Consider the following 57,671-nt stretch of genomic DNA (forward strand, 5'->3'; position numbering starts at 1 on the left):
ATGGAAAGCCAAGGTGCATTCCATTGTGTTATGCTTACATACTATTTTACAAGTCTGTATTCTACTCCATTAGTTCATAGATAAAAGCCAAATTCATATCTATAAAACTTTGAAATTCAGAGAATTGCATAAAAAAATTTATAATTTCCAGAGATGTAAAAAAACAGATAAACTGGCTACAAGATGTCTATACAAGTTAGAATAGTATCATATTTAAATTTTAGGATATTTTTAAAATTTTTTAATAATTATTATTACAATTTCAATATTTATTTAACTCTATAAACATTTATTATAACTATATTAACAAAATAAAAATACCTGTCATTCTTACAATTATCCTTTTTATGTCATAAATAGTTAAAATAGTACTATACTATATATCCAAATTTTTATCAACTTTGTGCAAATTTTTCTCTTTTAACTATCCTTAATTTTTTATGAAGAAAAACTTTATTAAATCATTGCTGTTTGGTTTTACCTTGTTAATGAGTTTCTCTCTCATGGCACAACAACGGACCATAACAGGTAAAGTAACAGACGACAAGGGCGAGGCCTTGCCCGGAGTCTCGGTAGTAGCAAAAGGCGTTAATCAAGGTACTGCAACTAATGCTGATGGCAATTACTCTATCACCGTTTCCAACACAGCGCAATCTTTGATTTTTTCATTTGTAGGTATGCTTACTAAGGAGATACCTGTTGGCAATCAGACAAAAATCGATGTCAGAATGACTTCTGAAGACCAGACTTTAGAAGAAGTAGTTGTAGTAGGTTATGGTACTTCTAAACGTGCAGACATTAGTTCTTCCATCACTTCAATCAAAGCAAAAGATCTGAAAGACATGCCGGTAGCAGGTATCGACCAAATGCTACAAGGGAAAGCTGCAGGGGTTACCGTAACCAGCAATAGTGGTCAGCCGGGTGGTGGGGTTTCTATCAAAGTACGTGGGGTTACTTCAATCAATAGTAACGACCCACTTTTTGTAATTGATGGTGTGCCATTTGTTGGGGGTAATACCTCCGACAATAGAGGTTTTGATGGCTTAGGTGGCTCAAACGGGCAAACTGGAAATAGCGTGATGGCCATGATTAATCCAAATGATATTGAGACTATCGACGTATTGAAAGATGCATCTGCTCAGGCAATTTATGGTTCACAAGCGGCCAATGGGGTGATTTTGATTACTACCAAAAAAGGGAAGCAAGGAGAAGGGAAAATAAACTATGAAATGTATTATGGGGTTTCAGAAGTAGCTAAGAAACTGGATCTGATGAATCTACGTGAATTTGCGCAATACCAGAATGAAGTACTTCCTATCATTGGTAATCCTGTGTCTGATGAATTCAAAGACCTTTCTGTATTAGGCAAAGGTACTGACTGGCAGGAAGCGATGTTTAGACACGGTCAGGTACAGAATCACCAATTGAGTTTCTCAGGTGGTAAAGAAAAAACCACTTATTATCTATCATTAAACTATTATGATAATACGGGTATCCTCTTAGGTTCTGATTTTAAACGTTTCTCGTCTCGTTTCAGCTTAGATAACCAATTGAAAAGCTGGGCAAAAGTAGGTATAAGTGCCAATGTTAACAGAAGTATCCAGAATGTAAGCTTGGCTGATGCAGCTGAGAGTACAATCTGGTGGGGAGCAGTTACCAGCCCTTTGACTCCCGTAAAAAATCTTGATGGAACTTGGGGTGGTGGTCAGACGATTGGTGGTGTGCGTTATAGCAATGCCAATCTGGTAGGAAACAGCCAGTTCAGAGGCAATACTAAAACCAGCACTAATGTGTTTGGTAGCTTGTATGCTGAATTCCAGTTATATAAAGATTTATCCCTAAGAAACGAAATATCTTATTCATTGGGTCAGGATAATAACATTGCATTCCAGAAAACGGGTAATGTAGGTGGAGATACTTTCAGAAGTAAATTGATTGATAATCGTTCTGATAGCTATTATTATTCAATTACAAACTACCTGAATTACAATAAGTATATCAACAAACATGGTTTCCAGGCTACGGTAGGCCACCAGGCGCAATCATCTTACTATCAAGCAATTTCAGGTACTAAAGTTGATTTACAAGCCAATATTTTTGATTTAAATACAGGTAGTGCTGACCAGACAACCTGGGGATTGAGCGGCGGTAAAGGACAATGGGCAATGGAATCATATTTTGCCAGAGCTAATTATACTTACGACGATAAATACTCGGTTTCAGCAAGTTTCAGAGCTGATGGTTCATCAAACTTTGGTCCTAATAACCGTTGGGGTTATTTCCCTGGTGTTTCAGCAGGATGGACGATCTCGAATGAAAAATTCATGAAAGAAAAATTGAGCAGCGTTTATCTGAAACTGAGAGTTGGTTATGGTGCCGTAGGTAACCAGAACTTCCCGGGTGGAGCGCCGAACCCTGCTTATGTAGGTGCAGTACAGTTCTTCTCTGGTCCGGTGGGCTTCGGTACTTCAAATATGATTAATGGTATTCCGAATCCTAACTTGAAATGGGAATCTGTTAAAACTACCAATGCCGGTATTGACTTAGGTTTGTTGAATGGCAGAATTGATGCAACAATCGATGTTTACAAGAAAGTTACTTCTGATATGATTATCTTCCTGACAGGCCCAAACCTGATTGGTGTAGGTGACCAATGGGATGATTTGAAAGCGCCACTAGGTAATGCTGGTCAGATGACAAACACAGGTATTGATATTGGTATTACAACAACTAACATCAAAAACAATGATTTGACCTGGAAAACTAATCTTGTATTTACAAAATTCAAGAATACCTATGACAGAGCTGCCAGTGCGGCCTCAGCGCTTGACGGTAAAGTATATTACAATAACTATCTTATTACGCACACGACACCTGGCCGTCCGGTAGGTTCATTCTGGGGATTAGTAACGGATGGATTATATCGTACCCAAGCTGATTTGGATGCCAGTCTTCCTCAATTTGGCTATATCGTTGACCCTACTCAAACCTATCTGGGAGACGTAAGATTCAAAGATATTAACGGTGACGGTAAAATCGATGCAAGTGATATGACCTACTTAGGTAGTCCACTTCCTGACTTTACTTATGGTTTAACCAATAACCTGAACTATAAAAACTTCGACTTCACTTTGTTCTTACAAGGTAGCCAGGGAGCAAAAGCTTTCAATTTCCTGCGTTGGCAATTGGAGGGCATGAACAGCCCTTGGTCTAACCAGATGCGTACGGTAATGGATCGTTATACAGATACTAATACTGACGGTAGTCTTCCTAGATTTACCACTACCAATAAGAACAATATTGCGATGTCAGACAGATATGTGGAAGATGCTTCATATATGCGAATCCAGAATATTACGTTGGGCTATCGCATTCCAAGAAAAATTCTAAACAAAATCAAAGGTTCTAATTTCAGAATTTACGGTTCAATTCAGAATTTGAAAACGTTTACTAAATATTCTGGCTACGATCCTGAAATTGGTGCATTTAATAATAGTATTAAGTTAATGAATGTTGATACCGGCCACTACCCTAACCCTCGTACTTTCACAGTAGGTGCAAATGTTGAGTTTTAATCCGCATACATTTATTAACATGGAAGCCTTGCTGCTTCTTAAATCAAAAAAATTATAATGAAACTATTAAAAATATCGGCCCTTGTTTTGCCTCTGCTAATATCGGCCTCTTGTAGTAAAGATTTTATTGACAGACCTTCGCTTTCGGGTACCACCACCGGAAACTATTATAATAATGCAGCCGAAGTAAGAGCTGCTACAAGTACGCTTTATAGTGGCTTACCTTGGCGTAACTATGAAAGTAGAGCACAGGATGCGATTGGAGATGTGATGTCGGGCAATATGTTTTCTTATACTGATATTGAGTACCTGAACTTCTCACTATCATCTGCTTCTGAGCGTGTGGGTGCAGCCTGGGGTGCATTTTACAAGATTATTGGTTATTCAAACGTAATGATTAAAACCTTTGAAGAGAAAAAGGCAGCCGGTGGCGGAGCAGAATACCTTGATCCGGCCATTGCTGAATGTCACTTCATCAGAGGAACGCTGTATTTCTACATTGCCCGTACATGGGGAGATGCTCCGATTATTACTGATCCGGGTGCAACTGCCTTGTCAGGTAACTTTAATATCCCTAGATATTTCCAGAAAGATGTACTTCGTTTTGCCTTAGAGGAGTTACAACTGGCTGAAGCTAAATTGCCGGAATCGGATGAGCCTGGTCGATTGACCAAATACTCAGCCAAAGGGATGATGGCTAAATTGTATTTATATAATAAAGATTATACAAATGCTAAAGCCAAAGCTCAGGAAGTAATCAACTCGGGTAAATATCAATTAGTGAGCGATTACAATGGTATGTTTACCAAAGCAAGCATGAATAATAATGCTGAAAGCCTTTTCTCGATTCAACACCAGTTTGCGGTAGATCCTTGGGGAACAGGAAATATCAAAAATCCGGATCGTGGCCCAAGTAACCTAAGAACAGCAGAAGCAGATGCATGGGAAATGTATATGCCGTCTTTAGATTTATTAAATGAATATGAATTTGGTGATTTACGCAGAAAATGGTCGGTAATGGAGCACGGCTGGACAAACCCAACGTGGAAACCACAACGCGCCAATCAGCCTAAGTACAATGCGTTTATGGCCAATGGCTATAAATATGATACACTGCAACCGGCAGAAGACGGTGGTAATAAAAATGCCGTAAGAGCTAATATTGCCAAATATTTTGCTGGCCCTGGTAAGTCTTATGGTGGTGAACCAGTTTTGGGACAAAACTCAGGCAACAACGTTGTTTTACTTCGTTATGCTGATGTATTGCTGATTTATGCAGAAGCCACCTTAGGCGCTAATGCTTCTACAACCGATGCCTCTGCTTTGCAAGCACTGAATGCTGTAAGAGCGCGTGCCGGATTAACTGCAAGAACCTCTTTTACACTTGATCAGATTTTGCATGAACGCCGCGTAGAGTTTGCTTTTGAAGGTGATTACTGGTATGACATTCAACGTCAGGGATACGCCAAAGCAAAGGCAATCATTGAAAAACAAAACAGAGGTTCGCTTGATGGAGGCCCTAATTACATTACGACTTTTACAGAAAACAGAATGTTTGTACCTATTCCTGCAGGTGAAATTATCCAGGATCCAGAGTTAGGCAAACCAGCAGTACCTTATTATAAATAATTATTAATGATACGACTAATGAAAAGATATTCATTTAAAAATATACTCTCTCTCCTATCCTTTGCAGTGATTCTGGGCTTCTCGGTAAGTTCATGTACAAAGGATACCGATGGAAGACCACAAATTGGCCCTGGTGACCCTAAGTCTGCGGGAATTAAACCTGACTCTGCTGCGGGTGGTACTGTGCTTACTTTGACAGGTACAGGTTTAGGTGATATGCGTTCGATTGTTTTTGAGAAGAATAACGTTCCGGCTGGTTTTCAGCCAACTCTGAACACAGGTGAAGCGCTTATTTTCCGTGTACCGGAAGACGCTGCAGGTGGCACTCAGAACATTATTTTTACAAATAGTGCAGGTGCCAAATTAAGTGTTCCATTTAAGGTATTAGCATTCCCTTCGGTGTCAACTATATCAAACTATAACTTCACAAAAGATAGTGAGATTACTATTGAAGGCAATAACCTTGATGATGTAATTTCAGTTACTTTGACAGGTACTACAGATAAAGCAACGGTAGTTTCGAAAACCAAGAAACAATTGGTAATCAAGATGCCAGCTTCGAATGTAAACAGTGCTACACTGGATATTGTAAACGGAACAGGCTTATTTAAAACTACTCAGGAGTTTGTGAATCTTGATAAAGCTCTGCAAATATTCACTGAAGGCTATGGCGAAGGTTTTGCAGATGGTTCATGGGGTGATGCTGGTGCGGTTTCAACTGCTCAATTCAAATCCGGACTTAAATCGGTAGGTAAAAACTATCAGAAAGGTAACTGGCACTTGATTAACTTTACGAACTGGTGGCCAACTGTTCCTTATTCAGCCGATTATAAATATCTTTCGGTATGGATTAAAGGTGCTTCAGAAGATTATTCGCTATACATTACTACCGATGCCAGCAAAGCCGGATTTGGTAATTATGTTGATTCGAATAAGCTGAATGTAAAAGCTGGTGTATGGAATTACTTCAAAGTAAAACTATCAGATATAGATTTCTGGACAGCAGGTAAGAGCCTACAGCAATTAGGTTTCAGAATCCAGGGACCTGATAAACAAGATGAAGTTTTCTATTTTGATGATGTGATTCTTGTGAAATAATTGAGTGATTGGTGAGTTAGTGATTGAGTGATTAGTTTTCGTTTTTACACAATAATTGAAAAATTAATCACTCAATCACACATTCACTCAATCGCTAAATCTATCTGCATCTAACCACTAAAAACCTATGAAAACCACTACACTTTTCCTTTTATCATTTCTGATATCTGTCATGAGCTTTGGACAGGTAGATAAAAAAGCCACGAAAGAAACTAAAAATCTTTATAAAAATTTATTAGCCAACCAGAAGCAGGGAGTCATGTTTGGGCATCAGGATGATCTGGCCTATGGCCTAAATGCTGATGGTACCAGATGGATTGAGCAAGAGGGGCGCTCAGATGTAAAAACAGTTTCAGGAGAATATCCGGCTGTATTGGGTTGGGACTTAGGAAAAATAGAATTTGATAGTACACGAGATCTTGACAAAGTGCCTTTTGCCAAGATGAGACAATATATAAGAGATACTTATGAGCGGGGAGGTGTAAATACCTTTAGCTGGCATTTGAATAATCCTGTCGACCCTAAGAAAACAAGTTGGGATAAAGTTGATTCAACCATTAAACAGACTTTTAATAATCCGGTATATCTGAAAAGATATGAAGGTTGGCTGGATAATGTAGCTGATTTTATTAAAAGTCTGAAGGCTAAAAATGGTGAACTGATACCTGTTATTTTCCGCCCGTTTCATGAGCATACAGGCTCTTGGTTCTGGTGGGGAGCCGGGCATTGTACACCCGAAGAATATAAAAAAATGTGGCGTTTTACGGTTGATTATTTAATCAAAAAGAAAAACCTACATAATATATTGATTGCTTACTCCACAGACAGATTCAATTCAAAAGAGCATTATTTAGAACGTTATCCCGGCAATGATTATGTGGATATGGTTGGCTTTGATTTGTATCACAGAGAAGCTCCAGCGAGTAACGAAAAATTTAAGAAAGATTTCCAACGCATGGTGAATACTTTAGAAGAAATGGCTACTGAATATAATAAACCTTGTGCAGTAACCGAAATGGGGCTCGAACAGGTTACTGAGGCTGACTGGTGGACTAATATTGTATTACCCGTAGTAAAAGATACTAAGCTTTCCTACTTTCTGGTTTGGAGAAATGGCTATGACCGCCATTATTATGCTCCATACGAAGGGCAGAAAAGTGTCCCTGATTTTTTAAAAATGGTACAATCGGGTGAGGTTTTATTGGAAAAAGGCGCTAAAAAGAAAAATCTATACAAAGACATTAAAGAGTAAACCCGCTAACAAAACACCTAATCTGCATTCTTTTTATGAAAATACATCTCCTGGATGGAATTGTAATACTCGTATATCTTCTCATTGTCTCGTCAATAGGTTTTATTATGCGAGAGCGGGCCAAAAGAAGTAAGAATGAATATATGTTGGGTGGCAATTCGCTTCCCTGGTGGATGTTGGGTATTTCGAATGCTTCGGGAATGTTTGATATATCAGGGACACTCTGGATGGTTTCCATTATGTTTATTTATGGCGTAAAAAGCCTCTGGTTGCCCTGGTTATGGCCTGTATTCAATCAGGTTTTTATGTTTGCTTATTTGTCAATCTGGTTGCGTCGCTCAAATGCTTCTACCGGAGCCGAATGGATGCTTACCCGATTCGGAACAGGGTCGGATGCCATGCGTTCACATAAAATTATTGTGGCATTTGCCCTATTAAGTTGTCTGGGTTTTATGGCTTATGGGTTTATCGGTTTAGGGAAATTTATCGAAATCTTTATTCCGATTGAGGCTATTCAAGCATATCTGCCATTTACGGTTCCTGCCTCGTTTACAGCGCATTTCTATGGCATTATTTTTACATTATTTGCAGTTCTATACTCTATCATGGGCGGAATGTCAAGCATTGTATGGGCAGATGTAGTGCAATATTCTTTAATGGCATTAGGATCAATGAGCATTGCCATTATTGCGATGACTGAATTATGTGGACATACCTTACCAGTACCTGAGGGCTGGTCTGGTTTATCATTTGGCTGGAATCTGGGCATTGATTGGAGTAATATCTTACCCGAAGTAAATACCAAAATAAAAGAAGATAAGTTTGACCCTTTCGGCGTTTTTTTCTCATTAATGACAGCCAAGGGCATTTTAGCAAGTTTGGCAGGACCGGCTCCCAATTATGATATGCAGAAGATTCTTTCAACGAAGTCTCCAAGAGAGGCTGCATTGATGAATATGTTTGTCAATATTGTGTTGCTTCCTACCCGCTACCTCATGATAATCAGCTTTACCGTTTTAGGATTATTATATTATAAAGACCTGAATATTGAAACAGCTGCCGGAAGCCTGGACTTTGAACGAATTCTTCCGGCTGCAATTCTAAAATTTGCCCCGGCAGGATTAATGGGGCTATTTCTGGTAGAATTGATGGCGGCTTTCATTGGAACATTTGCAGGCACACTCAATGCAGCGCAGGCGTATATGGTAAATGATATTTACCTCAAATCAATCAAACCAGATGCTACCAATAAACAGATTAGTCAGATGAATTATATCTCAGGCATTGTGATGGTGACTATCAGTATTGTGTTAGGCATTTTTGCAAAAGATGTTAATAGTATTCTTCAATGGATCGTTGGTGCTTTATATGGGGGTTATATTGCGGCCAATGTTTTAAAATGGCATTGGTGGAGATTTAATGGTAATGGTTTTTTCTGGGGTATGTTTGCTGGAATTCTCTCAGCAATGGTATTGCCCACTATTTTCTCAACCACTCTCCCACTCTATTATTTTCCTTTGATTTTACTGCTATCAGTAATCGGATGTGTGGCAGGTTCATTAATGACCCCCATCACAAATATGGAAGTTTTGAAAAGTTTCTACAAGAATGTTCGTCCATGGGGCTTCTGGGGACCTGTATTAAATGAGGTATTGAAAGATGACCCTTCTTTTGAGCAAAATAAAGATTTTGGTAGAGATATGCTCAATGTGGTAATCGGTACAATTGCTCAGACGGCTGTTACAGCCTTGCCGGTTTTCATTGTATTGCTCAAGCCGCAACAAAGCATTGTTTCGGCAATAGTCTTGCTTATGTGTATTCTGATATTGTATAAAACCTGGTATCGGAAACTTCCGACTGATTAGTATTCTGCCAATCCTATTCATGATACTTACCCAAAACAAAACTTATAAAATGACCTATTTTGAAAAAAGACTTTCTCTGCTCCAACAAACGCATCAAGCGCTTATTGAGCAGCCGAATGAAAAAATTGAATCAGGTAATGGTATTTATGATCGTTATCAGAATCCTGTGTTGACCGCTGCTCATACGCCACTATTCTGGCGCTATGACTTAAATAAAGATACCAATCCCTATCTGATGGAAAGATTTGGTATTAATGCTACTTTCAATGCCGGGGCGATTAAATGTAAGGGAAAATATCTTTTAGCCGTGAGAGTAGAAGGCTTGGACCGCAAATCGTTCTTTGCCATTGCAGAAAGCCCGAATGGTATTGATAATTTTAAGTTCTGGGATTATCCGATTAATATGCCTGAAACTGATATTCCTGATGGGAATGTTTATGATATTCGTCTGGTGGCTCATGAAGACGGTTGGATATATGGTTTGTTCTGTACTGAGCGCAAAGACACAAATGCAAAAAAAGGTGATGAATCATCGGCCATAGCCCAGTGTGGCATTGCACGAACAAAAGACTTTAAAACCTGGGAGCGTTTGCCTGATTTAAAAACACCCTCACCACAACAAAGAAATGTGGTATTACACCCTGAATTTGTCAATGGTAAATATGCACTTTATACGCGTCCGCAAGATGGTTTTATTGAAGCCGGAACAGGCGGTGGAATAGGATTAGGCTTTACGGATTCAATGGAAAATGCAATTATAGAAAAAGAATATATTGTTGATGAGAAGCGCTATCATACGGTTTATGAAGTAAAAAATGGTCAGGGGCCGGCTCCTATAAAAACTCCGCAGGGTTGGTTACACTTAGCGCATGGCGTTAGGAATACCGCTGCTGGTCTACGTTATGTATTATATATGTTTATGACCGATTTGAATGATCTGACAAAAGTTATTCATAAACCAGCTGGCTATTTTATTGCTCCTGATGGCGCAGAACGTGTGGGAGATGTGTCGAATGTAGCATTTTCGAATGGCTGGATTCTGGACAATGATGGGACTGTATTTATTTACTATGCTTCATCAGACACGCGTATGCATGTGGCCACAAGTTGTGTTGATAAACTATTAGACTATTGCATGAATACACCCGAAGACGGTTTCCGCTCGGCTACCTCGGTTGGGAATCTGAATAGTATCATAGAAAAAAATCTAAGCCATCAAGAGACAAGAAGCTTGATAAATGTCTAAATTTTAAGCTCGAATACTTTAGTAAAGTTCTCCACCAAACAATATTCTATAAAATTACATATATCGAACCCTTTACCTGTTAAATCTCTTTTCAAAAATGGATTTGAAAACATTTCGTAGCGAAGCTGAGAAAGAATTAGACAATATTCTGAATTATTGGATAAACCATAGCATCGATAAAGAACATGGAGGTTTCTATGGAAAAATCACTGCTGATGATCAGATTATCAAAGATGCAGACAAAGGTCTGGTTTTAAATAGCCGCATCTTGTGGACTTTCTCTGCTGCTTATATTCATCAACCAAAACCTGTTTATAAAGAAACCGCCAGGCGTGCGTACGATTATCTTTTAGAACATTTCTGGGATAAGAAAAATAGTGGCGGTTATTGGTCAGTTGATTATCAGGGAAATCCCAAAGAAACGTATAAGCAAATTTATGGGCAGGGTTTTATGCTCTATGGTTTTTCAGAGTATTACAGGGCATTTCATGACAAACATGCTTTGGATAAAGCCATTGAACTATTCCAGATTCTGGAACACGTTGCCTTTGACCCAAAGCACGGGGGGTATTATGAGGTGACTTCGGCCGACTGGAAAATCATGCAGGACAAGGTGATTACGCAGGGAAAAGAAGACCAGAAAAAATCGATGAATACGCACTTGCATATCATTGAGCCATTTACAAATTTGTATAGAGTCTGGAAAAACGACCATCTGGCCAAGCAAATCAAAGGTTTATTAAAGGATTTTACAGAACATATTGTTGATAAACAAACCCATACCCAACATCTGTTTTTTGCAGATGATTGGGCCGTGAAATCAGATATCGTTTCATTCGGGCACGATATTGAGGCATCGTGGTTATTGGTAGAAGCAGCAGAAGTTTTAGGAGATAAAAAGCTATTGCCGGAAATCAAGAAACTAGCCGTTCAAATTGCCAGGGCTTCTGAAAAAGGTTTAGATACTGATGGAGGAATGTTTAACGAGCAGGATGCCCATCACCTGAATAAAGAAAAACACTGGTGGGTACAGGCAGAAGCAATGGTAGGTTTTCTGAATGCCTATGAAATTTCTAAACAAAAAGAGTTTTTAGACTATTCGCTGGCAAGTTGGGATTTCATCAAGAAATCATTGATTACGCCAAGTGGTGAGTGGTATTGGGGTTTAGATGGCAATAATCAACCTATGAAAAAGCAGGACAAAGCAGGTTTCTGGAAATGCCCTTATCATAATGCCCGTGCCTGTATGGAAGTTATCAGAAGATTATCGTAAGTTTTGTCTAAAATGTAATAATTTTAAATCTTAAAATTATTCAACCTCCTTTAATCGACCTCTCTATGAAACGATGTTTATCGGTTATGCTGCTATTGGCTTTGCATTCAGCAGCATTCGCACAATTAAAACTAGCCCGTCTGTTTTCAGACCACGTCGTGCTTCAACGACAAAAACCTATTCCGGTATGGGGTTGGGCTGCTCCTAATGAAAATGTCAAAGTAACATTAAATAATCTGACCCAATCTGCCAAAGCCGATGCTTCGGGCAAGTGGATCGTTAAATTCTCAGCTATGGAGGCAGGCGGGCCTTATCAATTGACTGCCTCGGCCAAATCCGGTAATATGACGGTCAATGATATTCTGATTGGGGAAGTCTGGTTATGCTCTGGTCAATCTAATATGGAATGGCGGGTAGCACAGGCCAACAATTATATTCAGGAAAAGCAGAATGCTGATTATCCTAAAATCAGACATTTCTTTGTAGACCATGAAGTGATGATGACACCCCAGGCTGATTTAAAATCAGGTGAGTGGAAAGTCTGTTCTTCTGAAACTGTTGGCAATTTTACGGCTGTAGGTTTCTTCTTTGCCCGCGAATTATATCAAAAACTCAATATTCCTGTTGGTTTGCTTCATTCATCCTGGGGTGGATCGCAAATTGAAGGCTGGATTAGCAAGGAAGCGATGCTAACCGATGATGAGTTAAAATCTTATGCGCAAAGCTTGCCAGACAATTGGGCTGATGCCGATAAGATTCATGATGCAAAAACAAGAAAGAGTTTATTGGGTAGCGAAAGTATTAACCTATCAGCAGAAGATGAAAAGAAATATTTTGAGGCCAATTATGATTTCTCCAAATGGCTTAGTGCCGGCAATCCACTAGGCCAATGGGACTGGAAAGGCGTGTGGATGTTCCGCGGGAATGGATACATGGCTCGCACAATCGATATGCCTGCTGATATGGCAAATAAAGAGACAACTTTAGGTCTAGGTATTCAGGATGCTAAAAACGAGATTTATATTAATGGGAAATTGGTTTATGAAGGCACTGAGAAAGGAACCCGAAAAATCAGTATTCCGGCTAATACCTGGAGGGTAGGTAATAACCAGTTAATGATAAAATTTGGCGGTATGGTTAATCCTTCGTGGTATGGGTTAGGATTAATGGGTGTAGCAGATGATTTATACGTAAGTGCCGGAGCTGATAAAATCAGCCTTGCGAATGGGTGGAAAATAATGCCTTCGTTTGCTGATAAGCATGAGTACGTACATTCAAGTAATAATCTGGGCACAACCATTTACAATTCAATGATTGCCCCGTTGGTGCCTTTTGCCATCAGAGGTGCACTTTGGTATCAAGGGGAAAGTAACGCCGGAAGAGCTTATCAATACAGAAAGAGTTTTCCATTAATGATCAAAGATTGGCGTAACCAGTGGAAAGATGATTTTTCTTTCTACTTCGTTCAATTGTCAAGCTATGGAGATTACCAGAATAGTAATCAGGGTAGTAATTGGGGAGAATTAAGAGAGGCTCAAACCATGACTTTAAGTTTACCTAAAACGGGCATGGCCGTAACCACTGATGTTGGTAATCCAAAAGATATTCATCCTACTAATAAACAGGATGTTGGACACCGTTTGGCTGTAAATGCGCTAAAATCCGACTATGGACAGGATGTTTTACCATCTGGGCCAATGTATGAATCAGTTAAGTTTGAGGACGGCAAAGCGATTATTTCCTTCAAATACACAGGCAAAGGATTAATGGCTAAAGACAAATTTGGCTACCTGAAAGGTTTTGAAATTGCCGGAGATGATAAGGCATTCTACTATGCCAAAGCTGATATTGTAGGTGATAAAGTAGTGGTTTATCATCCAAAAGGTATCAAACCTATTGCTGTAAGATACGGCTGGGCCGACGCACCAGACGATATTAATTTATATAATTCAGATGGTTTACCTGCCAGCCCGTTCCGCACGGATGATTGGAAAGGCTTGACAGTTGGAAAGAAATTTGAATAGTTATAACAAAAGATTTTATGAGTTACGAAGCAAATCCTGATAGATACGAACAAATGACTTACCGCAGATGCGGTAAAAGTGGTATTAAACTACCTGCTATTTCTTTGGGTCTCTGGCATAATTTCGGAGGGGTTGATGTCTTCGAAAATTATCGTGCTATTTTACACACGGCCTTCGATAATGGCATTACTCATTTTGATTTAGCCAATAATTATGGCCCACCTCCTGGTTCGGCAGAAGAGAATTTTGGTGTGATTCTGAAAAAAGATTTTGCCCAATACCGCGATGAATTGATTATTTCTTCAAAAGCTGGTTATCTGATGTGGCCTGGGCCTTATGGCGAATGGGGTTCTAAAAAATATCTGGTGGCAAGTCTCGACCAAAGTCTGAAACGCATGGGGCTAGATTATGTAGACATTTTCTATCATCATCGTCCAGACCCTGATACGCCTTTAGAAGAAACGATGGCTGCATTGGATTTAATTGTACGACAAGGCAAGGCTTTATATGTGGGTATCTCAAACTATCAGGCAGAAGATGCTGCCAAAGCCATTGCGATTCTGAAACAATTAGGCACTCCTTGTTTGATTCATCAACCCAAATATTCTATGTTTGAGCGTTGGGTAGAAGGTGGCTTGATGGATGTTCTGGGTGAAAATGGCGTAGGTTGTATTCCTTTTTCTCCATTAGCACAAGGGCTATTAACTGATAAATATCTGAAAGGTATTCCGGTAGATTCAAGAGCTGCCAAAACGCATGGGCACTTGCAGGAAAATCAGGTAAGTGAAAGTGTAATTGCTAAAATCCTTCAATTGAATGATATAGCATTAAACAGAAACCAGACACTGGCACAAATGGCTCTGGCTTGGTTGCTGAAAGATTATAGAGTTACTTCGGTGCTGATTGGTGCCAGCCGGGTTTCTCAACTGGAAGATTCATTAAAATGTCTGGATAATCTGAATTTTACGCATGATGAACTTCAAAAGATAGAGAGTATATTAAAGGGTTAATAAGAATAAATTTCGAACATTTCATGCTATGCAGCTTTGCATAGCATGATTGATTTTCAAAGTCATGAAAAAACTATCCATACTATTTACACTATTAAGCCTGACAGCTTATGCTCAGGTCAGTATCAAAATAGACCCCACTAAAGAGGTGAAGCCTATTTCACCCTATCTCTATGGTAGAAATAATTCTTTTTCCTCCACTAATCCGAATGAGCAATTATCAGCGGAAGATTTAACCCGATTGCGTGATGCTGGCGTAAAATTCTTTCGGGAGAGTGGTGGCAATAATAGCACTAAATATAATTGGCGTAGGAAATTATCAAGCCACCCTGATTGGTATAATAATGTGTATACGAATGACTGGGATAATGTAGCGAAAAACCTCAAAAATAATTTTCCGAATGCACAGGGTATGTGGGCTTTTCAACTAATCGGCATGGCGGCCAAGACCAATCAGGCTAATTTTAATGATTGGGAGTATAATCGCTCAACCTGGTGGGAAGGAGTAAATCAGAATCTGGCAGGAAATGGCGTATTAAATCCCACTGGAACAAAAGCCAAAACTGATGGAGATCCGAATCTATATCTGGAAAAATGGACGGCTGATTCAACGACGGGGATTCTAGAACATTGGTTTGGGCCAAAAGGGCTTGGCTTAGATAAAAGCAAGATTATTTACTGGAATATGGACAATGAGGCGGAAATATGGAATGGTTCGCATGATGATGTGGTTCCTAAGCCTATTTCAGCCGAAGAGTTTATGCAGAAATATTTTGCCGTTGCAAAAAAAGCACGTGAGATATACCCTGAAATCAAATTAGTTGGCCCGGTAACAGCCAATGAATGGCAATGGTATAACTGGCCTACGACTATTAATCATGAAGGCAGAAATTACCCATGGCTGGAGTATTTTATTAAAAGAGTAGCGGAAGAACAAAAAGCAAGTGGAATAAAATTGCTTGACGTGTTCGATATACATTTTTACCCTCCTACCAAAGTTAATGATGAAATTGTGCAATTGCATCGGGTATTCTTTGATAGAAATTATGTTTATCCGGGTGCGAATGGAGTAAAAAATGTCAATGGTTCCTGGGATAATAGCCAAAATAAGGAGTATATTTTTGGAAGAATCAATGATTGGCTCATTAAATATATAGGTGCCAATCATGGTATTACTTTAGGGCTAACCGAAATGGGAATTGAAGGAGATAATGCCAATGTAACGGCAGTCTGGTATGCCTCAACCATTGGTGAGTTCATGAAAAATGGAATAGAAATATTTACTCCCTGGTATTGGAAACCGGGTATGTGGGAAACGCTTCATTTATTCAGCAAATACAATAAAACTAACTCAATCAAAGGAGAATCTTCTAATGAAACATTAGTTTCTGCTTATCCGAGTATCAATACGGCACAAGATTCTATTACAATTGTCTTAGTTAATAGGTCTGGTACCACAGCTCAGAATGTCAATCTGAGTTTCGATAATTTTGTTCTGAATAATCAGCAGATAAAAGCATTGAGTTTAAAATCTTTACCAACTACAGAAACATTCTTCTCGAATACTAAAAATGCTTTAACAGAAAGTAATCTGGTTATTGCTGATAATAAACTTACTGCCTCTCTCCTGCCCTTTTCTGTTACTTCTATTCAATTGTCAGGTAAAGTTGGAACATTTAGTATTTTAGGAAAAGAAATGGATGAAGATTTGTCTATCAAAGTTTTCCCTAATCCATCAAGTGATAAAATAACGATTGAATGGGAAACCGGAGCATTTGAAAAAATTGAACTGATTGACTTGCAAGGACGAAAAGTTTTTGAGAGTATTATTACTAAGGGGAGTAAGTCTATTGAAATTAATCACAGTCTGATAGAAAAGATGTATTTGGCAAGATTAACTCAAGGAGATCAGGTGGTAGTCAAGAAAATAGTAGTTCAGAAATAATTGTCATTTTGACAGTTATTTACTTTATTCGCATATCAAATATAAAATCAAGCAATCAAATGAAAGGAATATCACGTAGAAACTTTGTAAAAAATACGGCCCTTGCCGCGGGTGCGGCAGGTATTATTGGTACGGCCGAGGCTAAAACTGCCAAAGAATTATTTGTGCATCACGTATATTTTTATCTGAAAAACCCTAAAAGCGAAGCTGATAAGGCTAAATTATTGGAAGGCTTAGAAAAATTATCAAAAGTACCTACTATCCGAATGGTGCATATCGGCGTTCCGGCAAGCACAACGCGTAGCGTAATTGTTCGCGATTATTCAATATCATGGCTATGCTTCTTCGATAATTTAGAAGAGGAAGAAATCTATCAGACACACCCAATTCATTTGAAATTTGTTGAGGACTACTCACATTTATGGGAAAAAGTAAATGTCTATGATTCAGTAGGCCCAAAGAGATAATTAAACCAAAGCAAATTGCAATGGGTGAAGTTTCAATGACCCTACAAATCACCGCCACACTTTCTGATTAACAAAAGCAAGTGTGGCATTATTTTTAAACTCCATACTCACATGAACCAACTATTCAACCTTAAAAAATTAACACTTTTTCTATCAGCAATACTTTGTGTTCAGCAAGCATTTGCTCAGGCGGAAAATATCAGATTAAATCAGGCAGGCTTTTATCCGAAAGCACCTAAAATAGCTGTTTGGGTAGGTAATCAGGAAATTGACTTTGTAGTTCTGGCGGAGAATAAAAAAGATATAGTGTTCAAAGGGAAATTATCTGAGCAAAGAACCAATACTATTTCTCAAAAACACACACAAATCGTCGATTTTTCGGCCTTCCAGAAACCCGGCAGATATTATATTTCTATTGCCGATAAAGGTATCTCCTATCCTTTTGAGATTAAGAATGATATTCATAGAGAAGCCGCAAAAGCATCTTTAAAGGGATTTTACTATCAAAGAGTTTCAACAGATTTGCCTGAAAAATATGCTGGAAAATGGCATAGAGCAGCTGGGCATCCTGATAATAAAGTATTGATTCATCCCTCGGCTGTGAGCAAAGAACGTCCTGAGAATACTGTAATTTCTTCACCTAGAGGCTGGTATGATGCCGGGGATTATAATAAGTACATCGTCAATTCGGGTATTACAATGGCTACTTTATTTTCGTTGTACGAAGATTATCCTGAATACTGCAAAAGCTTTGAAATCAATATTCCGGAAAGCCAGAATGGTATCCCTGATATATTAGATGAATCGCTCTGGAATTTGAGATGGATGCTGACCATGCAAGACCCTAATGATGGTGGCGTTTATCATAAATTGACTAATCCTTCTTTTGATGGGATGGTCATGCCCGATAAAGCGGTCAAGCCCCGCTATGTAGTTCAGAAAAGCATTACAGCTACGCTTGATTTTGCTGCCGTTATGGCGCAGGCAAGCAGAATTTTCAGGGCTTATCAAAAACAATTGCCGGGTTTAGCTGATTCTTGCCTTACCTCGGCAAAAAAGGCTTGGGAATGGGCAAAGGCTAATCCAAAATCACTATATCAGCAAAATGAAAATAATAAACAATTTGACCCTGATGTAGTAACAGGAGAATACGGCGATAGAAATAGCGCTGACGAATGGATCTGGGCAGGTGCCGAATTGTGGATTAGCACAAAAGATAATGCTTACTCTTTTCAGACAGATTTATTTCCTGATAATAACCCTCAATTGCCAACCTGGAGTCAGGTTCGGATGCTTGGTTATTATAGTTTAATACGTTCCGAAAAAATTTTAACCCCCAGAGGTAAAGCTGCGTTGCCAGCTTTGAAAAAGATGATTATTAACTTTGCAGATATTCTTCTGAGTGGAGTTGACCAACAAGCTTATAATACTGTAATGGGCAAAACTGCCAGAGATTATATGTGGGGAAGTAGTTCTCATGCGGCCAATCAGGGAATTGCACTTTTACAGGCGTTTCAAATTACCTCTGACAAAAAGTATTTAAATGGTGCATTAAGCAATTTAGATTATTTGCTAGGCAGAAATGCGGTTGGGTATTCATTTTTAACCGGAATTGGGTCGAAGCAGGTTATGCATCCACATCATCGCCCGTCAGAAGCTGATGTCATTGTAGACCCTGTACCAGGTTTATTATCTGGCGGACCAAATCCGGGTCAGCAGGATAAATGTACCACTTATACAACCAAAATTGCTGACGAATCATTTACTGATGATGTTTGTTCGTATGCTTCTAATGAAATTGCTATTAACTGGAATGCTCCCATGGTATATCTGGCAGGAGCCATTGAGGCTTTGCAGAAGAAGTTCTGAGATTGTTAAAATTTAGCGATTGAGCGATTGAATGTTTATCTTGCAAAGAGTAGTATATTAGTCAGTACGTTGATCAAATTATTCAACCTTGAACCATCATGTCCTATGAAACCGTTTCTATTTCTGTTCTTTTTCTGCTATACAATCTTATGTGTAGGTCAGGATAATCTTAAACCTATCGAAGCAAAAATTTATCATTGGGCAGATGCTCCTGTCACCAAAAAAGAAAATATGGAGCAAAGGCCATTGGTTGAAGGGAACTCGGTTGCATTTAAGCATATCAAGATTCATGCGACTACTGTCTATCCTCACCAATCACCTCACCCAGGTCATCAACATGAAGAAGAAGAAATGATTATTGTTAAAGAAGGCGAATTAACTGTAACGATTGCCGGTAAAAAGCAAACGCTGGGAACAGGAAGTGTGGCTTTGATCAATTCCGGAGAAGAACATGGGTTTGAGAACAAAGGAAACACGAATGCTACTTATTATGTAATGCGTTATGAATCAAGAGAACCTAAAAATGTTGAACGAGGAAAACAAGCTGGTGGCTCTTTCATGATTAACTGGAAAGATGTAGCTTTTCAGGCACATGACAAGGGAGGTATCAGAAAATTTTTTGATAAACCTACTTCAATGGCCAATCGTTTTGAAATGCACGTCACAACCTTAAAAGAAGGAATGGAAAGCCACCCACCTCATACCCATAAGGCTGCTGAGATACTATTACCCATTGATAATATTGCAGAAGAGCATATTGCAGGTACCTGGATTAAGGCAGATATAGGCGATATTATCTTTTTAGAGTCTAACGTGCCACATGCCATTAGAAATATCAGTAAAGGTACTGTTACTTATTTTGCCTTTCAGTTTGAATAAAAAACAGAGCCTTTGGCAATGCCAAAGGCCTGTATGAAACAAATCTACTTTTAAGAGCATGTTTAAACATTATTATTCGACCTTCAAAATCATCTTTTTCAGCTATACTGCGTTACATTTTTTCGATTTAGGCGCCTGCTAAATCTGCAAAATGTGCCTTGTCTATCTGAAAAATCTGCACTTTTCGGTCAGAAAAATAATATTTAAACACGCTCATATCGGGTTAATTATTCAAAACCTAATTTTGTCTTTCCGGTTTTTACTTCCGGTGATGACATAAATAATTTCCAGAGTAATCCGGTACGATGGTTTTCAATCATACAGATAATCGGGCCCTGGTCGATTGCCAGAAATGAATCGGCAAACCAAATATTTGTCAGATTAAAGGCATCTGCAAAACCATAATTTTTCCAGATTTTATCTCCTAATTTATAATAGAAGAAACGCAAAGCCGCCATTGACTCTTTAGGTGTATAAGGCATGGCAGATAAAGCCGCCGTTGGGCTAATCACGCCTAAATCTTCGGTTGGTGAGTGTGCAGCATAACCTGTGTTGGTATCGCTGGCAGTTAAGCCCCAGCAATTGGCACTGTAGCCATTATATCCTTTCGGATTAGCCAGACAGTAGCCATAATTAACTTTGGTATGCGCCACATTTTGCTCCCAATAATTGGCATATTGATCTTTCAGATTACGAGGGTCTAAGCCTAAGAATGAATAATGTGAGAAAAATAATGGCCCGCCGTATTCAAAGCCCAGAGGTAATACGGTTCCATAATACGTTTTTCCGTTTTTCATTTTTCCGTTATCAGCCCAACCATTATCATATACTTCTTTAGAAATAGGATGTGTTGGCGAGGCTGCTGCTAAGAAATAAGTAATGAGACATTCGTTCCAGCCACGAATCTGGTGATTCATTTTCCAGGCAACAGTTGGCGACCAATGCCAGTATAATACTTTTTCACCACCTTTCGTAAACCAGTCCCATTCTACTGCTTCCCATAAATCATTAATATCTTTTCTCAATTTAGTTTCATCGGCGTTACCCAAATTGAAGTATTGACGAGTAGTCAATAATCCTTGTATCAGATAAGCTGTTTCAACTAAATCGGCACCATTATCATCAGGGCTAAAAGGAATCGTTTCACCGTTAGCTCCATTTAACCAGTGCGGAAATACTCCATGATAACTTTTAGTTTTATTTTTAAGAAAATCTGTGATTTTCAACATCCGGTCTAAACCCTCTTTGCGTGTAATAAAACCGCGCTCAATCGCTACAGGAATAGTCATGATACCAAACCCGGAACCACCAGAGGTAACGACATCGCCCGAAGTATTTCGTTCACGAGCTAGTCCAGAAACAGGATGCCCGAAATCCCAGAAATATTTAAAAGTCTGCTTTTGCACCAGAGTCAACAACTCCTCATCACTGATACGAGGGAATTTATCGGTCGTATCTACCTGGGTTGTTATGCCCACTCTGATAGAAGCGTTAAACGAGGTATTATTTTTTGAGACCAATTCCGGATTAACCGTTAAATTGTATTGGGTAATACTTTTTAAAGGCTGTTGCGGAACAATACTAACCGAACTGTCAAGGTTTGAAAATGAAAGGTTTAGTGGTACTTTAACTGATGAGTTTTTTTCCTGCAAAGTGATATTTGTCTGAGCGGATTCTTTGTTTAAAGGAGCGGAAAAGGAAATATCGACTTTGGGCAAAAGATTAAGGTTATTCATGTTCAACCCTGAGGATTGACTGCCGTTAATTGATACAGTTTTATAGAAAAACTGTTCGGGAGTAACAATGCCCTGAGTTTTGCATGAAAACAGGATTATCATTAAAATAATACCCAAATGGAAGATTTTCATGTTGTATTCTTTTAAAATAGTTAATAAAAAAGCACCCACCCACAAGGATAGGTGCTTTGAGTTGTATGCGTTAACAGCTAATGAATTATCTTCCGGCTGATTCTAGTTGATACAATGCACTGATGTCTGCATCTGAAAGAGCTTTGTTGAACACGCGGATTTCATCAATTTGGCCATTGAATAATGTTTGCCAAACTTGCGCAGGAGAATTAGGATATCCTGTAGTCGCATTAGCAAAACCACCGATCAAAACTGAATTAGTTGCCGGGAAAACTAATGAACCTAATTTGCCATCTTTTCTCACTCTGAAGTTTTTATTAGAAACTACTTCGCCATTGCCATAAATATCAATAGTTGAAGCCGATGCATCATATTTCACTACGATTTGAGTCCATTTACCTGATCCTTTTACAATTTTATAATCTGTTCCGATTACACCATAGTTATTCAGGTTATCATGCCCTTCTCTTGTTCCGCTAGAATATTGTCCTACTACACCTTTCAGTACCAGCGTGTCACTTGTTGGCTTGTAAGAAGCCGTCTCTAACATTACTTCAATCGGACCACCCCAGTCTTTTGCTGCTGTAGTAGTTTCGTTTAAAGCAAAAATACTTGAAGCTGATGTACCGTTGTTTTTAGTATTTACCCAAGCCGAAACTGTGAAACTTGCAAATCCATTCGCACTGTTTAATGCTGTAATGGTAGCAGGATAACGCATATAACCATTAGTCAGATTAGCTGCTTGTCCTTTAATACCAGTCGTAAATGAAGAATTCTCTACTTTTTCAGGAGCTATGCCTGATTTTGCCTCTTTGTTATCACCATTAAAACCCCAATACGCTACAAGGCTTGAAGAACCAACTTCATCAGCACTGTTGTATCCGCCAATCGGTGGCAAACTTGGAGTATCATCTTTTGAACATGATGCGAAAAAAATACCTGCAGTCAGCACGCCTGCCAAAACTCCCAATGAAATTTTACTCGTCTTCATAAATAAAAAAATTTGTTAAAATGTGTAAATAATTGTAGGTTGAGTTGGAGCCAACTCGCATCGGCTCCATTTGGTTTCTAGTATCCGTTGTTTTGTGTAAGTTTTCCTCCGCTTAAAGCAATCTGTAAGGCCGGAATCGGTAATAATTCATTTACTCCAGCTTTGAAGTTTTTGTTGGCCACCGATAATACCTGAGCTGCTCTGCCTGTGCGTACCAAATCAAAGAATCGGTCGTGCTCCATTGCTAATTCAATGTGGCGTTCCTGCCAAACAGCCTCTCTTACCTGTGTTTGTGAGCCTACTGTCAAGGGCTTTAATCCGGCACGTTGGCGCAATCTGTTTAAATTTACTATTGATTCGGCTGATTTGCCTAATTCGTTGGCGGCTTCCGCATTAATCAATAATACCTCGGCATATCGCAACAAGTGAAGATTTTTTTGTTTTTTGTCACGATTACCCAACCAGCTTTCTACGTTTTTGTTTTCTGAATGGTAAGCCTTATAGTTATAGCGTAGATTCTGCACCGAATCAGCACTTGGAATACGGAAGCCATCAAATAGCTTTGTCCCGATATGCTTGCCACTATTATCGATGAAAATAATGGTAGAATTCATGCGTAAATCACCTGGTTCATAGGCACTTACAAGACTTGGAGTAGGGCCACCAAAACCCCAGCCCAGGTCTGTCCAGCCACCTAAACCGCCCACGCGTGGCCCCTGGCACATTGAATAATTGCTGATACCAAAATCAGAATTATTAAATTGGCCTGTCTGTACTTCAAAAACATCTTCTCTGCTATTATCGCCTGCCTGACGCCAGATTGTTGAGTAATCAGGCAATAAATCATATTGACCTGAATTCATTACTTCTTTAGACAAATCATAGGCTTTCTGCCATTGTTTGCGATACATATAGACCTTGGCAAGCATCGCTTGTGCAGTTCCTTTAGAAATTCTGCCTGCACCAGTCTGACTTTTTAATGGCAGATTATCCGCACTAAACTGTAAATCGTCGATAATCAATTGATAAATTTCATCAACACTTGCTCTTGTCTGGAAAACAGGATCGTTGTTTGCATCAGTAGCGTCTTTTGGTACCCGGGTGATTTTTGGTACAGCGCCAAACCATCTGACCAGATTGAAATAATAATATCCACGAATAAATCTTACTTCACCACTCAGACTCTTCTTAATAGCATCAGTCTGATTAGAACTTTCTATAATTGTCAAGGCATTGTTTACCTTCGCAATTCCGTTATAATGACCACTCCAAAGCGCTTGCACGAAAGAATTAGTTGCAGTAACTGTAAAGTCGTCCAAAACCCCTGCCGTCTGTTGTTGATCAATGGCTGTACTGCCTTTTTCAGCGTCATCTGACATAATATTGGTCGCCGATACAAAGGCGAAACCATGTACATCTCCTTCTGCACCAAATGACTCACCTGTCAAAAGGCTATTGTATACCCCTACCACCAGATTCTGAACCAGATTTGGGTCTGTGTCTGCTGTTGGTTTTCCCTGAAGCGGCACATCCAGGAAATCACTGCTACAAGACGTAGTCCAGAACAGGCCGACCAAACCAAGACTTATTTTTATTATATGTTTTTTCATCGATTTCATTCTTTAGTAAAATCCGTTTTTTGAAACTTAAAACCCAACATTTAATCCAACTGCTAAAGTTTTAGTAGTTGGATATGCGTTCAACTCAATACCTGCTTTTGTGGGGTCACCCGGTAGTTCAGGAGTAAATCCGGAATATTTTTTAAATGTGAAATAGTTTTGTGCAGTAACAAAGACCCTGACAGAAGCAATTTTTAGCTTACTTAGTATACCAGGAGAAACGTTGTATCCAAGGGCAATATTATTGATACGGATAAAATCACCTGACTCAATGAAGTAAGTTGAGGCTGGTAAATTTCCGGCATTTCCACCTGGTTCGTTATTAATTCCACTTCCACGAGACCAACGTCCATAAGCCATTGATGCCTCAATATTATCGTACATTCCTTGTCTGAAAGCTTTTTTACCGTTGTAAACTTTATTGCCAAAATTGCCATATCCGTCTACACTCAAATCAAAGTTTTTATATGTAAAACCCAGATTAATACCGAAATAAGCGGTAGGTTGATAGGATCCTGCAAATACACGGTCTTCATCGTCTATTTTACCATCACCGTTGGTATCCTGATATTTGAAATCTCCCGGAGAAGCACTCGGCTGAATTACCTTTCCGTTTGAAGCCTTATAAGCATTGATCTCATCATCCGACTGGAAAACCCCTAATACCTGTAATATATAGAAACTTCCTACAGGTTGGTTATTATCTGTTTTGGTAGTATATTGTTGCGAACCACCAATACCTCCGTCAAGAATTGGTTGCCCACCATTCAGCCCTATTACAGAGTTTTTGTTAAAGGTTATGTTACCCCCTATCCTGTAACTCATGTCTTCGTTAATCTTATCTCTCCAGTTCAAGGCAGCTTCAAAACCTGTGTTTCGGATAGAGGCGGCATTGGTTAATACCACTCCGTCCTTATCACCTGTCACAGATGGTACTTTTACATTAATCAATAAGTCTTTTGATCTTTTATCGTAGAAACCAAATTCTCCTTGTAGTTTTCCATTCATTACACTAAACTCTAATCCTAAGTCAGCTTCTTCAGTAGTTTCCCATTTCAGATTCGGGTCTTTTATTTGTGTAATAGCCGAGCCTATGGTTGCTACTCCGCCACCAAACGGATAAGCCAGGTTTGGCTCAACAGTTACGATATAACCATCAGAACTGATGCGGTCGTTACCTACGCGTCCCCAGCTTGCTCTTAGTTTAATAGTCTGGAATAGAGATTGTCCTTTCAAAAACTCTTCATTTGTTAATACCCAGCCTGCGCCAAATGATGGGAAGTAACCCCAGCGATTTGATACCGGAAATCTCGAACTACCATCAGCACGCATCGTAGCTGTGAAAAGGTATTTATCGTTGAAATTATAATTCAAGCGACCGATATATGAGTTTCTGGACCATTTATCCCCCTCTCCACTATTCGTAGAAGTATTGGCATTCCCTGTATTGATATACCAAAGGTTTTTAGATGGAGGTACATCTTTTCTGAAAGCAGAGAATACACTTTGTGTATATTGCTCGGCTGTTGTACCAACCATGGCACTTATGGTATGTTTCCCGAAAGTTTTATTATAAGTCAAGGTATTATCCCATACCCATCTGAAAATATTCTCGTTGGTGACACTAAGGTTACTATTTGGGTTACGTTGGTTTCCACCTGCCTGGATGAACGTGGTTTCATCGTTATTAAACTGATAATTATAAAGGCGACTATTTCTCAGGTTTAAGTCCCCACCGATACTACTGCGGAATGTCAGAGATTTTATCGGATTAAATTCCAGATAAGCCGATGACTGCAGGCGATTTAGCACAGTATAATCGTCATTATTATTAATATCCAATATTGCATTCCCAACATTCTGGTATAAAGAAGTATTACCATATTTGCCATCAACCATTGCAGGAATGATTGGAGCCGCCCGGTAAGCATTGTTATAAGCAGAGTTAAGATTTACGTTTTGATCGCGGCTATTAGAGAATGACGTAGCCATGCCCACTTTTAACTTTTCGTGTAACTGAAAATCATCATTCAAACGAGCCGTAAAACGTCGGAAATTATTTTTGATTACAATACCTTCGTCACCTAAGTAACCTAAACTCAGATAATGCTTTGATTTGTCAGAACCTCCAGAAAGAGAAAGATTATGATTCTGCATGAACGCATTTCTCAAAATTTGTCCGTACCAGTCAGTTGAAATATCACCTGCCTGAATTACTTTTCCACTGGCTGCACTTACATAATTGGCATATTCTGTGGCATTAGCCATTTTTACCAGATTAGCGGCAGACCGCATACCCATCTGCACATTATAATTGACAGCCATTTTGCCTGACACGCCTTTCTTGGTAGTGATAATTACTACCCCGTTTGCTCCACGTGAACCATAGATGGCAGTAGCTGAAGCATCTTTTAAAATGTCAATATTGGTAATATCAGCGGTATTGATATTGCTGATATCATCAGTCAAAACTCCGTCAACTACAAAGAGTGTGGCTGTGCCAGCTAAAGCTGTTCCAGTACCTCGAATGCGGATATTTGGAGAACTACCTGGACGGCCACTGCTGATAATCTGAACCCCCGCAACTTTACCTTGAATGGCTTGTGTAGGGGTCATTACCGGTTGTTTAACCAGATCTTCGCCTTTTACACTTGAGGTGGCTCCGGTTACATCGACCTTACGCTGTGTACCATAACCTACTACTATCACTTGTTCCAATTCGTTTGTCGCTTCTTCAAGACCGATAGTTAAGGTTGTCTGATTGTTTACGGCTACTTCTTTATTAGAGTACCCAATAAAAGAAACAATCAATGTGGCATTGGGCAATGCATTGATACTAAAGTTTCCTTCGAAGTCTGCCACGGCTCCGGTATTAGTATCTTTAATTCTGACAGAAGCTCCGGGAATCCCCTCTTTCGACTTTTGATCAATTACCTTCCCTGTTATTTTAGTCTGGGCAAAAGCAATTGAACAACTGAATAAAAGAAGAAAAATACTCAGGCCTCTTGTCATAGATTTGATGAGAGAAATTTTATTCATACGGTAAATAACGAATGTAAGAAATTGTTTTGTTGTGTCTTTTAATAGATAATAAGCGCTACAAAAAACCAAAGTAATGATTGAGCTAGTACATCATTCTCTGAGTTTCACCATCGAACATCGGAAGAATAGTAATTAACTATCTATAAACTACTAATGTTTAAAAATTCCAGTTTATTGAAATAAACAAAGATTTTATTTAATTTATCCGCCACAAAGTACAGCTTTTTAAAACCATTATCCTAAAAAAACGCCACATCAATACTACATCATTTTGCTTATTTTCTGCGTTTTTTAGTTAATTTTACCACATCATGACAAAAATCTGGTACATCATATAGATGCTATTAAAAAAATTGAACCTTTTCTTTCGGTTATTATTACTACTGCTACTTTGGAATGAATCTTATTCGCAAAGCCTGGCTGATTTATGTCAACCTGATTTAATTAACTACTCACATCAGACATACAAAGCACATCGGCAGAACTGGGGGATAGCACAAAATCTCACCAATAAGTTTATGTACTTTGCTAATTCAAAAGGATTGCTTGAATATGATGGTACACAATGGACGACTTATGAATTACCAGCGAAGCAAATAGTACGTTCGGTGACTTGTGATAAAAGCGGCAGAATTTATACCGGGGCTTTAGGCGAATTTGGTTATTGGGAAAAATCGGCAAATGGCTCATTGGTTTATCATTCGTTAAAGGCACTTATTAAAGAGAGTTCCTTTGGACAGGAAGAAATCTGGCATATCCTTGAAACTTCAAATGGTATCATCTTTCAGTCGTTTGCTTATATGTATCTTTTGCAGAATAATTCGGTGAAGAAACTGCAGGCTCCCGGCAATATTCTTTTTGCATTCGATGTAAATGGGCGATACTTTCTGGAAGTGCTTGATAAAGGGCTTTATGAAATCATCAATAACCAATTTGTTTTCATTCAGAACAGCGAATTTCTAAGAAATGAATCAGTGCATACTATCTTGCCTACTACTAATGCTTCGAGTTTACTGGTGGGTACGAATAGAGGTCTGTATGAATATGATGGTACTGGTTTCAAGGTTTTTAATCAGCCATTGCAACAATTTGTTCAGCAAAACCAACTGAATGCCGGAGTCAGGTTAGAGAATGGTGGATATGTTTTTGGGAGTATTCTGAATGGAGTTGTGATAACAGATGCACAAGGCAATATTATCAACTATTTCAATCAGAAAAATGGTTTGCAGAATAATACGGTTCTATCACTCGAGGCTGATGAAAGTGGCAATGTATGGCTTGGATTAGATAAAGGTATTGCGATGATTGCTTTAAGTTCACCGTTCAAATATTTTGAAGACATTGAAGGAGAACTTGGGACGGTTTTCGATGCAGCCATTTTTCAGAATGCCTTATATCTGGCAACCAATCATGGCGTATTTTATACCTCCTTAAATAATCGTAATCGCCAGTTTAGTTTGGTACCAAATACACAAAGCCAGACCTGGGATTTAGAAGTGATTGACAACCAGTTGTTCTGCGGACATAATAATGGCACATTCACAATCAATAATCTAAAGGCAACTCCTATTTCTACTATTACCGGTGGGTTAGTGATAAAATCATTGAAGAATTACCCTAATCACCTGATACAAGGTACTTATACCAAGCTCAGTATTTATGAAAAGAATCCATCGGGCCAATGGGTTTTCTCTCATACGATTGATAATTTCTCAGCACCTATTAAACAGTTAGAAGAAAATGAGAAAGGAGAAATTTTTATTAATACCCTGAATAATGGTATTTTTAAATTGAAACTTTCTCCTGATTTAAGAAAGGTTGATAAACAGGAAGCTATCCGTCAAGCTTTTGTTCCCAAAAACCTTACAAAGATCCGCAATAAGATTGTAGTAACAAGTGATAGAGGTATTTTGGAATACAACGACAAAAGTCAATCCTTTCAGTCTGTGGCAACTCTCGAAGATTATACCAATATTCAAAAGATATTTCCCATTAGTGATAAAGAGGAATGGTATCTGAAAACAAATGGGGCTTTTGGTAGCATCTCTGCTCAGAATGTCTGGTTAGAATTACCTTTAAAAAAAGATACTTGGGTGAGTGATTATGAAAATTTAAAGGTCTTTGGAGGTACTTTTTTCTTTTGTAAAGAAAACGGATTTACGATTCTGGAACGCAATAGTATTCCAAATCTTTTGGGGTTAAAAGGGAAAAAACCAGTTATACGAAGCGTAAAAGTTGAAAATCAGTCTGATTTGACGAGATACTTCACTGAAAATAACACCAGACAGGATTTAGAATTTAAGTATAATCAGAATACGCTACAATTTACTTTCAGCTCTACCGATTATTCGTCATCTGTTAAATTCAGTTATTGGCTGGAAAATAATATGATTCGCTGGTCGGAGTTTTCGGAGAATTATGAAAAAGAATTTAATAATTTATCTCCGGGCTCTTATATACTGCATTTGCGTACCAATACCAGCGACGCAGAAACGGTGCTTCGCTTTGTGATTCTTGACCCCTGGTATTGGAATCTCTGGAGTAAAGCTTTATATCTGATATTCTTTATGGGTATCTCTTATTATTTGTATAAACTACACCTGAAAAGATTGAAGGAACAAAATCAGAAATTGGTACAGGAAAAAGAAGAGGAACTAAAACGTCAGCAGGAAAAAAGTAAACAGGAGATTATTACACTTAGAAATGAACAGTTAGAACAGGATATAATCCGAAAGTCGGAAGAGTTGGCCAATTCGACCATGCAGTTGATTAAAAAGAATGAATTGCTGCAACAATTAAAAGCAGAAAGTCAGGAATTGGAAGAACATTCAAAGGCTGGTTCGCTGAATCATATCATTAAGTTGATTGATAATAATATATCCTCCGGGCATGATTGGCAGGTGTTTGAACAGAACTTTAATCGGGTGCATGAAGAGTTTTTTAAGAAATTACTGGAACGTTATCCTGATTTATCTCCCGGAGATTTAAGACTTTCTGCTTATCTACGCATGAATCTATCGTCTAAAGAAATTGCGCAATTATTAAATATAACCTACCGCAGTGTTGAATTGAAGCGATATAGACTCAGGAAAAAACTGAATCTGGAAACTGAGGAGAATTTAGTGGAATGGTTGATTGGGGCGTTTTAGCTAAACAAAAATGCCTGCCCTTAGTAATTGGGGCAGGCATTTTTGTTTATTAAGTTCCTATTGATTCTTATAAACTTTACCATCTTTCATCACAAAAGACAGTTTCTTTTCAATCAGGGTTACATCTTGTTGCGGGTCTCCGTCTACAGCTATAATGTCTGCCCATTTTCCTACTGCAATTGAACCTGTTTTATCTTTAATGCCTATCAAATCAGCGGCATTGATTGTTGCTGCCTGAATGGCCTGAATGGGTGTAAGACCATATTTTACCATGTAAAAGAATTGTTTGGCATTATCGCCGTGAGGATATACGCCTGAATCTGTACCATAAGCTACTTTTACGCCCGCTTTAATTGCTTTTTGAAAGTTTTCTCTTTGAGTTCTACCTACAAGCTTCTCTTTATCAATGATTTTTTGTGGAACACCCATTTTTGAATACTCCGACAAAATATAATCATCATTATAAATATCAGCTACCAGGTAGGTTCCTTTTTCTTTCATCAAGCGAATACCTTCATCATTCAGAAAACTTCCGTGTTCTATAGAGGCCACACCTGCTTTTACTGCCATATTGATACCCTCAGCACCATGTGCATGAGCCGCTACTTTTTTGCCCCACAATCTGGCCTCTTCTACAATGGCATTCATTTCTTCTTGTGAGTATTGAGGTGCGCCAACAGATTCTTCTTCTGTTAAAACTCCGGCGGTGGCTCCAAACTTGATTAAATCAGCACCATATTTGATATTTTTACGAACCATCTTTCTCACACCATCTACTCCGTCAGCCACACCAGATTCCTGTTGAAAATGGACGTAGGGTGAGAAACCTGTTAAATCGCCATGGCTTCCGGTTGCGCCAATGAAAAACCCGGCTACATATAGTCTTGGTCCTTCTACTTTACCAGAATTAATGGCATTGCGTAGAGATATATCAATGAACTCGCTGGCGCCCACATCACGACAGGTGGTAAAACCTGCTTGTAGTGTACGTTTGGCATAAATATGGGCTGTAACAGCTACATCAATCGGAGACTTACGGAATAAATCTTCCATATAGTTCTCGGGTTGGAAAATAATGTGTGTATGGCAGTCTATTAAGCCAGGTAGCACCGTTTTTTTGCTTAAATCTATCACCTGTGCATTGGCAGGGATTTTCACATTGCCTCCTACCTCAGTTATCAGGTTGTCTTTAATTAGTATTACCTGATTATCTAGGAAAATCCCTTTTTCGCTATCAAATAGTTTTCCTGCTTTGATAGCGGTGGTTTTCTCCTGGGCGAAAACATTTACTAGTAAAACGCTAAATAAAATAGAAAGAATATTCTTCATACATGCAATTATTAATCGGGTTTAATTCTGATATTTTTACCTGCATCGGCATAATTTTTGCAATTTATACATTACAATGATTTAATCTCAATTTTACGGTAAAACTCTAATAATAAAACCCTTTTGAGTAGAATTATACCAATGATTTTATTTATTTCGTAATTAATTAAAAAGCACAGAAAATAACCAATTCCTCGCTTGTGACTAAGTTTAAAAATTTGACCCTAAAGGTAAAACTACCATTATCAATGTTAAAAAAATATCTACTGCTTTTGTTGGCATTTACTTATGCTGTGTCTAATGCCCAGGTCAGAATTGAAAAAGAACCACAATGGAAAGTCAATTTTACACCTACCAGCCTTAAACCAAATCCTAAAGATATATCAGATGGGTACTTCGAACTTCTGGTAGAAAAACAGTATCATGCTGAATTACAAGCGCGTTATACGCATGTCGTACGCGAAATAGTTTCAGCTTCAGGAGTCCAGAACGGCTCCGAAATTTCTGTAAATTACGAACCTGCTTATCAGAAATTAGTTTTTCATAAAATCACCATTCGAAGAAACGGGAAAGAGATTAATAAGCTAACACCTTCAGCAGTCAAAATAAGTCCAATCGAACAGGAAAGGTCAAGATTTCTTTATAATGGAACCAATAACGCCTCAGTAATTTTAGAAGATATTAGAAAAGGAGACCTGATTGATTATTCTTATACAATTACTGGCGAAAATCCGATATTTGAAAACAGATTTTTCGAAAATTTCTATTTATATACCAATTATCCTGTTTCACAAATATATCTGGTCAGTATTGTTTCCAGTAATAGAAAACTATACAGTAAAGAGTTCAACAATCCTGTTAAACCTAAAATATCATCAAAAGATGGGTTGACCGTATACGAATGGAATCTTATACTTCCAAAGATTCATAAGTTTGAAGATTATGAGCCTGAATGGCATGAAGGTTACCCTTATGTCGAATTCAGCGAATACAATTCATGGAAACAAGTGGTAGATTGGGCTTTGCCATTGTATCAGAGGACAAAGCAACCTCCTGTCTCATTAAATGCAAAAATTGCTGAGTTCAAGAAAGAAGCAGGCAATAATCTGGATAAATATGCAGAGTTGGCCACAAGATTTACGCAGGACGAAATTCGGTATATGGGCATCGAAGTTGGTACAAATTCTCATAAACCTCATGCTCCTGAAAAGGTTTTTCAACAACGCTATGGAGATTGTAAGGATAAATCGTTCCTTCTATGCAATCTTTTGGCTGGAGCAGGTATCGAGGCATATCCGGCCTTGGTAAATACTTATAAAAAGAGATATTTAAACCAGAAACAGCCATCTCCAATTGCCTTTAATCATGTGATTGTATATGCAAATATCTCAGGAAACTGGACCTGGATTGACCCAACGATTTCTTACCAACGAGGAAGACTTGTGAATGGTTACATCCCTGAATATGGCAAGGCTCTGGTTATTAAGCCAGGCCAGACAGATCTTACCGTAATTCCCGAAAATTATGCAGGTACAACCACCATTACAGAGAGATATACAATTCCTGAAATTGGCAAAGCAGCCAGGCTTGATGTGGTGTCAAGGTACTCTGTTTCTCATGCAAATACCATTAGAAGTACATTTGCCGAAAAAGCGCTTACAGATACGGAGCAAGGGTATACAGATTATTATGCAGGTCTATTCTCTAAACCTGCCTTCGTGAAATTAGATACGCTCTATTATGACGATGATGAAAAGGATAATGTATTTACTGTTAATGAAAGCTATACGATTGAGGATATCTGGGAAAAGCAGGATTCAACTAAAAACATTCATTCGATTACCATTTGGGGAGACCTATTAAAAGAACATTTAATAAAAATAAAGGATAAAAGCCGTATTAGCCCAATTGCCCTATCATACCCTTATGAGCTGGACTATACTATAGAAGTTGTCTTTCCGGAAAGTTGGACAATCAATAGCGAGAGTGTCAATATCAAAAGAGATTCGTATGAATTTACAGAAGGCTCCTATTATGAAGCCTCTACTAAAACGTGGAAAGTCCACTATACCTATAAGACCTTAAAAGATCATGTTCTTCCTGAAAATTATGCAAAGTTTAACGACGATGCAAACAAAATGCGCGACGAGTTAGGAAAGACAATTACCTGGAATCCTAATGGAGATAATACCCAGAATGCGGATTCGTCAACTAATTGGATAATGGTTTTCATTGGCATTATATGCAGTATTGGATTTGTCTACTTAGTTTATCGCTTCAATCAATATTCATTGCCTGTTGCTACCCATAATCCCCCCTTACAATTGGGTGGTTGGGTAGCAGTATATGGTTTGGTATTGGCTCTAAATCCTTTTTTTGTGATTTATGCTTTATTTAATGAAAATTCTTACTTTAATATAAATGTCTGGAATGTTTTTGGAGAAGATAATTATTTCTACAAATCCTTTTTGGTATTTGAGTTTGTATGCATAATAGCAAGAGTATTCTGGGCTATTCTTCTATTGATTTTATTCTTTAACCGAAGAAATACACTTCCTAAATTAGCTATTTACTTCCACTATTTTTTAATTATTTATGTATTTCTGGATTGGATGATATTAATTTATGCCTCTACCCTTCTCAACACAGAAATGAATGCTGATACAGGAGCAATAGATTTTTTCAAAATACTTATTTATGGTGCTGTATGGGTTAGTTTTTTGAATCGATCACAAAGAGTAAAAGATACATTTACCTTACCATACAGCGGCAAAGCAGATAAGCATAAACAAAATCCCGAAGGAGATCAGATAATATATCAGCTAAAAAGAAACGACGATACTGAATAGTATTAACCTAGACTTTCTACTCGTAACGTCACTGCACGTTTATGCGCCTCTAAAGATTCGGCTTCTGCCATGAGCTCGACAGTTTTGCTGATATTCTTTATGCCTTCTTCTGATATTTCCTGAAAGGTAATTTTTTTTACGAAACTATCTAAAGAAACACCACTGTAAGCACGGGCATAACCATTAGTTGGCAAGGTATGGTTTGTACCGGATGCATAATCACCGCATGATTCAGGTGTATAATTACCCAGGAATACAGAACCAGCATTCACAATTTTTTCTGCTACTTCAGAATAATTCTCTACTGACAGAATTAGGTGTTCAGGTGCATAATCATTCAGCAAATCAATGCAATCTTTCTCACTTTCCAGAAGAATCATTTTTGAGTTTTCAATTGCCTGGGTTGCTAACTCTTTTCTTGGCAAACGATTCAACTGTCCGGATACAGCCAGATTTACTGCTGAAACTAGTTTCTTACTGGTAGTAACCAATAAAACCTGACTATCAGCTCCGTGTTCGGCTTGTGAGAGCAAATCAGATGCAACAAAAGCCGGAATTGCTGTATCATCAGCCATCACAGCTACTTCTGACGGACCGGCAGGCATATCGATAGCTACTCCCTCTTTACTTAATAATTGTTTGGCAGCTGTTACGTATTGATTACCCGGCCCGAATATCTTGTATACTTGTGGAATAGTTTCTGTACCATAAGCCATCGCGGCGATAGCCTGTGCCCCTCCCACCCTGAAAACTTGTGTAACACCTACCAGTTTGGCTGCATAATAAATGGCTGGGTGATTACTTGGCGAACATAAAACTACTTCCTGACATCCGGCAATCTGTGCGGGAACGCCTAGCATCAATACCGTAGAAAATAGTGGTGCAGTTCCACCGGGAATATAAAAACCTACTTTCTGAATGCCCACGCTTTTTCTCCAGCATTTAATGCCTGGCATGGTTTCTATTACTTGAGGCTCTTGCTTTTGAGCCACATGAAAGGTATAGATATTATTATAAGCCTGTTTAATAGCTTCTCTCAAATCTTCTGATAATTGTTGCTCTGATGCATCAATTTCAGCTTGTGAGACCTGAATGGTATCTAATTCAACTTTATCAAATTTTAAAGCAAATTCTTTCAGGGCTTTGTCGCCTTCTGCTTTTACTTTGGCTAAAATCGGCTGAACTTTTTGTTCAATATCTGCCATTTCCTGCACTGGGCGTGCAAGCAATTGTTTCCACTCGGCGTGTGGAGGAAAAGAAACTATTTTCATTTAACGCACAATTTTCAATTTTTCAACCAATTCAGCCGAAATACTTTCGGCATAGACTCCATATGCATTTACCAGAATACCTTTTATATCTGCCGACGGCGAAGATATAGCATACACAACTACCTCATCGTCCGGGTTTGTATCGCCTTCAAAACGATATACCTCATCAATCTGAAATTCATCAGGCTGTAAGCTGGTTTCGTTGGTATGGCAGTATAGTACTTCGTCTTTCAGGTTAAAATTATGGTTATAACCTTTGCTTACCAAAGCGTTAATGGCTTCAGCAGAAGTATCGTAGGTAGTCATGGTATGATGGTTTAGTGTTAATAAATCATTTTTTCTATCGGAATCACTAAAATTCCCTCTGCACCTGCTCCACGAATCGCCTCAATGTTTTCCCAGAACTGGTTTTCTTCTAATACCGAATGAATCGAGCTCCAACCAGACATTGCTAAAGGCACAATGGTTGGGCTTTTCATCCCAGGTATCATATTGATAATATCATCCAGTTTATCGTTAGGCGCGTTCAAGAGGATATATTTGTAATTCTGAGCAGTTTGCACTGCTCTTATTCTGAATAACAATTTGTTGAGCGTTTCGTGCTTTTCTGCTGACAATTTTTTATTGGCAATCAGAATAGCTTCCGAACGGAAGATAACCTCTACCTCTTTTAAGCCATTGCTCAATAAAGTACTGCCCGAGCTTACGATATCGCAAACTCCTTCAGCCAGACCAATACTTGGGGCAATTTCAACAGAACCACTGATTTCATGTATTTCTGCTGCCACATTCTTTTCCTTTAAATAAGCGCCTAAAATACGAGGGTAAGAGGTAGCAATGCTCTTGTTCTGAAAATCTTCGATACCCTTAAATTCAATTCCTCTTGGAATGGCAATGGATAAGCGGCATTTCGAAAAGCCTAATCTATAAGTTAATTCAGCTGAACGGTCTGACTCCACAAATACATTCTCACCAACGATTCCGATGTCTGCCACGCCATCTTCTACGTAGCCAGGAATATCATCATCTCTTAAAAAAAGGAACTCTGCCGGGAAATTAGAAGAGGAAGTTTTGAGTTTGCCTGTGCCGCTCTCGAACTTAATGCCACATTCTTTGAAAAGTCCAAATGAGTCTTCGCTTAATCTTCCCGATTTTTGCAGGGCTATACGTAAAATTGAATCTTTATTTAACATTTATTTGTGATTTCATTGAAAAGTCTGCAAAAATACATTATGGAACGGTTTTTGCAAAGTGATTGGGTAGTATAAAAAAAAAGTGCAAGTTTTAATAGAAAATTAACTTGAAAAAACTTTGTTTTTATATTAACTTTACCTCGTCGTAAAGAGTTTCCAAAACTATCCTAAACACTAAGTATTCTAGTAATCTATGAGACAACCGGTACATCTTAGCTACCGTTCAACACGTGCGGTAACTTACACTAAAACCAAAAAGGTAATTTCAGTTATTATTATTGCGTCAATCTGTTTGCTAGCGATTTTTTTCTGATTTCCAGTAAGTAAAAACTGAAGAGTACATAATCTAAAAATTATGTACTCTTTTTTTATTATACCTGTTCTTTCTTCTAACTTAGCGCCCTGTTATACTTTTAATCCTCCATTCTAAACTAACACTTCATGAAAAAAATTATTTTTTTCGTGCTGGCCTCTTTTGCAGCCATTGCACAGAATGATTATGTCAAACAAAATTATACTAAGTACGAGTACAAAATTCCGATGAGAGACGGGGTTAAATTGCATACGGCTGTCTATGTACCTAATAACGCCTCTGAGACCATCAAATATCCGATGATGATGCAACGAACCTGTTATAGCGTTGCTCCTTATGGTGAAGACAAATATCCTTCGAAACTAGGGCCCTCTTCTTTTTTAATGAAAGATAAATTTATTTTCGTTTATCAGGACGTGAGAGGGCGTTGGATGTCGGAGGGAACCTGGACAAACATGACTCCGAATAATCCGGGCAATGATGCCACAACTCCTGTCGACGAAAGCTCCGACACCTATGATACCATTGAGTGGTTAATCAATAATGTTAAATATAACACTGGTAAAGTTGGCCAGTGGGGTATCTCTTACCCAGGTTTTTATACAGTTGCCGGAGCGGTTGATGCGCACCCTGCTTTAAAAGCTTCTTCTCCACAAGCCCCGGTAAGTGATTTCTTCTTTGATGATTTCCATCATAATGGTGCCTTCATTCAAGCTTATATTTTCACGTTCCCTGTATTCGGTGTGCAACATTCTGGCCCGACTTCGCAAGCCTGGTATAAGATGATTAATACCACCGATATGAGAGATGGCTATCAGTTTCAGTTGAATTTAGGTCCTTTGAAAAATGCTAATAAGTATTACCCTGATAACTTTTACTGGAAAGAAACTGTTGAACACCCGAATTATGATTCATTCTGGCAGAAAAGAAGTATTCTGCCACATTTAAAAAATGTGAAGCACGCTGTAATGACCGTTGGTGGCTGGTTTGATGCGGAAGATTTATATGGCCCTTTGAATGTCTATAAGAAAATAGAAAAGAATAATCCTGGCACTTATAATACTTTAGTAATGGGGCCATTCGGACATGGTAGGTGGTCGGCTGAAACTGGACATACCTTGCACAGCAATGTATATTTTGGAGATAGTATTGCTACTTTCTACCAGAAAAATATTGAAGCGCAGTTTTTTACGCACTTCCTGAAAGGCCCAGGAGATGGCAAAACGGGATTACCTGATGCCTATTTATTTGATACAGGAAACAAAGAATGGAAACAATTTGATAAATGGCCGTCGGCTTCTGCACAAAAATTGACTTTTTATCTGAATAGTGATGGTAAACTTGCTCAGACAAAACCAGCTAAGGTAACAGCCAGCACTTATATAAGTGATCCTCAAAAACCAGTGCCTTATAGTGAAGATTTAACTTCTATGGCAAATTTCACTCCGTTTGCTTATATGTCAGAAGACCAACGTTTTGCAGCAAGACGCCCAGATGTTCTGGTGTTTGAAACCGATGTATTGACAGATGATATAACTCTAGGAGGAGAAATTTTTGCCAAACTGAAAGTTAGTACCACCGGAAGCGATGCTGACTGGGTTGTGAAGCTCATTGATGTATATCCGGCCAATGAGCCCAATCACCCCTATATGCCTGATAAAAAAATGCTGATGGCCAATTATCACCAGATGGTGCGTAGTGAAGTGCTTAGAGGCAGATTCAGAAACAGTTTTGAAAAACCAGAAGCCACTGTTCCTAATAAAGTAACTGATATTAATTTCCAGTTGCAGGATGTGCTGCATACTTTCAAGAAAGGGCATAAAATTCAGATTCAGGTGCAAAGCACCTGGTTTCCGTTGATCGACCGTAACCCTCAGAAATTCGTACCGAATATTTTCAAAGCTGAAGAATCAGACTTTATCAAGGCAACGCATAAAGTTTATTCAGATTCTAAAATTGAAGTTGAGGTATTAAAATAATGATTTGCGGATTTTTAAAATATTTTTTCGTTAATGCTACCGTTAGATAATTTTTGGCACGGGTTTTGTTAGTACTATATTACCTATACGAAGAGATTTGAGAGACAGGAAACAGGTAAAACATTAAGATGATAATATGTTCTATAAATATTAAAAATTTTATTACTCCAATCGACACTCTACTATTTGTCGACGGGTAAGATTCATCGTGTATTAAACAAAAAAATCGCCGCATCTTGTGGCGATTTTTTTTTATGGTTGTTCTGATTAGCCGGACATTAATAGTTATCGTATTTACCTAGTACGCAAGCAAGTATTTTTTTGACCTAACGTCTTCTTTAAGTTTAGGCAGCAAAAGTTTTAAAATGAACCTGTTTAAACTTTTTATTTAATGACGAGAATGAGCGGACGAAATAAAAGTAAAAATTAGACATTCGTAGTCAAAAGAAATAAGTTTAAACAGGTTCAATAATACATTTTACAATTACCAGCGTAAAAAATAAATATTTTTCTTGCACTCCTGTTGCATGGGTTTCTTATCTACATTTGCCATATCAACCAGTTTACGTACCTATTTCTGAGTTTTATCTGCTATTTCTGGCCAGTCTTCCTTGTGATAATACAAGTAAGTATGTAGCAGAAACTAAACAAACTATTGTACGTAGCGATACTGATTCTCAGGCGAGCCATGGTGTTGATTCAGACTTCTGTTCACCGCTTTTTAGCTCTGCTTGTTGCGGTTCCCGTATGATTATACAGGTTCCTGTTTCTAGATTAACATATAGAAAAGTAAAATTTCCTTACAAAACCAAAGATGCCTCAAGCTTTATTTCTTTACCCTGGTAACCGCCACAATTAGTTTAATACGACTTATAAAGTATCAGCCGATAAAGCTCGGATGATTAATAGTGCTTATTTATCAAGTAAGCCTTAAAGGCTATGATATTAACTAATTTATGGCAAATGAAAAGAAGCAACTGATAATAGATTTTAAATACACAACTCTCTTTTGCATAAACGCAACCGAGTATGGTTGTAAAAGACAGAAAAACAAAAGAGCCTTTGATTGGAACTACGGTTTCAATAGAATGAACCGAAAACCGAAATACGCTCATTCAATGGGGTATCAAGATAAAATTGTTAGAATTTAATTTAATACTGGTTTCTAAAATAATAAATATATGAAGCATGAGCATGACCACAAACACCCGCACGAACATCCACCGGGTGTTAATACAGACCCGAATCACGTACATACGTATGATGAGCAGGGACGAATGACTTGTTGTTCTTTGGAAGAAAAAATTTATACGCAAGCCAATGCCAAAGAATTATTGATTCCGGCTAAAGATAAAAAAACTTATAATCATAATCACGAGCATGGGGATCATGACCATGATCACGACCACGGAGAACATGAACACGGACATGACCATAATCATGATCATGATGGCCCTGTGGGTTGGACGCAATACCTACCAGCTTTGTTTAGTCTGGCGATGTTATTAATTGGTATTGCCTTAGATAATTTTATTGAAAACACCTTTTTCAATAGTTATTTCAGATTAGTATGGTATCTGATTGCTTATTATCCGGTGGGTTTTCCGGTAATGGAAGAGGCTTGGGAAGCCATCAGCAGAAAGGAGTTTTTTACCGAGTTTACGCTCATGGTATTGGCTACTGTCGGTGCATTTGCAATTGGTGAGTATCCTGAAGGTGTGGCGGTCATGTTATTCTATGCAGTTGGAGAATTATTTCAGAGCGCTGCTGTCAATAGAGCTAAAAATAATATCAAAGCCCTATTGGATATTCGTCCGGCATCTGCCAGTGTATTGAGAAATAATGCCTATCAGGAAGTAAAACCTGAATCAGTAGAGATTGGAGAAACCATTCAGATTAAGGCAGGGGAAAAAGTACCTTTAGATGGAGAAATGCTGAGTGAGCGAAGCAGCTTCAACACCTCGGCTCTGACTGGTGAAAGTAGACCCAAAACTATTGAAAAAGGCGAGTCAGTATTGGCAGGGATGCTAAATTTGGATAAGGTTATTGAATTAAAGGTAAGCAAAAAATTTGCCGATAGCTCGTTAGCCCGTATCCTGGATATGGTGCAAAATGCCACGACCAGAAAAGCCAAAACAGAATTACTCATTCGGAAATTCGCCCGGATATACACGCCAATTGTGTTTTTTCTGGCGCTTGCGGTTGTGTTTGTACCTGCACTGATTGTAGAAAACTATACATTTAATGAGTGGCTGTACAGAGGGCTTATTTTTCTGGTTATCTCCTGCCCTTGCGCTCTGGTTATTTCTATTCCATTAGGGTATTTTGGTGGAATTGGTGCGGCCTCACGCAATGGTATTTTGTTCAAAGGCTCCAATTACCTTGATTTGATGACTAAAGTCAATACAGTGGTGATGGATAAAACAGGTACTTTGACCAAGGGAGTATTTAAGGTGCAAGACATTGTAAGCAATAGTCTGGATAAAGATGAGTTTATCAGCATAGTAGCAGCTTTAGAAAGTAAATCAACACACCCGATTGCAAAGGCCATTGCTGAATATGCTTCAAGCAAAAAAACATTTTCTGCCAATGATATTGAAGAAATCTCAGGACATGGATTAAAAGGTAAAGTGGGTGGCAAAGAGGTGTTGGCTGGAAATCTTAAACTCTTGCAAAAGTTTAAGATTAGCTATGACAAATCTTTGGAAGATATTGTAGAGACGATTGTAGTGGTGGCCATTGATGGGAAGTATGCGGGGCATATCACGATTGCCGATGAAATAAAAGAAGATGCCATTGAAGCCATTAAAGAAATGCATAAAAATGGCATCACTCAGACCATCATGCTGAGTGGTGATAAAAATTCTATTACTCAGAAGGTCGCCAAGTCTATTGGTATAGATAGAGCTTACGGTGATTTATTGCCTGAAAATAAAGTGCAGAAGGTTGAGGAATTGCGAAAGGATACGGCAAAAATAACGGCATTCGTGGGTGATGGTATTAATGATGCTCCGGTATTGGCCTTAAGCGATGTAGGTATGGCAATGGGTGCGATGGGAAGTGACGCGGCCATTGAAACAGCCGATGTGGTGATTCAGACTGACCAGCCATCCAAAATAGCAACTGCTATTAAAATTGGTAAAGCTACCAAAAGCATTGTTATTCAAAACATCATATTAGCATTTGCTGTAAAAGTAATCGTATTGATTTTAGGGGCTGGCGGCTTAGCAACCATGTGGGAAGCTGTATTTGCCGATGTTGGTGTAGCTCTTTTAGCTATTTTGAATGCAGTCAGAATCCAACGAATGTCATTCTAAAGAATATCATCAATCGTTTTTATCGGAGGTAGTTCATTTTTGAGCTACCTCTTTTAATTAGGTTGATTTTAGCTTTCAGCTGTTGTGATAATTTGAGAGCAACTTGCTCAATATTTTAATCCTATTATAGTTAATTATGAGAAACTCAATTACTTTTGGATAAAAATGTTGCTTGCTTATGAAACACATACTTTTGTTTATATTTTCTTTCTTTACTATCACCACTTTTGCACAAAGTTTATCTGAAGATCAGGTCAAAAAATATCTTGAAGCCCTACAAAAAGAAGAGATTATTTCTGAATACGGGAAAGATGGATTTCTTAAAGCTATTGCTAAAGATAATCCTGCCATCAAGCAACGTTTGTCTGGAATGCCATTTGGTGCACTAAGCAAGATTCCAGATTCATTATTCAGATCCAGAGCGGCTATTTTAGGTTTTGTTGGTGTCTTCGAATTGATACGTAATGTTGGTTCGGCAGCAGATGAATTAGTGCAACTCCGTGAAATGTCTGAGAAAATATTAGCTGAAAGTATGTATTTCAAACCTGATGTTGAAGGTGAAATAAACGCTAAAAACCCGATTTCTTTCCTGAGCCTGGAGCAAAACCTGAAACCCTCTAAAGAAAACTATCTGCTGTTGGCTGATAAACTCAGAGCCATTCAATTAATTGATAAAAACGTATACGATGAGTTGTTGAAATGGCTAGAAAAAGACCGTATCAAGCTCATTAATGATTTTGGCTTTTTTATTTATGCAGCCAAGCAAACCTGGTTTTATGATAATTATAAATCTCAGAAAAATATTCAATTTCAGTTTATAGACAGTTTGCAATCGGCAAAAATGCTTTCAAAAGAAAAAGCAGATTTGCTTAAACAGTCTTATAAGCCTTATGAGTTGAAAAGTAAAATAGATATTCTTGCTCAGTGCAACAATGTAGTGGTCATTGCAAAAGAACAAGGGAATTTTACAAGGGAAGAAATCTATCAGAATTTATTTACGGAGGTAAAAAACAAGCTATTGTCTGATTTTACTTTCGCTGATTTTTCTGTAAAAGAATTCGCCAAAAATAATTCTAATCAGGTTTATGATAGTCCGATGGGTTTTCCTTTCAGAAATCCGATGGATAAGGATAAAAAATCTTATCGTTTACAATATACTGTTAATGGGTTAAATTATGCTCAAAAAGCGGATACTGACTTTTCATGGCTGAAAACTTTACAAAAAAGTATCCCGCCAGATGTGCATATCGATACCAATATTATTCAATCGTATGCGGTTCTTCTTTCTCCGCTGTTAGGGATCAATACAAAAGATTTTCAGTCAATCAACGATTACCTGACTGATACAAAATCTAACAAAAGATTGATGGTGATTGCCAATGAAGTCAACCCCCTACTTCCGATTAGAGATGCTCGTAAAGCATTGATTCTGGTTGATAGTACCCAGAGTCTTGTTTTTAAAACTAAAACGCAGGACAATGGCTTTATGGCAAACCTATTCGGCTCTGAAAAAGCTGATTTTTCAGATAAATTTAGCCGGGAAAAATTAGCAGGTATTATCAAAGATTTTCAGGATAATGATATTTTACCGACTGATACTAAAGAATCGGTTGATAAAGCCATTGTTGATTTCAGATTTGAATCAAGAAATAGAACGAATGTGAAGCGAAGTCTTTTATTGAGTTTTCCGGTCGTTACGGCTAGAGTTAATCTTAGTCCCGTTAATGAAACTGAAAAGGTCAATGCTTTTAAAGCTTTTATTGCTGAGTTGGCACGTGTGTCTCATAACCAATTCAGACCTGAAAAAGTCACTGATAATTTTGAAACTGAAATTGCCAAAGGCATGGAAAAAGACCGGAATCTGGTCATGAGTTTCAGAGTGAAGGATAAAAAATATGAGTATAAACAGGAAATACCCAAAATGGGTAAAGAGATGTTTATCGGACGACCAAAGGCTGAGAGCTATGTAAATTTTGACAATATTAATCTGAACGAGTATGAGTTAATTGAGGTCATCAATTCGTCACTGGAAGAGAATAAAATCGACGGAGATTTCTATAAAATTAATGGAAATATCGGCACATTTTCTCCGAATAATCAAAGTAATTATATTTTCCTGACTCAGAGACAATATAACTATATTGATAAAAACCATAGCGAGATATTTAATGAGCCGGTTGTTGAAAATGCTTATCAGTCTTATCAGGCGCAAATAGCAGCTTTTAGTCCTGAGGGTTTTGCCAATGCACTGCAAAGAGAAAATATGCTGACGGAAGAAACCAAGAAAACACTTGACTTGAAGAAAAGTAAAGAACCTTCTGATATTCTGAAAGCGAGCTCACAAGCGGTTGTAATCGACATGAATGAATTGGGAGAAAAAAACAATACTGAATTATATAGTAACCTTCTCAGTAAATTCGGTTCAAAACTATTGCCTACTGCTAAATTTAGTGACATCAGCTATAAAAAAATAAACGAAATAGCTGATTCAACGGAATACAATCAATATCTGGTGTCGTTAAAAATCAACGGTAAATCTTATGAGCAAACGCTTTATGTTTCGCTAACTAATCTGGTTAAGAATGCCTTAGATTCACTCAAAAATGAGAAGTCTCAATACTTTCCGGGTATCGGCGAAAATCAGTTTAAGGCTATCAACGATTATCTGACTGATATTGACGACCCGCATAGATTAGTGATTGTTTGTGATTATAGAAGCCCAATGCTTTCATTTGTTTTGTTTGATAGCACGCAGGCCAATCTGGTAGCAGAGACGCTGCCGAATAATTATGTTGACTTTAGCATGTATAGTCGTGAATTCAGCCGAGATAGTTTACAGAATACACTTTTTGAGTTTAGCAGAATTGGCTTAATTGAATCTATGAATGAAGCCCAAAAAGAATCGTTTATTTTAAAATTCCGTCGCCAACCGAGTTCGGGAAAATCGTTATTAGAAGCACTCCCTAAGGTGATTGTAAAGAGTAATATGTGGGAACTGGATAATTATAAAGATGTCTATAAATCAATGATTGACTCTTTGAAGACCATTTCAAAAGGACATTTTAATCCGATGAAGGTGGAAGATAATTTCCAGAAAATGCTTAAAAAAGGCGAACGTTCTGACCGGACATTCAAATATAGTTTTGAGCTGAATAATAAAAAGTATAGTGAAAGCCAGTTCATCAAGGGGGTTCCCAGAAGTAAAAACAAAGATATTGATTCTGATTATGAGTATTTTGAGTTCGATACGGCAAAACTCATTGAATTAGCTAATAAAGCATTAACTGAACAGAATTCTGAATATACTTTTTATGAATTGTTTGGGAGTGAAGACGATGAAGATTTATCGGGGCCGCAGTTTATCTTTTTATCGGCCAAGCAATATCGTTGGTTAAAAAATAAATATCCTGAGATTTTTGTGAATTATGAAGACACGCATCTATATGACTCAGATAAAATAGAAGATAAAAATAAGAATTAATTGCTTGGATGAAATTCAAATATATTATCCCTACGGGATACCGGATTCGAAAAAAATATTCTTTCTACCAATATATCGTCCCTAACGGGGCTTGAAAATATCCCGTAGGGATAGTATATCGGCGGCCGCCGCGCGGTAGAAAAAAAAATTAAAGTAAACCTTAAGTCCCGTAGAGACGATATATTAAAGTATTCAATCTTATTTCACCCAATAAGTAAGAATTAGTCTTTAAAACACCCTTATTTAACCTGACACTTATTACAACCTATGAAAAAAAGCATTTATGCAGCCTTACTATCGTTGGGTATTTTCCTGATTGCTACTGCCTGGCAAAAAGGCTATCTGCCTGAAAATGACAATTATACCGAATGGAACGAATATCTGGGTGGACCCGATCGTAATCATTATTCTACTTTAGACCAGATCAAGCCCGAGAATGTTCAGAACCTTAAGGTAGCCTGGACTTATGCAACTCCAGATTCCGGGCAAATGCAGGTAAATCCTATTATTGTTGATGGGGTTTTATATGGTGTCACATCATCAGTACAGGCTTTTGCATTAGAGGCTGCCACAGGGAAAGAAATATGGAAATTTGGCGATAAACTGAAAAACTTTGCCAGTACCAGTCGCGGTGTAGCTTATTGGAGTGAGGGTAACGATAAGCGCATTTTACATACAATTGGCGAATATCTTTATGCAATTGATGCCACAAATGGTAAATCAATTGCTTCTTTTGGAGACAATGGCAGAGTAGATTTACATACAGGCTTACCTGAGATAGCCAGAAAGAAATTCATTATTTCGAATACTCCAGGTACTATCTTCGAAGATTTAATTGTGATGCCCGTTCGACTTTCAGAAGGGGCAGATGCAGCCCCCGGAGATATCAGGGCATTTAATGTAAAGACCGGGAAATTAGCCTGGACATTCCATACTATCCCCTACCCAAATGAACCGGGTTATACAACCTGGCCAAAAGATGCCTATAAAAATACCGAAGTGGGTGCAGCAAATAACTGGGCAGGAATGTCTGTTGATAGAAAACGTGGCATCATTTACGTTCCAACAGGTTCAGCCGGGTATGATTTCTATGGTGGGAAACGAGTTGGGAAAAACTTATACGCCAATTGCCTGTTGGCTCTAAATGCCCGTACGGGAAAATTACTCTGGCATTTTCAGACTACTCACCACGATATGTGGGACAGAGACCTACCCTCACCGCCTAACCTGATTACTGTAAAACATAATGGTAAAATGGTTGATGCAGTGGCTCAGACAAGCAAGCAAGGGTATATTTATTTGTTTGATCGGGTAACAGGCAAACCCTTATTTCCTATTCAGGAGATACCTGCGCCTAAATCTGATCTGGCAGGTGAAGTTGCCTGGCCTACTCAACCTATTCCGACGAAACCTGCTCCTTTTGCTCGTCAGGCACATACACTGACTGATAATGATATTAGTCCTTATGCTGAGGACCGGGATTCGTTACTGAAAAAATTCAAAACTTATAAGCGTAACCGATTTGCTGCACCTAGCAAAGAGGGCACTGTTATTCTTCCGGGTTTTGATGGGGGTGCTGAATGGGGAGGAGCTGCAGCTGACCCGAAAGAGGGTATTATTTATGTGAATAGTAATGAAATGGCATGGATATTAACCATGAAAGAAACGCCTAAGCAGGATGCCTTAGCTGGCTTAAGTACAGGTGAACGAATCTACGCAACTACTTGCGTGGCTTGTCATGGAGCTGATAGAAAGGGCAATACTAAAAGTGGATACCCGTCATTGGTTGATATTGAGAAGCGCAGAGATAAAGCTTTTGTTACCCAGATTATCAGTAATGGAAAAGGGATGATGCCCGGGTTTACGACTTTAAGTGCCTCTGAAAAACAGGCATTGGTTGCCTTTCTGTTTGGAGAAGAGAAAAAAGAAGTGAGTGCTTCTAATAATAGTGGATTCAAAAACCCATATCTGCCTTATGTAAGCACAGGTTACAATAAGTTTCTGGATAGCAAAGGATTGCCTGCTATATCACCTCCCTGGGGAACATTGAATGCCATTGATTTGAATACAGGAGAGTATTTGTGGAAGATTCCTTTCGGAGAATATGAATCTTTGAAACAAAAAGGGATTCCTACAACGGGTTCTGAGAATTATGGTGGTCCTGTAGTAACTGCTAATGGCTTGTTATTTATAGCTGCTACTAAAGATGAAAAATTCAGGGTATTTAATAAGAAAACTGGTGCTTTGCTTTGGGAAACCAAGCTACCTGCAGCGGCCTTTGCTACGCCATCAACCTATCAGGTTAATGGTAAACAATATATCGTTCTTGCTTGTGGTGGTACAAAGCTTGGGGCGAAGAAAGGAAATCAGTATGTAGCATTTGCGTTGCCTTAAAAATGAGTAGAGCCTTTCAAATCGTTGAAAGGCTCTACTCATTTCCTTAGTTATATCTTATTTTTTTGCTTCTGTGATTGCCTTGATTTCGTTTGTGTTAGACGCCAGTGTATTTTTAATTTGTTTCACCTCTGCTTGTAGATTTTGATTTTCTTTTATCAATTTCTCAATCATGGCTTGCTGCTCCTGCATGGTTTTAATCATGGGTGCCATCAGGTCATTATAGCGTACTGATAAGTAACCGTTATCATCCTTTTTCAATAAGCCCATGTTGTCTTTTTTGAAATCTACTAAGGTCTGTTCCAGATCCTGTGCAATTAAACCCATCTCAACACTTTTAGATTGATCATTTTTTCGGATATATTGCACGGGTTTGAGAGATTTAATGAAATCGGTTCCTAATTGCAATGGTTGAATCTGCTCTTTCCATCTTTTGTCAGAGGTAACTGTCCATGCTACCTGTATTCCGGCATAAGTGATAGAAGTATTGCCCAATCGGATCTGGTTACTGGTTGTAGAATTAGGAACGATAGCTGAGTAGCCAATTGCAATGTTATTCGAACCACTCACAACATTCCCACCTGTGGCAATTAATATATTATTGTCGCCAGTTGTAAGATTCTGACCTGCGCTATTTCCAATGGTTACGTTAAATCCTCCGGTAGTAATACTGCTTCCTGCAAAACTTCCAACAGCTGTATTTGAGTTACCTGAAGTTACATTTTCTAAAGCTGTATATCCAAGGGCGGTATTGGCACTTGCAAAGTTGCTATTGTGCAAAGCACTATATCCTACCGCTACATTATTAAGACCCACCGAATTGGTATAAAGTGCCTCAAAACCAACAGCTACATTATTATCTCCATTGGTATTTAGAAGCATTGTCCTGCTTCCAATGGCCGTATTATATGCTCCGCTGTTATTGGCAGAGGTACTGCTACCTCTTAGTGCCTGATAGCCAATGGCTGTATTATAGCCATCATTTTCAGTGGTACTACTATATCCGTTAGCCATAGCTGATGCTCCCACAACTGTATTATAATGTTGAGCCTTGCTACTATTCATTGACCCTGTCCCGATAGCAACATTGCTTTTACCTATGGTATTATCCTGCATAGATTGGTATCCACTTGCTGTATTATTGCTTCCCGAAATATTATCATACATTGAAAAATAACCTACCGCCACATTCGCTGCCCCTCCGGTTGTAGAATAAAGTGCCCGGCTTCCAATAGCCGTATTATAATAGCTGCCAGTACTTTTACTCAAAGTTTTACTTCCGATAGCAGTATTATCATATCCCCCATTATTTCTATAAAGTGTAGAATCACCGACACTCACATTATTTAAACCCGAGGTATTGGTATATCCAGACCCACGTCCAATACCCACATTACCTGATGCAGTGTTGTTGTATAATGAAAAGTATCCGACTCCTACGCTACCATTACCCGAAAGATTATTATATAAACTATAAGAACCAACGCCGGTATTGCCTAATCCTGTTGTAGTATTAAATAAACTATTATAACCTAAGCCTGTATTTCCTTGCCCGGTTGTATTATTAGTCACAGCCTGACTACCCACAGCAGTATTCAGACTACCAGAGGTATTACCAAAGAGGGCAGATAATCCAATAGCTACATTCTGGCTACCAACGGTAGATTTTAGAGATTGTGGGCCTAAAGAAACATTCGTATCATTATTACCCGGATTCCCGTTTTTACCTCTGATTCCTTTTGGAGTAATGGTGACTGAGCCATCTGTGGATTCCTGAACGTATATCTGAGCCTGAGTTTTCAGGGAGACTAATACACAAAAAAGAGTGAAGACAGATAAAAGATTTTTCATGGTCGATATTTTTAAAGATTTGAAGGATTTATTGTCTAATAAAAATACCGAGCAAAAAATTAGGAATGGTGAAAAGTCCGTTAAATCTGGCTTTTTTTTTACTAAATGGTAAAACTGCATATCGTCAACTATGTTATTCATTGTATACAAACAAAAATCTCCTGAAAGAATTGTCTCTCAGGAGATTAGGCAGAAAATCTTCTATTAAATTAATTGGATAAATTACCATTATCATACTCCGACAGTTTAAAAGTCTTGATACCATGTAGCTAGATATTTTTTTCATGACCCTAAAAGATTGTGATGAATCGGAATCAATTACATCCTCTTGCTTCTGCGCGAAAAACATTGGTTCTTGCCGATATTCCGTTGTGCGCGTCTACATTAAAGCCCGGTGAAAGTAATACGGATTGGCCGGCAAAATAATTGATAGACAGACCATTATCTATTTTATGATAAGCATGAATGGTCTGATTGGCGTGATAAGTATAGCTCGGTGTATAAGTATACTCATAAAACTGCACTGATTCGGGGCAAGGTTTGAAGTAGAAAAGCTCATTGCCATTTAACCCATTATCCGCAACAAAATATAATATTCCGTTTACGTTGGTCAGTTGAGATGGAACAGAATTACCTGAATAAATTTCATTATCCCAATTGAGGTCGTAAACCAGAACTGTTCCTTCTTCTGTGCCGTCTGTTTTCCAGAGTTCGATACCAAATTTGGGATGATAGGCACTAAAGTAAAGGGTATTACCTATCAGACAGAAATTTGCCGGATTACTATTATCCGAACCTTCGATAATGTCTTTTACCATCACAGTGCCCCCTGGAGTTCCATCAGATTTCCATAATTCCTGCCCATGAACACCATCATTGGCAGAAAAAATAAGTATATTATTGAACCTAATAAGATTGCTGATATTTGAATTGGTAGTACCGGGCCTGATATCTTTCACTAAAGTAGTAGTTGCTCCCGTACCATCCGATTTCCAGAGTTCTATGCCACTTGTACCATCATTTGCGGTAAAATATAATCTATCTTTGATAGCTGTGAAATTTGAAGGTGCGCTTCCTATTGAGCCAGAGCGTATATCTTTTAATAAGGTTACCGTTGAACCATTGAGATAGAATAGTTCGGTTCCCGTTGTGGAAGTACTTGCCTGCAAATAAAGTTTCGATGAGGTTTCAGCTATTTCTCCACTAATGACATTTACATTATAATTATTCGGCGGCAACACGTCTGTTCCGGCGCTTGTACCATTTGATTTATAAAGCTGCGTAGTTGATGATGAAGTGGCAAAGAAATAGAGATTTCCTTCAAATTCTATCAGGTGATTCGGAGAACTACTGCCGATAGTATTTATATTTTTTACCAATGTAGTGCCAGCTTCTGTTCCATCCGATTTCCAGAATTCTCTATCATCACCAGTACTGGTGGCTGCAAAATAAAAAAAACTACCCATAGGCGTAAGTTCTGTAGGACTACTACTATTTTCGCCTGTACCCGAAGCCCCTGTATAAATATTCTTCACCTGAGTGGTAGTTGATCCATCTGATACGAAGAGTTCTTTCCCATTATATTGTTCAGCCTGAAAATACATCTTGTTATTAAATACCTGAAAATTTGAAGGATTCAGGATACCGACGTTTTGCGGATAATTACTTGGATTATCGCTATTGGCTATAAACAAATGTGTACTATATTGATCAGTAGCATTGAAAAATAGCAGATTATTGAGCGACGCGAGATTGTTTGGATTAGAACTGAAATGATCTGGTTCGATATTTTTCACCTGATTGACATTTCCACTTCCGTCTCTGCGCCATAGCTCAAAACCACTAGTACCGTCATTAGCAGTAAAATATAATATATTCGTTCCAACTGAGGCAAAATTAGCCGGAGAACTGCCTTGAATACCAGGCATCAGGTCTGCTACTAATGTAGTGCCTGCCGAGGTTCCATTAGTCTTCCACAATTCCTGCCCATAATTTGATTCTTTTGAGGTAAAAAAAACGCTTCCATCAGGCAAACCAAAAAATGCAATGCCCTCGCTCATATTATCATACCTTTCAAAATACTTAAGCAAGGTAAAGGTGCTGCCGTTGTATTTATATATTTCATAGCCATTGTTGGAATTGGCAAAATAGAGGTTCCCGTTTACATTAGTCAGATAATATCCATCTAAACCTGATACGGCAACAGTTCCTGCATCAGTCCCATCGCTTCTATAAAGGTTTCCGTTTGATGAAAAATAAATGAGATTATTGAATATGGTTAAATAGGTTGGGAAACCACCAAAAGCACCGCTTACCAGTTCTTTTACCATAATAGTTCCAGCGGTTGTTCCATCCGATTTCCAGAGTTCAAACCCGCTTACGCCATCATTACCACTGAAATAGATTCCATTATTGAGTGCAATATGGCCATACGAGGCTTGGGAGAATCCTTTCAGCATTACAGTACCGACTTCAGTACCATCGGTTTTCCACAATTGTTCGCTGCCGTTTTGCAATCCCAGAGTAAAAAACAAGTTACTGCCTGAAGGAATTATATTAGAAATATAGGTATTAGCGGGCATCACTTTTATCACCACAGTTCCGGCTTCAGTACCATTAGATTTCCATAATTCGTTATTGCTTTTGACTGAAAAATAGAGAGTATTATTGAAGTTTTTAAGATTACGAGGAGCACTACTGGTGTAATCTGGGACAATATCTTTTAGCAGAACTGTACCTGCAGTGGTTCCGTCGGTTTTCCAGAGTTCATAACCATGGGAATAATCAAATCCACTCATGTAGATTGTACTTGCTATTTTTACCATATCCTGTGGATTACCATTACCGGCAGGATTCATATCTTTAAGGATAGTTGTTCCCCCAGCAGTGCCATCAGATTTCCATAGCTCTATCCCATGAATGCCATCATCTGCCTGAAAGTACAGAATGCCATTCATATTAATCAAGGGACGATTGACACCATAGGCATTACCTAATAAGTCAGCGACTAGCATGGGAGTTTGGGCAGATACACCGGAATAGATAAACAAGATAAGAAGGTAGAGATTTCTTTTCATGGCTTAGTTTTATTGCGTAGAGTAAACAGCTAATAGTCAAGCTAATAGCGTCAAAACAATTCAACTAATGTAACCCTCAGATAAAAAAAACAGAAATATTTCAAGCAATAATTGCTCAATTATTTATTAAAAGGTAAGTAGCTGATGCAGAGAGGTTTAAGTGTATCACCGACTGAAACGGTCTGCCGTGGCGGTCGGTGAACCCAATATAAGATGGAACATCTTGAATTAATTTATCTAAATGCACTACGAGTTAAAACCATTCATCTAGCTATTTTTAAGAATATGCTTCACTATTTTCTCCGAACTTAAATTGATGTCTCTCAAGATACCCGTAAGTGGTAAATTAAACCCAACAAAATACAAACCCTTGTAGGGTTCTTCATCAAACCACATGGCTTTCGGATAGCCTCTTTCATTAAGTATGGGTGAAACTTCTTCAATAAATTCTTCTAACCGAGCATGGTAACCTGTTGCCATAACTATGGCATCTACCCACAGTTTTTGACCATCTATAAATATCACTTCATTTGCAGCTAATTCCTGAATATCAGGCATTACTTTAATATTTCCGGCTTTGATTTGTGCCAGCGTACCTACATCAATTACAGATACTTTGCCAAGAGTGCGCAATTGCTCTGAGGGGGCTAAAGGTGAGATTGGAATATTTGTACCTTCGACAGCTTTCAGGACTAGTTTTTTGAAAAGACGGGCAATGAAATCATACACTGTATTACCGAAGCGGATAAAGAAAATGGCTAGGCTTTGCGTAGATCGTCCTTTAAATTCTCGTTTAACTATATTCACCGGATTGCGGATAGATACAAAAGTTTTTGCGCCGCTTTCATATAAATCGAGGGCGATTTCGGCGCCTGAGTTGCCATAGCCTACTACTAATACGTTTTTATTTTGATAGCGTTTCCCATTCTTATATTTTTCTGAATGGAGTATTTCGCCTCCGAATGTTTCTTGTCCTTTTAAAGATGGTATTTTAGAAACTCTGTTATACCCTGTTGCTACCAGAATATTCTTTGTTTTGTAAGTTTTATCTTTGGTTTTTACTATCCAATGGTTATCACTTTTTTTTATGGAAACGACTTCCTGATTGAAGATAGGTTTTATATTGAAGTGCTTAACATATTGGTCAAGATAAGCTATATATTCATTTTTAGGAACGAACGTCGGATAGTCTTTCGGGAATGGGAAATGAGGTAATTCGGAGTATTTCTTATCTGTATGCAGATGCAATCGGTCATAATGATTTCTCCAGGCAATGCCAATCGTATCTGTTTTTTCTATGATTTCGAAAGGTATCCCTAGTTTACTAAGTCTACCCGCTATGGATAAACCCGACGGGCCTGCACCAATAATAAGATTCTCAATGATTGCCATGGATTACTAGGTGATTAGTGTAAAGCGTGAAATCATAAACGATATTTAAATCTCGCATCGCATTGATTAATGATAGCTGACTGAAATACTTCAAGTCATCTATCTTAATTGTTGCTTCTTTCAATACCTTGTTATCTAGCAGATATTGTCTTTTCGTACCTTTCAGCAATGGTGTATGTGGTGTTAACCAATCGCTTCCATCAAAAAAAGCTACATTAGCGAAAGTAGCATCTGTCAGATTTCCGTTATGGGTAATAATCGCATCATCTGCCTGAAGGTTTTGTGTTAAAACCTGCTGGAATCTACTTCTGTCTTCAAATTTATAGGGATATACAATGTTTGTATCTTCAACTAGTTGAATTGTTTTCGGGTGTTTGAAATGATATTCGAAAAATTCTATTTTCTCTATTTCATTTTTATAACTCACTCTACACCGATACCTGCCCTCTCCTACCCAATCAGGTATTTGAATCAGATCAGCTAAATTTACTTTTTCATCAATGCCTAGTAAATCCTTTCGGCTTTGCTCCATCCGTTGATTATGGTAAGCAAGGTTGTGGAGTTGTCGGTTTTGTAATTGTATGGTCTCGAACAATAGGGACATATATTTTCTGAATCATTTCTTCGTATTCTTTTTCGGCAATACTATTTGAGGTAATACCTCCCCCACTCTTAAAAGTCAGGCTTCCATTTGGCTTTTGCTCAATGAATCGAATCATTACTCCGGAATCTAAGGTCTTTCCATCAAAAATGCCAAAGATACCCGTATAGAAATCTCTTTTGCTGAGTTCTTCTTCTGCTTTTGGGTATGTCTCTTGCTCGGCTGCCTGGATTATTTCAACCGTTTTGGCCTTGGGTGCCCCTGTAATTGAGCCAGCGGGTAACATCCTGAATAAGATTTCGCCTAAATTATTCCGCCAGTCTTTGGGTAATATTCCACTCACCTGTGAGCTTAATTGTAATAGCTGGCTTCCATCCTGTGTATCGATTCTATCGATATACCTGAATTTCTCGACCCATACTTTTTCTGCTACACTACTCAGATCATTCCGAATCAGGTCTACGATAGTCGTATGTTCGTAAAATTCTTTCTGGTCGTTTAGCAAAATACTTTCAGCGTCAGGGATTGAAGCATCTATAGTTCCTTTCATCGGGAAAGAAGAAATCTTTCCATTCTCATCAATCTGCACAAAGATTTCCGGCGAAAAAAAGACAAATTGATCTTTCCACCAGAGTTTATACTTTGCCTGGCTTCTATCAAAAACATCTAGTAAGCCAATGTTTAAGTCGATAGGAGTTTCGCAGGTTAAATTAGTCAAAAAACTATTTCCCTGAAAAATATTCTTCTGCACATAATCAAAGCTCTTTTGGTATCGGGCAAAATCTATCGGAAACTTTTCCAGTATTACTTCTTCCTGCTTTTGTTTGAAATCATTTACTTCAGCCTCTGCATTCGTCACTCCATTTACCCAAAACTTAAGTTCGCTATTGTCAACCTGGTCAAGCGGTTCTACTATACAATTCTCTCGCTGAAAGTCGATTATGAACAAAAACGGAATACTTTCAGTTGAAAAAAAGTTAAATTTTGAGATTGCACTCTGTCTATTGATTTTCACTTTTAAAAGCGTTTTTATAACATTTAGACGATTCTAACCGCAAAAGTATTAATAGTTTTGTTTATTAAGGCAAAATTATCAAATTCGCAATATCATTAACCAAAACATCACAAACCTATCCATGAAAAAAATCTTTCTAAGTTTTTTCATTCTACTCATCAACATTCAAGCATTTTCACAAGTCACTTTTCCCCGCAATGGCGTTTATGACGAACGTCCGGGACAGTATGCGTTCAAAAATGCCACCATCGTAGTTGATGCCCAAACGGTTCTTGAAAATGCCATGATTTATATCAAAAACGGCGTCATCGAATCAGTTGGCAAAGACTTGAAAGTTCCGAACGGAACGGTAGTTTATGACCTCAAAGGTAAAAGAATTTATCCGGGTCTGATTGACATTTATTCAGATTATGGTATGCCAGAAATCGTTCGTCCACAAGGTGGTGGCCGTGGTGGTTTTGGCGGTGGCCAGATGGAAAGCAGCAAAAAAGGTGCTTACGACTGGAACCAGGCGGTAAAACCAGAAGTAGAAGCAAGTAAAGAATTTAAAGCCAATGCACAAAAAGCCGAAGAAATGAGAAAAATCGGTTTTGGAGCGGCTGGTGTTCATATTGCCGATGGTATTGTGCGTGGTTCGGGTGCTTTGGTTGCACTAGGCGATGGCAAAGAACATGAGTTGTTGATTAAAGAAAAATCTTCGGCTCATTATTCCCTAAACAAAGGCACTTCTACTCAGACCTATCCGGTATCTATGATGGGTTCGGTGGCATTGCTTCGTCAGACTTATTACGATGCAGAATGGTATAAA

34 protein-coding genes (1 of these 34 only partly in view) are annotated in these 57,671 nt (G+C 38.3%); 21 read left to right on the top strand and 13 right to left on the bottom strand.

The window, feature by feature from the left end; translation table 11 throughout:
- Window positions 1-440 precede the first annotated feature (440 nt).
- The 13 genes from ACYVFA_RS06725 to ACYVFA_RS06785 all read left to right on the top strand — a co-directional run bounded on the left by ACYVFA_RS06725 (window position 441) and on the right by ACYVFA_RS06785 (window position 20,132).
- Window positions 441-3,575, top strand: a complete 3,135-nt coding sequence (locus ACYVFA_RS06725) for a SusC/RagA family TonB-linked outer membrane protein (RefSeq protein WP_460471044.1) — start codon at window positions 441-443, stop codon at window positions 3,573-3,575.
- 57 nt (window positions 3,576-3,632) lie between these two features.
- Window positions 3,633-5,204, top strand: a complete 1,572-nt coding sequence (locus ACYVFA_RS06730) for a RagB/SusD family nutrient uptake outer membrane protein (protein WP_460471045.1) — start codon at window positions 3,633-3,635, stop codon at window positions 5,202-5,204.
- Between the two features lie 18 nt (window positions 5,205-5,222).
- Window positions 5,223-6,302 carry an IPT/TIG domain-containing protein gene (locus ACYVFA_RS06735; RefSeq protein ID WP_460471046.1) on the top strand — a complete coding sequence of 360 codons (1,080 nt, stop codon included), beginning with the start codon at window positions 5,223-5,225 and terminating at the stop codon, window positions 6,300-6,302.
- 127 nt (window positions 6,303-6,429) lie between these two features.
- Window positions 6,430-7,554 carry a glycoside hydrolase family 26 protein gene (locus ACYVFA_RS06740; protein ID WP_460471047.1) on the top strand — a complete coding sequence of 375 codons (1,125 nt, stop codon included), beginning with the start codon at window positions 6,430-6,432 and terminating at the stop codon, window positions 7,552-7,554.
- Window positions 7,555-7,589: 35 nt separating this feature from the next.
- A complete protein-coding gene (locus ACYVFA_RS06745) occupies window positions 7,590-9,419 on the top strand; it encodes a sodium:solute symporter family protein (RefSeq protein ID WP_460471048.1) in 1,830 nt (609 codons plus the stop codon).
- A gap of 49 nt (window positions 9,420-9,468) precedes the next feature.
- Window positions 9,469-10,665, top strand: coding sequence for a glycoside hydrolase family 130 protein (locus tag ACYVFA_RS06750; RefSeq protein ID WP_460471049.1), 1,197 nt, complete (start codon window positions 9,469-9,471; stop codon window positions 10,663-10,665).
- 97 nt (window positions 10,666-10,762) lie between these two features.
- Window positions 10,763-11,938, top strand: coding sequence for an AGE family epimerase/isomerase (locus tag ACYVFA_RS06755; RefSeq protein ID WP_460471050.1), 1,176 nt, complete (start codon window positions 10,763-10,765; stop codon window positions 11,936-11,938).
- A 65-nt stretch (window positions 11,939-12,003) separates the two neighbouring features.
- Window positions 12,004-13,962 carry a sialate O-acetylesterase gene (locus ACYVFA_RS06760; protein WP_460471051.1) on the top strand — a complete coding sequence of 653 codons (1,959 nt, stop codon included), beginning with the start codon at window positions 12,004-12,006 and terminating at the stop codon, window positions 13,960-13,962.
- Between the two features lie 17 nt (window positions 13,963-13,979).
- Complete coding sequence (gene mgrA / locus ACYVFA_RS06765) at window positions 13,980-14,972, top strand: aldo-keto reductase family protein (RefSeq protein ID WP_460471052.1); 993 nt, start codon at window positions 13,980-13,982, stop codon at window positions 14,970-14,972.
- 64 nt (window positions 14,973-15,036) lie between these two features.
- Window positions 15,037-16,917, top strand: a complete 1,881-nt coding sequence (locus ACYVFA_RS06770; RefSeq protein ID WP_460471053.1) for a glycoside hydrolase family 44 protein — start codon at window positions 15,037-15,039, stop codon at window positions 16,915-16,917.
- 59 nt (window positions 16,918-16,976) lie between these two features.
- Entirely contained in the window at window positions 16,977-17,384 is a 408-nt protein-coding gene (locus tag ACYVFA_RS06775; protein WP_460471054.1) for a Dabb family protein, read from the top strand.
- Window positions 17,385-17,495: 111 nt separating this feature from the next.
- A complete protein-coding gene (locus ACYVFA_RS06780; protein WP_460471055.1) occupies window positions 17,496-19,253 on the top strand; it encodes a glycoside hydrolase family 9 protein in 1,758 nt (585 codons plus the stop codon).
- A gap of 105 nt (window positions 19,254-19,358) precedes the next feature.
- Window positions 19,359-20,132, top strand: coding sequence for a cupin domain-containing protein (locus ACYVFA_RS06785; protein WP_460471056.1), 774 nt, complete (start codon window positions 19,359-19,361; stop codon window positions 20,130-20,132).
- Between the two features lie 227 nt (window positions 20,133-20,359).
- On the opposite strand, the gene ACYVFA_RS06790 is transcribed toward ACYVFA_RS06785, so the two are convergent.
- The 4 genes from ACYVFA_RS06790 to ACYVFA_RS06805 all read right to left on the bottom strand — a co-directional run bounded on the left by ACYVFA_RS06790 (window position 20,360) and on the right by ACYVFA_RS06805 (window position 27,649).
- Entirely contained in the window at window positions 20,360-22,000 is a 1,641-nt protein-coding gene (locus ACYVFA_RS06790; RefSeq protein ID WP_460471057.1) for a glucoamylase family protein, read from the bottom strand.
- An 85-nt stretch (window positions 22,001-22,085) separates the two neighbouring features.
- The gene (locus ACYVFA_RS06795; RefSeq protein WP_460471058.1) at window positions 22,086-22,991 is read right to left on the bottom strand and encodes a LamG-like jellyroll fold domain-containing protein; all 906 of its coding nucleotides are present in this window, start codon (window positions 22,989-22,991) and stop codon (window positions 22,086-22,088) included.
- A gap of 77 nt (window positions 22,992-23,068) precedes the next feature.
- Window positions 23,069-24,601 (bottom strand): RagB/SusD family nutrient uptake outer membrane protein, encoded by a 1,533-nt coding sequence (locus ACYVFA_RS06800; RefSeq protein ID WP_460471059.1) that lies wholly within the window; start codon window positions 24,599-24,601, stop codon window positions 23,069-23,071.
- A 36-nt stretch (window positions 24,602-24,637) separates the two neighbouring features.
- Window positions 24,638-27,649: a SusC/RagA family TonB-linked outer membrane protein gene (locus ACYVFA_RS06805; RefSeq protein ID WP_460471060.1), complete on the bottom strand. Its 3,012-nt coding sequence runs from the start codon at window positions 27,647-27,649 to the stop codon at window positions 24,638-24,640.
- A 356-nt stretch (window positions 27,650-28,005) separates the two neighbouring features.
- Between ACYVFA_RS06805 and ACYVFA_RS06810 the strand changes: the two genes are divergently transcribed.
- The gene (locus tag ACYVFA_RS06810; protein WP_460471061.1) at window positions 28,006-30,801 is read left to right on the top strand and encodes a helix-turn-helix and ligand-binding sensor domain-containing protein; all 2,796 of its coding nucleotides are present in this window, start codon (window positions 28,006-28,008) and stop codon (window positions 30,799-30,801) included.
- Window positions 30,802-30,858: 57 nt separating this feature from the next.
- Here ACYVFA_RS06810 and ACYVFA_RS06815 read toward each other — a convergent pair whose 3' ends face one another.
- Window positions 30,859-32,130: a metal-dependent hydrolase family protein gene (locus ACYVFA_RS06815; RefSeq protein ID WP_460471062.1), complete on the bottom strand. Its 1,272-nt coding sequence runs from the start codon at window positions 32,128-32,130 to the stop codon at window positions 30,859-30,861.
- 248 nt (window positions 32,131-32,378) lie between these two features.
- On the opposite strand from ACYVFA_RS06815, the gene ACYVFA_RS06820 reads away from it, so the two are divergent.
- Window positions 32,379-34,979: a DUF3857 domain-containing protein gene (locus tag ACYVFA_RS06820; RefSeq protein ID WP_460471063.1), complete on the top strand. Its 2,601-nt coding sequence runs from the start codon at window positions 32,379-32,381 to the stop codon at window positions 34,977-34,979.
- A 2-nt stretch (window positions 34,980-34,981) separates the two neighbouring features.
- On the opposite strand, the gene hisD is transcribed toward ACYVFA_RS06820, so the two are convergent.
- The 3 genes from hisD to hisG are packed head-to-tail and all read right to left on the bottom strand — an operon-like array spanning window position 34,982 to window position 37,443.
- Window positions 34,982-36,250 carry a histidinol dehydrogenase gene (hisD, locus tag ACYVFA_RS06825; protein WP_460471064.1) on the bottom strand — a complete coding sequence of 423 codons (1,269 nt, stop codon included), beginning with the start codon at window positions 36,248-36,250 and terminating at the stop codon, window positions 34,982-34,984.
- Window positions 36,251-36,556, bottom strand: coding sequence for a phosphoribosylpyrophosphate synthetase (locus ACYVFA_RS06830; RefSeq protein ID WP_460471065.1), 306 nt, complete (start codon window positions 36,554-36,556; stop codon window positions 36,251-36,253).
- Between the two features lie 17 nt (window positions 36,557-36,573).
- Complete coding sequence (gene hisG / locus ACYVFA_RS06835) at window positions 36,574-37,443, bottom strand: ATP phosphoribosyltransferase (protein WP_460471066.1); 870 nt, start codon at window positions 37,441-37,443, stop codon at window positions 36,574-36,576.
- A 441-nt stretch (window positions 37,444-37,884) separates the two neighbouring features.
- Here hisG and ACYVFA_RS06840 point away from each other — a divergent pair, with 441 nt between their 5' ends.
- From ACYVFA_RS06840 to ACYVFA_RS06860, 5 genes are all read left to right on the top strand, one after another.
- On the top strand, window positions 37,885-39,735 hold the full coding sequence (locus tag ACYVFA_RS06840; protein ID WP_460471067.1) for a CocE/NonD family hydrolase: 1,851 nt from the start codon (window positions 37,885-37,887) through the stop codon (window positions 39,733-39,735).
- 546 nt (window positions 39,736-40,281) lie between these two features.
- Complete coding sequence (locus tag ACYVFA_RS06845; RefSeq protein ID WP_460471068.1) at window positions 40,282-40,581, top strand: hypothetical protein; 300 nt, start codon at window positions 40,282-40,284, stop codon at window positions 40,579-40,581.
- A gap of 335 nt (window positions 40,582-40,916) precedes the next feature.
- Window positions 40,917-43,052, top strand: a complete 2,136-nt coding sequence (locus ACYVFA_RS06850) for a heavy metal translocating P-type ATPase (RefSeq protein WP_460471069.1) — start codon at window positions 40,917-40,919, stop codon at window positions 43,050-43,052.
- A gap of 178 nt (window positions 43,053-43,230) precedes the next feature.
- The gene (locus tag ACYVFA_RS06855; RefSeq protein WP_460471070.1) at window positions 43,231-46,533 is read left to right on the top strand and encodes a hypothetical protein; all 3,303 of its coding nucleotides are present in this window, start codon (window positions 43,231-43,233) and stop codon (window positions 46,531-46,533) included.
- A gap of 267 nt (window positions 46,534-46,800) precedes the next feature.
- Window positions 46,801-48,927, top strand: a complete 2,127-nt coding sequence (locus ACYVFA_RS06860; protein ID WP_460471071.1) for an outer membrane protein assembly factor BamB family protein — start codon at window positions 46,801-46,803, stop codon at window positions 48,925-48,927.
- A 57-nt stretch (window positions 48,928-48,984) separates the two neighbouring features.
- On the opposite strand, the gene ACYVFA_RS06865 is transcribed toward ACYVFA_RS06860, so the two are convergent.
- The 5 genes from ACYVFA_RS06865 to ACYVFA_RS06885 all read right to left on the bottom strand — a co-directional run bounded on the left by ACYVFA_RS06865 (window position 48,985) and on the right by ACYVFA_RS06885 (window position 56,863).
- Complete coding sequence (locus ACYVFA_RS06865; RefSeq protein WP_460471072.1) at window positions 48,985-50,778, bottom strand: tail fiber domain-containing protein; 1,794 nt, start codon at window positions 50,776-50,778, stop codon at window positions 48,985-48,987.
- Between the two features lie 314 nt (window positions 50,779-51,092).
- Window positions 51,093-53,855 (bottom strand): ELWxxDGT repeat protein, encoded by a 2,763-nt coding sequence (locus ACYVFA_RS06870; protein WP_460471073.1) that lies wholly within the window; start codon window positions 53,853-53,855, stop codon window positions 51,093-51,095.
- A 267-nt stretch (window positions 53,856-54,122) separates the two neighbouring features.
- Window positions 54,123-55,247, bottom strand: a complete 1,125-nt coding sequence (locus tag ACYVFA_RS06875) for a flavin-containing monooxygenase (protein ID WP_460471074.1) — start codon at window positions 55,245-55,247, stop codon at window positions 54,123-54,125.
- On the bottom strand, window positions 55,234-55,779 hold the full coding sequence (locus tag ACYVFA_RS06880; protein WP_460471075.1) for an aminotransferase class IV: 546 nt from the start codon (window positions 55,777-55,779) through the stop codon (window positions 55,234-55,236). Before ACYVFA_RS06880 ends, ACYVFA_RS06875 begins: the two co-directional genes overlap by 14 nt.
- Before the next feature lie 7 nt (window positions 55,780-55,786).
- Window positions 55,787-56,863, bottom strand: coding sequence for an aminodeoxychorismate synthase component I (locus ACYVFA_RS06885; protein WP_460471076.1), 1,077 nt, complete (start codon window positions 56,861-56,863; stop codon window positions 55,787-55,789).
- A 121-nt stretch (window positions 56,864-56,984) separates the two neighbouring features.
- Between ACYVFA_RS06885 and ACYVFA_RS06890 the strand changes: the two genes are divergently transcribed.
- On the top strand, window positions 56,985-57,671 hold the start of the coding sequence (locus ACYVFA_RS06890; protein WP_460471077.1) for an amidohydrolase family protein. Its footprint extends 2,385 nt past the window's final position; the window shows 687 of its 3,072 coding nt (coding positions 1-687); the start codon lies at window positions 56,985-56,987; the stop codon falls past the right edge of the window.

It is taken from the genome of Emticicia fontis (genome assembly GCF_054779675.1).

What these genes read in the sequence shown, in the direction of transcription:
- ACYVFA_RS06870 (WP_460471073.1), bottom strand. Translation starts at nt 53,855, where the DNA reads ATGAAAAGAAATCTCTACCTTCTTATCTTGTTTATCTATTCCGGTGTA.
- ACYVFA_RS06735 (WP_460471046.1), top strand. Translation starts at nt 5,223, where the DNA reads ATGAAAAGATATTCATTTAAAAATATACTCTCTCTCCTATCCTTTGCA.
- ACYVFA_RS06860 (WP_460471071.1), top strand. Translation starts at nt 46,801, where the DNA reads ATGAAAAAAAGCATTTATGCAGCCTTACTATCGTTGGGTATTTTCCTG.
- ACYVFA_RS06820 (WP_460471063.1), top strand. Translation starts at nt 32,379, where the DNA reads ATGTTAAAAAAATATCTACTGCTTTTGTTGGCATTTACTTATGCTGTG.
- ACYVFA_RS06775 (WP_460471054.1), top strand. Translation starts at nt 16,977, where the DNA reads ATGAAAGGAATATCACGTAGAAACTTTGTAAAAAATACGGCCCTTGCC.
- ACYVFA_RS06785 (WP_460471056.1), top strand. Translation starts at nt 19,359, where the DNA reads ATGAAACCGTTTCTATTTCTGTTCTTTTTCTGCTATACAATCTTATGT.
- ACYVFA_RS06805 (WP_460471060.1), bottom strand. Translation starts at nt 27,649, where the DNA reads ATGAATAAAATTTCTCTCATCAAATCTATGACAAGAGGCCTGAGTATT.
- ACYVFA_RS06745 (WP_460471048.1), top strand. Translation starts at nt 7,590, where the DNA reads ATGAAAATACATCTCCTGGATGGAATTGTAATACTCGTATATCTTCTC.
- ACYVFA_RS06770 (WP_460471053.1), top strand. Translation starts at nt 15,037, where the DNA reads ATGAAAAAACTATCCATACTATTTACACTATTAAGCCTGACAGCTTAT.
- ACYVFA_RS06865 (WP_460471072.1), bottom strand. Translation starts at nt 50,778, where the DNA reads ATGAAAAATCTTTTATCTGTCTTCACTCTTTTTTGTGTATTAGTCTCC.
- ACYVFA_RS06725 (WP_460471044.1), top strand. Translation starts at nt 441, where the DNA reads ATGAAGAAAAACTTTATTAAATCATTGCTGTTTGGTTTTACCTTGTTA.
- ACYVFA_RS06795 (WP_460471058.1), bottom strand. Translation starts at nt 22,991, where the DNA reads ATGAAGACGAGTAAAATTTCATTGGGAGTTTTGGCAGGCGTGCTGACT.
- ACYVFA_RS06800 (WP_460471059.1), bottom strand. Translation starts at nt 24,601, where the DNA reads ATGAAAAAACATATAATAAAAATAAGTCTTGGTTTGGTCGGCCTGTTC.
- ACYVFA_RS06840 (WP_460471067.1), top strand. Translation starts at nt 37,885, where the DNA reads ATGAAAAAAATTATTTTTTTCGTGCTGGCCTCTTTTGCAGCCATTGCA.
- ACYVFA_RS06750 (WP_460471049.1), top strand. Translation starts at nt 9,469, where the DNA reads ATGACCTATTTTGAAAAAAGACTTTCTCTGCTCCAACAAACGCATCAA.
- ACYVFA_RS06790 (WP_460471057.1), bottom strand. Translation starts at nt 22,000, where the DNA reads ATGAAAATCTTCCATTTGGGTATTATTTTAATGATAATCCTGTTTTCA.
- ACYVFA_RS06730 (WP_460471045.1), top strand. Translation starts at nt 3,633, where the DNA reads ATGAAACTATTAAAAATATCGGCCCTTGTTTTGCCTCTGCTAATATCG.
- ACYVFA_RS06740 (WP_460471047.1), top strand. Translation starts at nt 6,430, where the DNA reads ATGAAAACCACTACACTTTTCCTTTTATCATTTCTGATATCTGTCATG.
- ACYVFA_RS06875 (WP_460471074.1), bottom strand. Translation starts at nt 55,247, where the DNA reads ATGGCAATCATTGAGAATCTTATTATTGGTGCAGGCCCGTCGGGTTTA.
- ACYVFA_RS06850 (WP_460471069.1), top strand. Translation starts at nt 40,917, where the DNA reads ATGAAGCATGAGCATGACCACAAACACCCGCACGAACATCCACCGGGT.
- hisD (WP_460471064.1), bottom strand. Translation starts at nt 36,250, where the DNA reads ATGAAAATAGTTTCTTTTCCTCCACACGCCGAGTGGAAACAATTGCTT.
- ACYVFA_RS06880 (WP_460471075.1), bottom strand. Translation starts at nt 55,779, where the DNA reads ATGGAGCAAAGCCGAAAGGATTTACTAGGCATTGATGAAAAAGTAAAT.
- ACYVFA_RS06780 (WP_460471055.1), top strand. Translation starts at nt 17,496, where the DNA reads ATGAACCAACTATTCAACCTTAAAAAATTAACACTTTTTCTATCAGCA.
- hisG (WP_460471066.1), bottom strand. Translation starts at nt 37,443, where the DNA reads ATGTTAAATAAAGATTCAATTTTACGTATAGCCCTGCAAAAATCGGGA.
- mgrA (WP_460471052.1), top strand. Translation starts at nt 13,980, where the DNA reads ATGAGTTACGAAGCAAATCCTGATAGATACGAACAAATGACTTACCGC.
- ACYVFA_RS06815 (WP_460471062.1), bottom strand. Translation starts at nt 32,130, where the DNA reads ATGAAGAATATTCTTTCTATTTTATTTAGCGTTTTACTAGTAAATGTT.
- ACYVFA_RS06755 (WP_460471050.1), top strand. Translation starts at nt 10,763, where the DNA reads ATGGATTTGAAAACATTTCGTAGCGAAGCTGAGAAAGAATTAGACAAT.
- ACYVFA_RS06855 (WP_460471070.1), top strand. Translation starts at nt 43,231, where the DNA reads ATGAAACACATACTTTTGTTTATATTTTCTTTCTTTACTATCACCACT.
- ACYVFA_RS06760 (WP_460471051.1), top strand. Translation starts at nt 12,004, where the DNA reads ATGAAACGATGTTTATCGGTTATGCTGCTATTGGCTTTGCATTCAGCA.
- ACYVFA_RS06830 (WP_460471065.1), bottom strand. Translation starts at nt 36,556, where the DNA reads ATGACTACCTACGATACTTCTGCTGAAGCCATTAACGCTTTGGTAAGC.